At 41.8% G+C, this 57,671-nt stretch carries 50 protein-coding genes and 1 pseudogene (2 of these 51 only partly in view); 36 read left to right on the top strand and 15 right to left on the bottom strand.

The window, feature by feature from the left end:
- From AC0VYT_RS05375 to AC0VYT_RS05390, 4 genes are all read right to left on the bottom strand, one after another.
- Nucleotides 1-246, bottom strand: the beginning of a protein-coding gene (locus AC0VYT_RS05375) for a hypothetical protein (RefSeq protein WP_005014804.1). Its footprint begins 684 nt before the window's first position; the window shows 246 of its 930 coding nt (coding positions 1-246); it begins with the start codon at nt 244-246; the stop codon falls past the left edge of the window.
- Nucleotides 247-447: 201 nt separating this feature from the next.
- On the bottom strand, nt 448-1,452 hold the full coding sequence (locus tag AC0VYT_RS05380; protein WP_005014802.1) for an LLM class flavin-dependent oxidoreductase: 1,005 nt from the start codon (nt 1,450-1,452) through the stop codon (nt 448-450).
- 133 nt (nt 1,453-1,585) lie between these two features.
- Complete coding sequence (locus AC0VYT_RS05385; RefSeq protein ID WP_005014801.1) at nt 1,586-2,086, bottom strand: glycine zipper domain-containing protein; 501 nt, start codon at nt 2,084-2,086, stop codon at nt 1,586-1,588.
- Nucleotides 2,087-2,272: 186 nt separating this feature from the next.
- On the bottom strand, nt 2,273-2,707 hold the full coding sequence (locus tag AC0VYT_RS05390; protein WP_005014799.1) for a glycine zipper domain-containing protein: 435 nt from the start codon (nt 2,705-2,707) through the stop codon (nt 2,273-2,275).
- 364 nt (nt 2,708-3,071) lie between these two features.
- On the opposite strand from AC0VYT_RS05390, the gene prfA reads away from it, so the two are divergent.
- Together prfA and prmC are read left to right on the top strand one after the other, a co-directional pair.
- Nucleotides 3,072-4,160: a peptide chain release factor 1 gene (gene prfA, locus AC0VYT_RS05395; RefSeq protein WP_005014798.1), complete on the top strand. Its 1,089-nt coding sequence runs from the start codon at nt 3,072-3,074 to the stop codon at nt 4,158-4,160.
- Nucleotides 4,160-4,984, top strand: coding sequence for a peptide chain release factor N(5)-glutamine methyltransferase (gene prmC, locus AC0VYT_RS05400; protein WP_005014795.1), 825 nt, complete (start codon nt 4,160-4,162; stop codon nt 4,982-4,984). Before prfA ends, prmC begins: the two co-directional genes overlap by 1 nt.
- Nucleotides 4,985-5,202: 218 nt before the next feature.
- Here prmC and AC0VYT_RS05405 read toward each other — a convergent pair whose 3' ends face one another.
- Nucleotides 5,203-6,228 (bottom strand): AraC family transcriptional regulator, encoded by a 1,026-nt coding sequence (locus AC0VYT_RS05405; protein WP_005014793.1) that lies wholly within the window; start codon nt 6,226-6,228, stop codon nt 5,203-5,205.
- A gap of 173 nt (nt 6,229-6,401) precedes the next feature.
- Here AC0VYT_RS05405 and AC0VYT_RS05410 point away from each other — a divergent pair, with 173 nt between their 5' ends.
- The 3 genes from AC0VYT_RS05410 (at nt 6,402) to AC0VYT_RS05420 (ending at nt 10,226) form a co-directional block, all read left to right on the top strand.
- The gene (locus tag AC0VYT_RS05410; RefSeq protein WP_005014791.1) at nt 6,402-7,172 is read left to right on the top strand and encodes an SDR family NAD(P)-dependent oxidoreductase; all 771 of its coding nucleotides are present in this window, start codon (nt 6,402-6,404) and stop codon (nt 7,170-7,172) included.
- A 17-nt stretch (nt 7,173-7,189) separates the two neighbouring features.
- On the top strand, nt 7,190-8,326 hold the full coding sequence (locus AC0VYT_RS05415) for an acyl-CoA dehydrogenase family protein (RefSeq protein WP_005014789.1): 1,137 nt from the start codon (nt 7,190-7,192) through the stop codon (nt 8,324-8,326).
- A gap of 247 nt (nt 8,327-8,573) precedes the next feature.
- Nucleotides 8,574-10,226, top strand: a complete 1,653-nt coding sequence (locus AC0VYT_RS05420) for an AMP-binding protein (protein WP_005014788.1) — start codon at nt 8,574-8,576, stop codon at nt 10,224-10,226.
- 86 nt (nt 10,227-10,312) lie between these two features.
- On the opposite strand, the gene AC0VYT_RS05425 is transcribed toward AC0VYT_RS05420, so the two are convergent.
- Nucleotides 10,313-10,813 carry a pyridoxamine 5'-phosphate oxidase family protein gene (locus AC0VYT_RS05425; protein WP_005014787.1) on the bottom strand — a complete coding sequence of 167 codons (501 nt, stop codon included), beginning with the start codon at nt 10,811-10,813 and terminating at the stop codon, nt 10,313-10,315.
- 355 nt (nt 10,814-11,168) lie between these two features.
- Between AC0VYT_RS05425 and AC0VYT_RS05430 the strand changes: the two genes are divergently transcribed.
- From AC0VYT_RS05430 to AC0VYT_RS05445, 4 genes are read left to right on the top strand one after another with little or no spacing between them, the layout of a single operon-like run.
- Nucleotides 11,169-11,909, top strand: coding sequence for a HesA/MoeB/ThiF family protein (locus tag AC0VYT_RS05430; RefSeq protein WP_005025496.1), 741 nt, complete (start codon nt 11,169-11,171; stop codon nt 11,907-11,909).
- A gap of 46 nt (nt 11,910-11,955) precedes the next feature.
- Nucleotides 11,956-13,260 (top strand): ABC1 kinase family protein, encoded by a 1,305-nt coding sequence (locus AC0VYT_RS05435; RefSeq protein WP_005014783.1) that lies wholly within the window; start codon nt 11,956-11,958, stop codon nt 13,258-13,260.
- A 19-nt stretch (nt 13,261-13,279) separates the two neighbouring features.
- Nucleotides 13,280-13,660, top strand: a complete 381-nt coding sequence (gene folB, locus AC0VYT_RS05440) for a dihydroneopterin aldolase (protein ID WP_005014782.1) — start codon at nt 13,280-13,282, stop codon at nt 13,658-13,660.
- Complete coding sequence (locus AC0VYT_RS05445; RefSeq protein ID WP_005014778.1) at nt 13,617-14,060, top strand: 2-amino-4-hydroxy-6-hydroxymethyldihydropteridine diphosphokinase; 444 nt, start codon at nt 13,617-13,619, stop codon at nt 14,058-14,060. Before folB ends, AC0VYT_RS05445 begins: the two co-directional genes overlap by 44 nt.
- A 60-nt stretch (nt 14,061-14,120) precedes the next feature.
- Here the strand turns inward: AC0VYT_RS05445 and coq7 are convergent, their stop codons facing one another.
- Nucleotides 14,121-14,756 carry a 2-polyprenyl-3-methyl-6-methoxy-1,4-benzoquinone monooxygenase gene (coq7, locus tag AC0VYT_RS05450; RefSeq protein ID WP_005014776.1) on the bottom strand — a complete coding sequence of 212 codons (636 nt, stop codon included), beginning with the start codon at nt 14,754-14,756 and terminating at the stop codon, nt 14,121-14,123.
- Between the two features lie 2 nt (nt 14,757-14,758).
- The gene (locus tag AC0VYT_RS05455; RefSeq protein WP_005014775.1) at nt 14,759-16,078 is read right to left on the bottom strand and encodes an MFS transporter; all 1,320 of its coding nucleotides are present in this window, start codon (nt 16,076-16,078) and stop codon (nt 14,759-14,761) included.
- A gap of 170 nt (nt 16,079-16,248) precedes the next feature.
- Here AC0VYT_RS05455 and AC0VYT_RS05460 point away from each other — a divergent pair, with 170 nt between their 5' ends.
- The 7 genes from AC0VYT_RS05460 (at nt 16,249) to AC0VYT_RS05490 (ending at nt 29,624) form a co-directional block, all read left to right on the top strand.
- Complete coding sequence (locus tag AC0VYT_RS05460; protein WP_005014774.1) at nt 16,249-19,005, top strand: autotransporter assembly complex protein TamA; 2,757 nt, start codon at nt 16,249-16,251, stop codon at nt 19,003-19,005.
- Between the two features lie 29 nt (nt 19,006-19,034).
- Complete coding sequence (locus AC0VYT_RS05465) at nt 19,035-23,549, top strand: translocation/assembly module TamB domain-containing protein (RefSeq protein ID WP_005014773.1); 4,515 nt, start codon at nt 19,035-19,037, stop codon at nt 23,547-23,549.
- 193 nt (nt 23,550-23,742) lie between these two features.
- The gene (locus tag AC0VYT_RS05470; RefSeq protein ID WP_005014772.1) at nt 23,743-24,099 is read left to right on the top strand and encodes a hypothetical protein; all 357 of its coding nucleotides are present in this window, start codon (nt 23,743-23,745) and stop codon (nt 24,097-24,099) included.
- Between the two features lie 92 nt (nt 24,100-24,191).
- Nucleotides 24,192-24,551, top strand: coding sequence for a hypothetical protein (locus tag AC0VYT_RS05475; RefSeq protein WP_005014768.1), 360 nt, complete (start codon nt 24,192-24,194; stop codon nt 24,549-24,551).
- A 435-nt stretch (nt 24,552-24,986) separates the two neighbouring features.
- Nucleotides 24,987-27,626: a bifunctional aconitate hydratase 2/2-methylisocitrate dehydratase gene (locus AC0VYT_RS05480; RefSeq protein ID WP_005014764.1), complete on the top strand. Its 2,640-nt coding sequence runs from the start codon at nt 24,987-24,989 to the stop codon at nt 27,624-27,626.
- A 131-nt stretch (nt 27,627-27,757) separates the two neighbouring features.
- The gene (locus AC0VYT_RS05485) at nt 27,758-29,002 is read left to right on the top strand and encodes a PDDEXK-like family protein (RefSeq protein WP_005014762.1); all 1,245 of its coding nucleotides are present in this window, start codon (nt 27,758-27,760) and stop codon (nt 29,000-29,002) included.
- 403 nt (nt 29,003-29,405) lie between these two features.
- On the top strand, nt 29,406-29,624 hold the full coding sequence (locus tag AC0VYT_RS05490; protein ID WP_034433134.1) for a hypothetical protein: 219 nt from the start codon (nt 29,406-29,408) through the stop codon (nt 29,622-29,624).
- Between the two features lie 124 nt (nt 29,625-29,748).
- On the opposite strand, the gene AC0VYT_RS05495 is transcribed toward AC0VYT_RS05490, so the two are convergent.
- Nucleotides 29,749-30,234, bottom strand: a complete 486-nt coding sequence (locus AC0VYT_RS05495; RefSeq protein ID WP_005014761.1) for an Lrp/AsnC family transcriptional regulator — start codon at nt 30,232-30,234, stop codon at nt 29,749-29,751.
- A 452-nt stretch (nt 30,235-30,686) separates the two neighbouring features.
- Between AC0VYT_RS05495 and AC0VYT_RS05500 the strand changes: the two genes are divergently transcribed.
- From AC0VYT_RS05500 to AC0VYT_RS05515, 4 genes are read left to right on the top strand one after another with little or no spacing between them, the layout of a single operon-like run.
- The gene (locus AC0VYT_RS05500; protein WP_005014758.1) at nt 30,687-31,640 is read left to right on the top strand and encodes an ABC transporter permease; all 954 of its coding nucleotides are present in this window, start codon (nt 30,687-30,689) and stop codon (nt 31,638-31,640) included.
- Nucleotides 31,633-32,595, top strand: a complete 963-nt coding sequence (locus tag AC0VYT_RS05505) for an iron chelate uptake ABC transporter family permease subunit (protein WP_005014756.1) — start codon at nt 31,633-31,635, stop codon at nt 32,593-32,595. The genes AC0VYT_RS05500 and AC0VYT_RS05505 overlap by 8 nt, the downstream gene beginning before the upstream one ends.
- On the top strand, nt 32,580-33,344 hold the full coding sequence (locus AC0VYT_RS05510) for an iron ABC transporter ATP-binding protein (RefSeq protein ID WP_005014752.1): 765 nt from the start codon (nt 32,580-32,582) through the stop codon (nt 33,342-33,344). The genes AC0VYT_RS05505 and AC0VYT_RS05510 overlap by 16 nt, the downstream gene beginning before the upstream one ends.
- 9 nt (nt 33,345-33,353) lie before the next feature.
- Nucleotides 33,354-34,301: a siderophore ABC transporter substrate-binding protein gene (locus AC0VYT_RS05515; protein WP_005014751.1), complete on the top strand. Its 948-nt coding sequence runs from the start codon at nt 33,354-33,356 to the stop codon at nt 34,299-34,301.
- 300 nt (nt 34,302-34,601) lie between these two features.
- Here the strand turns inward: AC0VYT_RS05515 and AC0VYT_RS05520 are convergent, their stop codons facing one another.
- Nucleotides 34,602-35,810 (bottom strand): MFS transporter, encoded by a 1,209-nt coding sequence (locus AC0VYT_RS05520; protein ID WP_005014749.1) that lies wholly within the window; start codon nt 35,808-35,810, stop codon nt 34,602-34,604.
- Nucleotides 35,811-36,162: 352 nt separating this feature from the next.
- Between AC0VYT_RS05520 and gltS the strand changes: the two genes are divergently transcribed.
- Entirely contained in the window at nt 36,163-37,389 is a 1,227-nt protein-coding gene (gene gltS, locus AC0VYT_RS05525; protein ID WP_005014746.1) for a sodium/glutamate symporter, read from the top strand.
- A 713-nt stretch (nt 37,390-38,102) separates the two neighbouring features.
- Nucleotides 38,103-39,020, top strand: a complete 918-nt coding sequence (locus AC0VYT_RS05530; RefSeq protein WP_005014745.1) for a LysR family transcriptional regulator — start codon at nt 38,103-38,105, stop codon at nt 39,018-39,020.
- A 13-nt stretch (nt 39,021-39,033) separates the two neighbouring features.
- Here the strand turns inward: AC0VYT_RS05530 and AC0VYT_RS05535 are convergent, their stop codons facing one another.
- Nucleotides 39,034-39,489 carry a DUF441 domain-containing protein gene (locus tag AC0VYT_RS05535; protein ID WP_005014743.1) on the bottom strand — a complete coding sequence of 152 codons (456 nt, stop codon included), beginning with the start codon at nt 39,487-39,489 and terminating at the stop codon, nt 39,034-39,036.
- 387 nt (nt 39,490-39,876) lie between these two features.
- On the opposite strand from AC0VYT_RS05535, the gene AC0VYT_RS05540 reads away from it, so the two are divergent.
- Nucleotides 39,877-40,584 carry a pseudouridine synthase gene (locus AC0VYT_RS05540; RefSeq protein ID WP_005014742.1) on the top strand — a complete coding sequence of 236 codons (708 nt, stop codon included), beginning with the start codon at nt 39,877-39,879 and terminating at the stop codon, nt 40,582-40,584.
- Between the two features lie 61 nt (nt 40,585-40,645).
- Here the strand turns inward: AC0VYT_RS05540 and AC0VYT_RS05545 are convergent, their stop codons facing one another.
- Complete coding sequence (locus AC0VYT_RS05545; RefSeq protein WP_005014739.1) at nt 40,646-40,960, bottom strand: type II toxin-antitoxin system RelB/DinJ family antitoxin; 315 nt, start codon at nt 40,958-40,960, stop codon at nt 40,646-40,648.
- 108 nt (nt 40,961-41,068) lie between these two features.
- Nucleotides 41,069-41,980 carry a pseudouridine synthase gene (locus tag AC0VYT_RS05550; protein WP_005014738.1) on the bottom strand — a complete coding sequence of 304 codons (912 nt, stop codon included), beginning with the start codon at nt 41,978-41,980 and terminating at the stop codon, nt 41,069-41,071.
- Nucleotides 41,981-42,125: 145 nt separating this feature from the next.
- Here AC0VYT_RS05550 and tsaE point away from each other — a divergent pair, with 145 nt between their 5' ends.
- From tsaE to hfq, 4 genes are all read left to right on the top strand, one after another.
- On the top strand, nt 42,126-42,602 hold the full coding sequence (tsaE, locus tag AC0VYT_RS05555; protein ID WP_005405115.1) for a tRNA (adenosine(37)-N6)-threonylcarbamoyltransferase complex ATPase subunit type 1 TsaE: 477 nt from the start codon (nt 42,126-42,128) through the stop codon (nt 42,600-42,602).
- Nucleotides 42,592-44,556 carry a DNA mismatch repair endonuclease MutL gene (gene mutL / locus AC0VYT_RS05560; RefSeq protein ID WP_005014736.1) on the top strand — a complete coding sequence of 655 codons (1,965 nt, stop codon included), beginning with the start codon at nt 42,592-42,594 and terminating at the stop codon, nt 44,554-44,556. The genes tsaE and mutL overlap by 11 nt, the downstream gene beginning before the upstream one ends.
- 6 nt (nt 44,557-44,562) lie before the next feature.
- The gene (gene miaA, locus AC0VYT_RS05565) at nt 44,563-45,507 is read left to right on the top strand and encodes a tRNA (adenosine(37)-N6)-dimethylallyltransferase MiaA (RefSeq protein WP_005014735.1); all 945 of its coding nucleotides are present in this window, start codon (nt 44,563-44,565) and stop codon (nt 45,505-45,507) included.
- Between the two features lie 91 nt (nt 45,508-45,598).
- Nucleotides 45,599-46,147 carry an RNA chaperone Hfq gene (gene hfq, locus AC0VYT_RS05570; protein WP_005014734.1) on the top strand — a complete coding sequence of 183 codons (549 nt, stop codon included), beginning with the start codon at nt 45,599-45,601 and terminating at the stop codon, nt 46,145-46,147.
- 124 nt (nt 46,148-46,271) lie between these two features.
- Here the strand turns inward: hfq and AC0VYT_RS05575 are convergent, their stop codons facing one another.
- Complete coding sequence (locus AC0VYT_RS05575; protein ID WP_005014733.1) at nt 46,272-47,582, bottom strand: peptidylprolyl isomerase; 1,311 nt, start codon at nt 47,580-47,582, stop codon at nt 46,272-46,274.
- Nucleotides 47,582-50,024 (bottom strand): annotated as a pseudogene (locus tag AC0VYT_RS05580) (LPS-assembly protein LptD). Before AC0VYT_RS05580 ends, AC0VYT_RS05575 begins: the two are co-directional and overlap by 1 nt.
- Nucleotides 50,025-50,144: 120 nt before the next feature.
- Between AC0VYT_RS05580 and AC0VYT_RS05585 the strand changes: the two are divergent.
- The 9 genes from AC0VYT_RS05585 to lpxK all read left to right on the top strand — a co-directional run.
- The gene (locus AC0VYT_RS05585; protein ID WP_005014731.1) at nt 50,145-51,158 is read left to right on the top strand and encodes an aminoglycoside phosphotransferase family protein; all 1,014 of its coding nucleotides are present in this window, start codon (nt 50,145-50,147) and stop codon (nt 51,156-51,158) included.
- Nucleotides 51,158-51,862 carry an N-acetylmuramate alpha-1-phosphate uridylyltransferase MurU gene (murU, locus tag AC0VYT_RS05590; protein WP_005014729.1) on the top strand — a complete coding sequence of 235 codons (705 nt, stop codon included), beginning with the start codon at nt 51,158-51,160 and terminating at the stop codon, nt 51,860-51,862. The genes AC0VYT_RS05585 and murU overlap by 1 nt, the downstream gene beginning before the upstream one ends.
- A 70-nt stretch (nt 51,863-51,932) precedes the next feature.
- Nucleotides 51,933-52,565 carry a 16S rRNA (guanine(527)-N(7))-methyltransferase RsmG gene (gene rsmG, locus AC0VYT_RS05595; RefSeq protein WP_005014727.1) on the top strand — a complete coding sequence of 211 codons (633 nt, stop codon included), beginning with the start codon at nt 51,933-51,935 and terminating at the stop codon, nt 52,563-52,565.
- Between the two features lie 24 nt (nt 52,566-52,589).
- On the top strand, nt 52,590-53,372 hold the full coding sequence (locus AC0VYT_RS05600; RefSeq protein ID WP_005014724.1) for a ParA family protein: 783 nt from the start codon (nt 52,590-52,592) through the stop codon (nt 53,370-53,372).
- Entirely contained in the window at nt 53,369-54,256 is an 888-nt protein-coding gene (locus AC0VYT_RS05605) for a ParB/RepB/Spo0J family partition protein (protein WP_005014719.1), read from the top strand. Before AC0VYT_RS05600 ends, AC0VYT_RS05605 begins: the two co-directional genes overlap by 4 nt.
- Before the next feature lie 44 nt (nt 54,257-54,300).
- Nucleotides 54,301-54,933: a MotA/TolQ/ExbB proton channel family protein gene (locus AC0VYT_RS05610; protein ID WP_005014718.1), complete on the top strand. Its 633-nt coding sequence runs from the start codon at nt 54,301-54,303 to the stop codon at nt 54,931-54,933.
- Between the two features lie 14 nt (nt 54,934-54,947).
- Nucleotides 54,948-55,370, top strand: coding sequence for an ExbD/TolR family protein (locus AC0VYT_RS05615; RefSeq protein ID WP_005014717.1), 423 nt, complete (start codon nt 54,948-54,950; stop codon nt 55,368-55,370).
- Entirely contained in the window at nt 55,370-57,097 is a 1,728-nt protein-coding gene (msbA, locus tag AC0VYT_RS05620; RefSeq protein ID WP_005014715.1) for a lipid A export permease/ATP-binding protein MsbA, read from the top strand. The genes AC0VYT_RS05615 and msbA overlap by 1 nt, the downstream gene beginning before the upstream one ends.
- Before the next feature lie 3 nt (nt 57,098-57,100).
- Nucleotides 57,101-57,671, top strand: partial view of a tetraacyldisaccharide 4'-kinase gene (gene lpxK, locus AC0VYT_RS05625; RefSeq protein ID WP_005014713.1) — the 5' portion only. 440 nt of this gene lie beyond the right edge of the window; the window shows 571 of its 1,011 coding nt (coding positions 1-571); its start codon is at nt 57,101-57,103; the stop codon falls past the right edge of the window.

Genomic DNA, 57,671 nt, shown 5'->3' on the forward strand with positions numbered 1-57,671 from the left:
TTCTTCAGCATGGAAAATGGCATACATTTCACGCAAGGTTGCATTAGGTGCTTTTTTTGACATGGCTGAAAATGCCCGTGCACCCACATGCTCGATCCACATCAGATCAGCCATAAAGTCTTTTAGTTTTGGCCATTGTTCTGCGGTAATTTTTTCCCGACCTGGCGCATTCCAGTCAATATCGGATAAACACCACTGAGTACTTTTGACCTTTTGCAGCATTTTTTCCAGATCGATAGTGGCCATAGCTGTCTTCCTGTATTTTCTATTTTTTAATAGTGTAGGAAGCTGTAACACTAAAAGAGTAGGCAGAAATGCTTAAATTTGGTGGACAAAAAAGTCAGTGAAGTAAGGTATTGATTGTTGAATAATTTTTTAACTAAATTATTGATAATAAAAGAAAGGCTTGTCATTTTAGGACAAGCCTTATCTTTAAATAGAATCTCATTAGACAGAATGCTTAAGATCCATCAGTAAGCTAAACGTTTCAAGCCGTTTTTGAGTCTCATAAATATCACAGGTAAAAATAAACTCATCAACTTCATAATCATGCAGCAACTGTTCTAAGCCGGCTTTAACAGTAGCAGGGGAGCCAATCTGGCCCATTGCATAAAAGTTACGTACAGAGAGCTGTTCAGCTGGTGTCCACAAGCCATCCATACTTTCTACAGGTGGTTTAAGTTTTAGGCTCTGACCACGAATAAGCCCTAGAACACGCTGATAGGCACTGGTAGCCAGATAGTTTGCTTCTTCATCTGTAGGTGCAACGACGACCGGTACGCCCATAGAAACATAAGGTTTTTCAAGATACTCGGAGGGTTCAAAATTTTCTCTATAAAGCTGAATGGCCTGACCAAGCATACGCGGTGCAAAATGAGAAGCAAAAGAGTAGGGTAGCCCGAGCCTTGCTGCCAGCTGTGCACTGAACAGGCTAGAACCTAATAGCCACACAGGTACATGCGTTCCCTGTCCTGGTGTTGCCACAATCCTTTGTCCGGGTTGAGGTTCTTTAAAGTAGTGCAGGATTTCCTGTACATCCTGTGGAAACTGGTCTTCAGTTTCCTGCCGACCACGACGTAGAGCACGCATAGTTACCTGATCTGTGCCTGGAGCACGGCCCAGACCCAATTCAACCCGATCCGGATATAAGGTCGCTAGAGTACCAAACTGTTCAGCAACGACCAGTGGTGCATGGTTAGGCAACATAATTCCACCTGAACCGACGCGTAAATGCTCTGTATTGGCCAAGATATATCCGAGCAGAACAGCAGTTGCCGAACTGGCAATCCCGTCCATATTATGATGTTCAGCCAACCATAAACGCTCATAGCCTAGCTTTTCAGCATGTTGGGCTAATTCAAGAGAATGTTCGAGGGAGAAGCGAACGGTCTTGTCATCACGGACAGGAACCAATTCCAGAATAGAAAATCGAGTGTTGACAAGATTAGGCATGATGATTCCAGATTAAGACAATTACTGAAAAGCATACGACGTTAAACAGGTTTTGTATATCGATAAAAAACGATATAAATACAAAAATAAAAAAAGCATCCGAAGATGCTTAAAGAGATAACTGGGAAATTAATTAGTAACGTTTACCATTTTTATAATGACCTAAATGACGGCCATTATCAGTATAGCGGTTGTTGTTGTAGCGGTAATCATTGTAACGATAACGATTTGAGCTATAACGACGCTCATCCCGGTCATCATAACGACGGTCTTCACTTACACGCTGGCCTAATACTGAGCCGCCGGCAGAACCTAGCGCCGCACCAATATAACCACCATTTGTACCGCCCATATTCTTTCCAACGCTATAACCTGCTCCGGCACCCAGGGCACCTCCAATAATTGCGCCATTACGGTCGCGCTTATTGCTGGAAACGGCAGCACCGGCACCGCCACCTACAGCTGAGCCAATCATTGCTCCTGTTTGTCCACCCATGTGCTGCCCAATTGCGGCACCTACTACACCGCCTAAAGCGGATGTAATTGCAGTATTGGTTGCATTACCTGCATTAGCTGCTGTCATACCCATGGCTGAGGTTGCTACAACAGCAATCATTAGAGTTTTATAGTTCATGAGTACACCTGTAAATATATCTGAATCTAGTTTCTATAGATCAAAATTAATAGCGTAAACCTGACTCAGCATGAAGATAACGTTATGAAATTGTATTTTGCTTATCCTTAATTTATCCGTAATTGTGCATACCCGTCTTATGCATTAAAAAAGCACCCGAAGGTGCTTGAATCTTGACTGCTATTATTAACGGTGACGACGGTATTTTTTATTCCATTGGCGGGAGTTATAATAACGGCGGTCATCGTCTTTATCTTTAGCAATTTTATTGCCTAAAGCTGCTCCCCCGGCTGCTCCCAGTGCGGAACCGATCAGGCCACCAGTTGAACCACCCATCTGTTTACCCAGGGCATAACCACCTACACCACCTACACCACCACCAATCGCAGATTCAGTACGGTTACGTTTATTACTCGCTACGGCTGCACCACCTGCACCACCTAGTGCCGAACCAATCATTGCACCAGTGTTACCACCCATATTTCTACCTAATGCTGTGCCTGCTACACTTCCGAGCGCACTTGCTGCTGCAACACGAGTGGTGTTGTCTGCATACGCATTTACAGTCAACATTGATGTAGTTGCTAAGGCTGCACTTAATAAAACTGTATTTAATTTCATTTTGTTCTCCATGTGCTCAGAACTTTTGAGGCTTATGCTTTCGTTGTGAGAAATGTAACAAAACGATTCGTACTAAATATGGAGAGCTGTCTCTGTATTTATAGTGTTTGGTTTCAGCTTTGTATGCTTTCTATTAAAAACGTCTAAAATCACGGCAAATAACTAGATTTTTAAAGCAAATATGGATGAATTCTGAAGATTAGCCTCCATATCTCTAAAAAATTTATAGAGGCAAAGTGTTACCTGCCAATAATGATGTCTTTTAAAAGTCAGAATCGGTACACTATGCGCAATTTTCTGATATGGCAGACTGTTTGATCGCTTTTAACAGTCGAATGCTGTTTGACTTGAGACATATTAAAAGATGAAAGAATCGCTACGTTTACGCCTTGATCAGTTATCTGACCGTTATGAAGAGCTGACCGCACTGCTGGCAGATGCTGAAGTTATTTCTGATAATAAACGCTTTCGCAAGCTGTCCCGGGAACATAGTGATCTAACTGAAATTACCGAAGTTTGGGCCAAATATCGTCAGGCTGAAGCAGATATTGAAACAGCTGAAGCCATGCTTTCTGACCCTGACTTTAAAGAAATGGCTCAGGAAGAAATTAGAGAGAATCGGGCCCTGATAGAGTCACTTGAAAGTCAGCTTAATATTCTGATGATTCCAAAAGACCCAAATGATGCCAATGCCGCATATCTGGAAATTCGTGCTGGAACAGGCGGTGATGAGGCGGCAATTTTCTCTGGTGACCTGTTCCGTATGTATAGTAAATATGCGGAATCATGTGGATGGCGGCTTGAAATTCTCTCTGAGAATGAAGGTGAACATGGCGGTTATAAAGAAATAATCTGTCGTGTCGATGGTGATGGTGTTTATGGTCGCATGAAATTTGAAAGCGGTGCACATCGAGTACAGCGTGTACCAGCCACAGAATCCCAGGGGCGGGTACACACTTCAGCATGTACTGTAGCGATACTTCCTGAAGTAGATGTGGATACCACAGTAGACATCAATCCGGCTGATTTACGTATTGATACTTATCGTGCATCAGGTGCCGGTGGTCAGCACATTAATAAAACGGACTCAGCTGTACGTATTACCCATATTCCTACCGGCACAGTAGTTGAATGTCAGGAAGAGCGTTCGCAGCACAAGAATAAAGCCAAAGCGATGTCACTTCTGGTTTCACGTTTAGAGAATGCTAAACGTGCTGCGCAAGAATCTGCCACTTCTGAAATGCGCCGTGATCTGGTGGGTTCGGGCGACCGCTCTGAACGTATTCGTACCTATAACTACCCGCAGGGACGGATGACTGATCATCGTATTAATCTCACATTGTACAAGCTAGATGCCATTATGGAAGGTGATCTAAATGAGCTTTTAGATAGCTTGCATCGTGAATATCAGGCTGATCAGCTGGCAATGCTGGCACAGGAAAATGGCGGCTAATGAAACTTAGTGAGGCCTTGACGGTTCGGGGTATACCAGACAGCTATGAACGTCAGGAAAATATCTGGCTACTTGAACATATTCTAAATATAAAAATGTTTGAGTTCAGGTTCCGTCAGGATAAAGAGCTGACGGCCGAGCAGCAGCATGCTTATCTGGCTGCATTGGCTCGACTGGAAGCCGGCGAACCTCTCGCATATATTCTTGGTTCACAGCCATTCTGGACACTTGATCTGAAAGTGACCCGAGATACACTGGTACCACGGCCAGATACTGAAGTACTGGTCGAAACTGTTTTGACGCTGGAGTTGCCTGAAGAAACCAAGATGGTGGATTTAGGCACAGGTACAGGTGCCATCGCTCTGGCGCTAGCGTCAGAAAAACCTTACTGGTCGGTTCTGGCTACTGATGTTTATATGCCCACCCTTACAGTTGCCCGTGAAAATGCAGACAAACATGGTTTACAGCAGGTAGAGTTTGCTTGTGGAGCCTGGTTTGCAGCATTGAACCAGTTACCTGAGCCTATGTTTGATTTAATCGTATCCAATCCACCCTATATCGATGCAGAAGATCGGCATATGAAAGATCTGGCCACAGAGCCGGTACGGGCTCTCGTTGCGCTTAAGCAAGGTCTGGCTGATTTGGAGACGATTATTGAGCAGGGTAAAAGCTGGTTAAGACCGAAAGGCTGGATTGTACTGGAGCATGGTTATGAACAAGCAGAAGCCGTACGCTCTTTCTTTGAGCATAAAGGGTTCCAGTCGGTTCGTACTGTAAAAGACTATAATGGCAATGATCGAGTTACATTGGGTCAGCTAATCTGATCGAAATTTATTTATATCGGGGCTTCATTAGGAGCCTTTTATTTACTGGTCATAATTTTGCTAACCTAAGCCTTAGCTTTCTATAAATTTCATCAAGTGGCCTGTTGTTTTCCCGGTATCCTGAGCAGGATAATTACGAAAATTACAGTAGCGGGAAACAATATTTAACGCCATCTCTCAGCCGATAAAAAGTATTGCTATTCTCTTTAAAGTGCAAGTTAGAGCTTGCTCCGATTCTGCCGATAAGTACCCGGACTGACACCTGTCCACTTCTTGAAGGCACGATGAAAAGCACTGGCATCATGAAAGTCGAGTTGTTCACTAATATCTTGTAATGAAAGATCAGTATGGGTCAGATATTCAATGGCTATATCACGACGGATATCATTTTTTAGCTGCTGATAGCTTACACCTTCATATTTTAAACGTCGATGCATAGTGGTTTCTGACAGATTAAAACGAGCAGCAATGTCGGTAAGTTCCGGCCACTCTGCTGGTACAAGCTCACTTAAGTATTTACGAATACTAAAGCTTAAGGAATCAGGATTTTTATAACGAACCAGAAGATTCTGGGGAGTATGCTTTAAAAAATCGTACCAGGCATTTTTATCTTTCTTAATTTTTATTTCAAGATAATGCCGGCTAAACTCAATCCGGTTTTGAGAAGCGCCATAGTAGATTTTTTCACAGAACCGAACCCGATAATCCTGATCATCTAGAGGCTGCATGCACCGCAATTCAATTTTATCCAATATCACACGCTGGCCACTCAACCAGCATATTAAGCCATGTACCAGCATCAGATAAGTCGCATAACTGAACATCCGTTTGACTGGACCTTGATCATGCAGCACCAGATAAGCTTTATCTTGTTCAAGCTGAAGCTCAACCTGTAAATCATCCAGTATAAAGTTCAGAAACTTCAGCATATCCTGAACTGCTTTTTCAAGTGTCTCTGCCTGTAGCAGCATTTTACTGAGTAACTGGTAACTACCACGACGCATGGGATGGCTATCCATCCCGAAGAACTCATCATTCATGTGATCAGCCAGTGCAGTCCAGAGACGGGCATATGCTGAAACCGGAATACGTGCTTTGGCTGAGTGCAGAATTTCAGGTGCTATTTCTGCTTTTTGCAGAATGAGCCGGGTATCAAGTCCACGGCTATAGGCCACCATCAAGGCTTCATGAACCAGACTGACGGATATTGTTCCTTTGCTTTCTTCTAAATCTGTCCGGTCCATTATATTTTCACTTGATCTCATCATGAATAATTGTTTGTAGAGCAGCTGGCCAGATTGCCCAAAACTGGCATCCCAATTGCACAATTTGGAAATTGTACTGTAAATAGAGAGCCATTACCCTGCATTTAACTAAACGTTTTATTTGAAAAATATCGACAGCCGGATCGAAAAATATGAAAACTCAGGGAAAAGTATTTGTTATTACGGGTGGTGCTTCAGGCTTGGGTGCTGCCTCAGCACGACAATTGACCGGACAGGGTGCGCAAGTAATTCTGGTCGACATGAATCAGGATGCCGGTGAGCAGATGGTTCAGGAACTGGGACCAAAAGCCCAGTTTGTAAAACTCGATGTCACAGATGAGTCCACTGTCCAGCAGCTTTTTATCAATATCTCACAACAGTTTGGTGCATTGCACGGCTTAATCAACTGTGCCGGGATTGCACCTTCAGCCAAAATACTGGGGAAAAATGGGCTACATGAGCTCGCTCTATTTCAACGTGCTCTGGACATCAATGTAACTGGTAGTTTTAACATGCTGCGCTTTGCAGCTGAGTTAATGTCCAGAAACTCTATTGAAGAAGGGGAGGAAGAGCGCGGTATTATCATTAATACGGCATCTGTAGCGGCATTTGAAGGACAGATCGGGCAGGCTGCATATTCGGCCTCTAAAGGTGCTGTAGTGGCCATGACCTTACCGCTGGCCCGTGAATTGGCACAACACGCTATTCGGGTCATGACTATTGCGCCAGGTATCATGGAGACTCCAATGTTACAAGGCCTGCCAGAGAAGGTGCAGGAAGCATTAGGACAAATGGTACCGTTTCCACCACGATTAGCTAAACCCGCAGAGTTTGCCAAACTGGTTGCTCATATTGTTGAAAATACCTATTTGAATGGGGAAGTAATTCGTCTGGACGGTGCAATCCGTATGGCTGCCAAATAATACAAGGAAGTAAGCTGATGATTTTAACTGCCGAGCAACGTATGGTTCAGGACATGCTTCGTGATTATTCACAGCAAAAACTGAAACCCACTGCTGCCCACCGTGATAAAACGCATGAATTTCCTGCTCAGGAACTTAAAGAGCTGGCTGAGCTGGGTGCTTTTGGTATGGCGATACCGGTTGAATGGGGTGGAGCTGGACTTGACTATATTTCATTGGTGCTTGCTCTAGAGGAAATAGCGGCAGGTGATGGTGCAATTTCAACCATCATTAGCGTACAAAATTCACTGCCTTGTGGTATTACCTATGCATATGGCACTGAGGTACAAAAGCAGGAGTATCTGACCCGCTTTGCTTCAGGTGAATGGCTGGGCTGTTTTTGTCTGACTGAACCGCATGTTGGTTCAGATGCAAGTGCTATCAGTTGCCGTGCTGAACGTGACGGTGATGAATGGGTCATTAATGGTACCAAGCAGTTTATTACGTCAGGTAAACATGCACAGGTTGCGCTAGTTTTTGCAATTACAGATAAAACCTCAGGCAAAAAAGGTATCTCGTGCTTTTTAGTACCGACTCATACACCTGGTTATGTGGTCGCAAATATTGAAGATAAAATGGGACAGCATGCCTCAGATACGGCCACAATTATTTTTGAAAACTGCCGCATTCCTGCGAAAAATTTGCTGGGTAAGGAAGGAGAAGGTTACAAGATTGCACTTTCAAATCTGGAAGCAGGCCGTATAGGAATTGCAGCGCAATCTGTAGGAATGGCGCGTGCTGCTTTAGACGCTGCTGTACAGTATGCGAATGAACGTAAGGCTTTTGGTGTAGAAATTGTGCAGCATCAGGCAGTGGCTTTTCGTCTAGCAGATATGGCTACACAAATTGAAGCAGCTCGGCAGCTAGTTTTTCATGCAGCTAGTCTGAAAGATGCTGGTCTGCCGTGTTTGAAAGAAGCCTCAATGGCAAAACTGTTTGCCTCTACCATGGCAGAGCGGGTCTGTTCAGATTCTATACAAATTCATGGGGGCTATGGCTATGTAACTGATTTTCCGGTCGAGCGTATCTATCGGGATGTTCGGGTTAGCCAGATTTATGAAGGTGCATCAGATATTCAGAGACTGGTGATTGCACGCGAAGTCACGAAAATCTGAAACTCTACCTATTTTTAGATTGAAAACTATCATGATCAGCCTGGATAATTTGAGTCATAGGCTGAATATGGCAGCTTATTTGACAGTTTTGGAAATTGTCACCAAAACCTGCAAGCTTTATTTTAAGTAAATCAAATTTATATGGAAGCTGAAGTCTCAAAAACTGAAGCAGTGACATAACAATAAAAATAGGGCTATGGCGGATCACAAGTGATCTGTGGCCTTAGAGGAACAAGAGGTCATCGGGATGAAGACACTAGAACAGGCATATCAGGATTTTGATCTGCAACAGGTAATTCAGCAACAACTTGTGGGTACGCCTGAAGCTGTCAACGCCTATGTAGAGTGTTGTGAGCGTCATACGGGTTCTAACCGTATTGCCCTGTACTGGCAAGGTAAAGACGGCCAACAGGCCGAGTACAGTTTTGATCAGCTGGCTCAGGCGTCAGGCCAATTGGCAAATTATTTCAAATCATTAAATATTCAGCCGGGAGACTGTGTTGCAGGGCTAATGCCAAGAACAGTGGAATTACTGATTACAATTTTAGCCACATGGCGTATTGGGGCAGTCTATCAGCCACTATTTACTGCATTTGAATCTAAAGCAATTGAGCACAGATTAACCACAGCCAATACCCGTCTGGTAGTGACTCATCACGAACAGCGAACCAAACTAAATGGAATTAGTATTCCATCAATTCTTACAGTCAATCTTGAAGAATACTCTGTGCCTCATCTGGAGAATGAAAGAGATTTTTGGCAAATACTCAAGCAGTATCCTGAAAACTGTCCAGTGACTATGCGCAGCTTTGAAGATGATTTCCTGATGATGTTTACCTCAGGCACAACCGGTCTGGCCAAGTCTGTGCCGGTTCCGCTAAAAGCAATGGTAGCGTTCAAAGGTTATATGCAGCATGCTGTCGATTTGCAAGAACAGGATTCATTCTGGAATCTTGCTGATCCGGGCTGGGCTTATGGACTGTATTATGGTGTTACAGGTCCATTAAGCCTAGGTCATAGTATTATTATGGATGAGCGAGGTTTTACGGTAGATCATGCATTGGAAGTCATTCGCAAGTATCGGGTCAGTAACCTGACTGGATCGCCTACTGCATTTCGCATGTTTTTTGGATTCAAACACAAATTTGACGAAAAAATCAGTGAGCATCTACGTGTGGTCAGCAGTGCTGGTGAGCCTTTAACACCAGAAGTCATTCACTGGTTTAAAGATAGTTTGGGGGTCAATATTTATGATCAATACGGCCAAACTGAACTGGGCATGGTAATTGCCAATCATCATGCTTTGGAACATCCTAAAAAGGTGGGTTCTGCTGGTTATGCCATACCCGGGCACCGTTTTGTAGTATTGGACTCGCAACATCAGGAACTGGGCGAGGGCGGTATTGGAATTTTGGGACTTGATTGTGAGCAGTCTCCCTTATTCTGGTTTAAGGGGTATGACGGGCATAACCGTAAAGCCTTTGTCGGAAAATATTATTTGACAGGCGATACAGTCAGGCTAAACGAATTGGGTGGAATCGATTTTATTGGACGTGCTGACGATGTAATTACTACATCGGGATATCGGGTAGGTCCGTTTGATGTAGAAAGTACCCTGCTTGAGTGCGAAGAGGTACTCGAATCTGCGGTGGTGGGTAAACCTGATCCTGAACGCACTGAAATTGTGAAAGCGTTCGTGGTACTTAAAGATCAGTATATGGCTTCTGAGCTACTTAAAGATAAATTACAAACCTATGTGCGTTCGCGTTTATCTAAACACGCTTATCCTAAAGAAATCGAATTTGTAAGTCAGCTACCAAAAACATCGAGTGGTAAAATACAGCGCAACCTGTTAAAACAGCAAGAAATTTCTCAAATGGAAAATAGAAAAGTGGGTTAAGGCATAAGATATTAAAAAAGCACCTATTCAGGTGCTTTTTATACATTGAGACTGATTAAATTTTGTATCCTCAATACTCTACATAGTTACAGGTCAAGACGCTTATGCTCAGAGTCAGGCTCCTCTGTCTTACCGGTAATGTTACCTTTTAAGACTTTTAAAAGATGTGTAACCTTATTGTCAGTGACATTCCAGTATTCTGCACTAACTGCCTTGGCAACAAGTACACGCACACTTGGGTCATCCTTGCCATCAAACCAGTTTTCTGCCCATGGGTTCCATAACTTATCAATTAAAGCGCGATCTGTACTGATTTCTCCATGTGCACTGATGGATACATAAATATCGTCAGAGGGTTTGGAAAAAGCCAATCCAAGTTGATTACGGCCTGCCTCAACCGCCTGCACAATATCATTGGTATCTTTTAAAATAAAATACACATTCTGGTCTTCATCCATACGTTCTGAGTTCAGCATAGTCATTGGCTGAGCATGAATTTCATGAGTTTCAGTCTGATGACTGATCATTGCAAAACGTACATCTTTAATAAGTTCCCATAATTTTTCACGATTTTCATGTTCTGTCATAACGATTCTCCTAATGTTAAGGTTTTCTTTAATTTAAATGATTTAATCTTGAGAACCTGTTCAGATTAAAACGATTTTTAGGAAAATAAGTCGTTGTCTCACTTAACTTATACATTTCAACAATGAAAGAACTCATCAATAAACAGAAAGTACATAACTAGAGTCTGAGAAGCTTTTAGATGGGGAAATTATGGTTAACATAGCGATCTATATTCTGGGAGCTGTTATAGCTTTACTATAAAATCAGCAGTTAAAACTATGAAAGATTCAGGATAGAATTACACACGCCGCAGAGCAGTCAGGGAAATGTAAGGTGATAAAACAAGATAACTGTCAGGAACTGAGTGATAATGAAATGCACTTGTACAGCCGCCAGATTTTACTCGATGGCTGGGATATTGACGCGCAGGAAAAACTCAAGCTGGCAAATGTCCTGATTGTTGGGGCAGGCGGGATCGGTTGCACCTCTGCCGAGTTGCTGGCACGGGCAGGCGTAGGTAAAATTACCGTAATTGATGCTGACACCGTGGAAATCAGTAATTTGCAGCGACAGACTGCTTTTTTGCCACAAGATGTCGGTTTTTATAAGGCTGAAATACTGGCGAAACGTTTAAAAGAGATCAATCCCTATATTCTGGTAGAACATGTTAATCAACGGCTTGATGCAGAAAATATAGTTGATTTAATTGCCAGACAGGACTTGGTTCTGGACGGATGCGATAATTTCTCTACTCGCTATCTGGTAAACCAAGTGTGTTATATACAACAGGTTCCTTTATTGAGTGCTTCAGCCATTGGCTTTCAAGGCCAGCTTTTTATGGTAGAAGGTAACTCTGCCTGTTATGAATGTATTTTTCCTAAAGGCCAGCATACAGATGAAAGTTTGCGCTGTGCTGATTCGGGAGTCTTGGCCACTACACCGGTAATGATGGCGTCATTACAAGCGCATCATGCTTTATTATATTTAGGTTTAAATCTTTTACCATTACGAGAAAAACTTTTACTCTGGGATGGTTTGAGTATGAAACAACGTATACTTAAATTTGAAAACGATACAAATTGTTCAGCCTGTCGAGCAAAAAGCCCTTTAAACTAGGGTGCATTTGTTAAAATCTCTCTCATTATTCTTGTATTTATAAGCTATGAAAAAAAATATATGGTTTGAAAGCATGCGGTCTGTAGCCCGTATAGGAGAAACTGCAGTAATCGCAGCCAAGACAGGTATTAAATATGCCACCGCGGCTGAAAAGCCCAATAATGCTAAAATGATGCGTGAAACTTTTGAATCCTTGGGTTCTACCTATATTAAACTTGGCCAGTTTATTGCCAGTACACCTTCACTTTTTCCACGTGAATTTGTTGAAGAATTTCAGGGTTGTCTGGATCAGACCCCTACTTTGCCTTTTTCTTATATTCAACAGGTTCTGGCTTCAGAATTTGCAGATCGCGACTTGTCTGAAATTTTTGCTTCAATTGATGAGACACCACTGGCATCTGCGTCTATAGCACAGGTTCATGCCGCCAAACTTAAAAGTGGTGAAGATGTGGTGATCAAAGTACAAAAGCCCGGTGTGGAAACCATTTTGTATACTGATCTGAATGTTTTGCACTGGGCCACCAAACTTTTGGAAAAAGTCGTACCCAAGGTCAAGTTTGCTTCACTGGCTGATATTGTTGATGAGATCAAGACACGTATGGTACGTGAAGTTGACTTTATTGAAGAAGCACAAAACCTCGATGATTTTATTGAGTATTTGAAAATCAGCCAAAATCAGGCTGCTACAGCACCAAAGGTTTATCATCAGTATTCTACCCGCCGTGTATTGACTATGCAGCGTCTGTATGGCGTACCTCTGACTGATTTTGAGGTGGTGAAAAAGTATGCTAAAGACCCGTCACAAGTGCTGATTACAGCTATGAATACCTGGTTTGGCAGTTTGATGCTCTGTAAGAGTTTCCATGCTGACTTGCATGCAGGTAACCTGATGCTGCTAGAAGATGGCCGGGTAGGTTTTATTGATTTTGGTATAGTCGGACAGTTAAAACCTGAAGTCTGGACAGCCTGTATTGCTTTTATGGATGCGTTGCAGCATACCAATTATCAGGCAATGGCAGAGAATATGTTAAATATGGGTATGACTGACCAGCAAATTGATGTACAGGTTTTAGCAGCAGATTTAGAGCGTTTATTTAGCGGGGTCTTACTGGCAGACCCGCAAGAAATACTGTCTTCTAACCCGGCAGACTTAAATGACATCATGATGGATATGGTAGCTGTTGGTGAGCGGCACGGTATTCGGTTCCCGCGTGATTTTGCACTACTATTCAAGCAGATGCTATATTTCGACCGTTTTATGCGTGTTCTGGCGCCATATACTGATATTTATGCGGACCAGCGTCTGCAAATGGTGCAGAATATGGATCCGAATTTATTGCTTAAACATTAATTAAATAAGTCAGGTCATTATGGATGCAATTATCATTGAGGGATTAAAGGTCGAAAGCGTCATCGGTTGCTTTAACTGGGAGCGCCAGATTACCCAGCCTTTACTGGTGGATCTTACGATCCACAATGACCTGAGCCGTGCAGCAGCCAGTGATGAACTGCAAGATACACTTAATTATGCTGAAATCTGTGAGCTGACTGCACAGGTCATCAAGCACGCACAACCAAAACTGATTGAACATGCGGCGCAGTTAGTAATTGAAAAACTTTTTACTACCTTTTTTAGTATTGAATCTATTATTATTACGGTCCGCAAGCCTGCCATTATCGCGCAAGCAAATTCTGTAGGAATTCGTCTTGAACGCCACCGTAACATGCTATCTACTGGCTCTGGCCAGTAATCAACAGCCTCATCAATATTTCCAGTTTGCACGTTCGGCACTGGCACAGTTAGGACGGGTTCACTGGTCTAAAGTTTATCTGATTCCCTGTCGGGATAGTATTGGCGCAGATTACTGGAATGCTGCCTGTCTGCTTGAAAGCCAGTTAAGTACGAAGCAGATGCAGCAATGGAGCAAAGAGCTGGAACAGCAGGCCGGGCGTATCCGGCCTTCTCATTGTATTACTCTCGATGTAGATGTAATTGCATGGGGGAATAACTTGCAACAGCTAAAATTTAATTCTAGAAAGATGCCTCTGCCGCTGGATGTCAGAATTCCACTGCAGGATGTCGGGGTAAAATTACAGCCACAAAAAATCCAGCATCCGTATCCCTGCTGGAATATCGATATGCTGGATTAAAGTAGTTTTATATATCAGAAGACTAAATATTCCTGTGATTTAAAACTAAAGGACAAAGCATTAAATGTAGTAACTGGTTTTAGTCATCAGTTTAGAAATTGCTGTCATGGTCATCCGGACTAGATAAGGCAGATCAACCCCTCCAGCATTCAATGCAGTATCCCGGTGATGCAATTCATCTTCGTTCATCTGTTCCAGAATTTTTCGTGAACGGTCATCCTGAGCCGGTAACTGGCGAAGATGATCTTCCAGATGTAGACTGACCTGACGTTCAGTTTCGGCAACAAAGCCCAGACTATACTTGTCACCTGCAATACCGGCAAGTGCGCCCATACCAAATGAAAGGCTGTACCAGACCGGATTGAGCAGGCTGGTGTGGCTATCAAGTTCCTTTAAACGATCTTCACACCAAGCAAGATGATCCTGTTCCTCAATGGCCGCCTGTTCCATTTCCCGGCGCACATTTGGCAGCTTGGCAGTCAGTGCCTGACCATGATAAAGCGCTTGGGCACATACCTCACCACTGTGATTCACACGCATTAGACCAGCCACATGGCGGGCATCACTTACAGTCAGATGGGTATCAGAACTATGGGCGGGATTATCACGTTGGGCTGTAGTTGCGCCCGGAACTAGACTTCTTAGGGCCTGATCAAAAGATTGAATAAGACGGTCCATACCGGTGTAATGACGCATGGTTAATCCTCCAGGGAGTTTTGAGTATTTTCAAGCATCGGTTTTAGCCTGATCAACAGCCAAATGGTAAAAATAGCACTCAGTACCGCAGTGATGACAAAAAGTATTTTAATATCAATTTTAAGTATGCTTAAGATTAAAATAGAAAAGATGGCGGAACTTACCATAAAAACAGCATTTAATATGTTATTTGCTGCGACCACCCGGGCCCGGTGTGAGCGAGGTGAATAAGCCTGCATCATGGCATACAGCGGAACAATATAAAAACCGCCACTGATACCCAATAAAGTGACTGCTAGCATGACATGATAATAAACCCAGTCCTGATGGAAAAAATCACTCAAACTCAGCATTTCACCAGTACGTTCGGGTACAAATATCAGGCTGCCAGCAAGATAAAGTGCAAATATAGTCAGGCCCACTGCACCAACGGGCACCATTTTGATATTGACCTCACTACCACCGATCTTGCGGCACATTAACGAACCGACTCCAATGCCTACAGAGAAAAAGGTTAATAACAGGCTGACCACATTTTCAGAAGCGTGCAGATTTTGCTGGGTAAGCTGAGGAATTTGGGTCAGGTAAGTGGCGCCATAAAACCAGTACCATGAGTTGCCAAGCAAAATAGTAAAAATTAATGGCAGACTTTTAGCATATTGAATTGTTTGGAAACTGGTTCTAAAAAAATTCCAGTCAATCTGGAGATCAGGGGCAGATACTTTTTGAGGTAAAATAAAACGGCTGGTTAAATAGCCTAAGCAAGCAATAACTACTACTGTCAGGCTGATCCAAAATAGATTGCCTTGAGAAATTGAGATCACGGCGCCACCTAAAATCATACCCATTAAAATCGCGATCGAGGTACCGGATTGAAACAGGGCATTACCAGACATTAACTCTTGTGGTTTTAAGATTTCAGGCAGAATCGCGTACTTAATTGGACCAAAAAAGGTCGAGTGAGTGCCCATCATAAATAGTGCAAGTAACAATAACCATAGATTACCCATTAGAAAGCCTGCACTGCCAATTAGCATGATCATAATCTCGAGAATTTTAATCATACGAACCAGGCGTGAGCGTTCATAACGATCTGCAATTTGTCCGGCAGTTGCTGAAAAAATGAAGTAAGGCAAAATAAATAACAGGGCAGCTAAGTTATTTAGGGTACTGACCGGCACACCTTGCTGGTGAATCCACCCATAAGTAATAACTAATAATAATCCCTGTTTATAAATATTATCATTAAGGGCCCCGAAAAATTGAGTTAAAAACATCGGCAGAAAGCGGCGCGAGCGAAGAAGATGTTCTGGTTTTTCCATGGGCAATAAACTTCATTAGTTTTATTAAGAAATGTGTGTAAATAGTAAAACTCTAAGTAATTTCATGTATGATATTTTTAACCGTTGAGCCATGAAAAACGAACTGTTTTGCCTGATTTCCGGTTTATTTATTAGGAAATTTTTCCACTAAAATAAATTTAGAGTTTTACATGCCTGCAAAAATTAACTTTAAACAGTCAACTCTGACCCGGTCAATACACCGTATACTGAAAATAAATCATATCAATAAACTGGTCTATACAAATGTATTTTTAAGTATATTTACTGCCTCTGTCTATGCACAGGAGGAACCTATCCCGACTTACCGGCCAGAATCCAAGCCAGTATTAACCAGTCGTAGTGAGGCAAAAGGCCAGCCTGAAGATGATCAGGATGAGATAGCCGCTGCACCTTCCATGACAGAACAAGAATTACAAAAAGTAGTTGAAGAAAAGAAAGAAGAAATAACGCAGGATCAGAGCGTAAATCAGGACAGCTTAAGATTGCTGGAGCAGCAGACAGATCAGGATACTAACTCAGCCTTTAAACCCATAGAGTTTGAAGATCTTGAAGAGTATCCGGTCGAGCAGATTGACCAGAGTATGGCCAATGAAATTTACCGTGTCGCAGAAGAGGCAAAATCAGAGGCTCAAGCATTTCGTGCAGGTTTAAACCGTGCTCCGGAAACGGCTATTCCTGAGGCAAGCCAGCAGGAGCTGACGGCCATTAACCAGGCGCCTGTAAATGTTGACCAGTTAATGCAGCAAATTCAGTCAGATCGTGCAATTGTAGCAGAAATCAACGAATCAGGTCGTACATTGGCTGCACTGGATACCGGAAAAACTACGCCTAAAGATGCTGAAAAACCGAATATCTTCAAACGAGCCTTGTACCGGATTCGACCACCACGAGATATGAGTACAGCAGAAACAGTGCCACGGATTACCGCGACTGTTGAGGGTGCTCCTCCAGAGCTGGCTGCCAATATACGAGGAAAACTTTCCAGTTTTACCCAAGAGTCATTTGAGGACTTTAATAGTGCTTTACCACAATTACGCAGTCTCTCAAATCAGGCTGCGCAGGCGGTGGGTTACTATAACTCGACCTTTCGCTTTGATAAAGTAAGTGATAGCCGGGTAAGGGTATATGTCCAGCCGAATGAGCCGGTACGTATTACCGAGCAGGACATTGAAATTTCTGGGGAAGGTAGTGAACAGCCACAATTTCAGGTTATCGAGCTTATTCCCGATCAGGACGTTGGTGATATTTTTCATCATGGACTTTATGAAGAGACCAAACGCCGTATCACTGACGCAGCTAGCAATAACGGTTATTTCGATGCTTACTGGCGCCTGCATGATGTCAAAATCAGTCAGCCGCAGAATACGGCAGAAATCAATTTGCGTTATGAAACGGGTGACCGATATAGCCTGAAGAAACCTGTATTCCAGATGAGTGACCCTTCCAAACCCTTTCCGCTGGATGACGATATCTTACAGAGTATGGTTCCCTGGAAAGAAGGTGATGACTACACTTCCTGGCGTATTAACACGCTGGCAAACAACCTCACCAATGCGCGCTATTTTAACTATACCCTGGTCGATGCAGTAAAGCCAGATCCGATAGAAAAGCCGCTCGAACTTCCGCCAGATATACAGACTCTGCTTGACCAGCAGCAAATTTCTGAACAGACATTAACACAGGATCAGCAACGTAATAAAAATACTTCTGCGCAGGAAGTTACCCAGAACGTAGTCGATGAAAAACAGTTTGCCGGCACACAGCCAGATATACAACAAGCCTCACTGGCCCGTGAGCAACAGCAGGTCCAGGATGAGCGGGAAGCACAGCAGGAACAGTTACGTGAGCAGGCCCGTGCAGAAAGAAGCATTCCGGTTCTCATTACTTTAAATGCTGATAGTTTAAATAGTGTTGAAACTGGTATTGGTTATGGTAGTGACACAGGCGCGCGCCTGCGTACTCAGTATCGTCGTGCCATCGTGAATCGGCGTGGTCATGCTTTTGACAGTAATCTTGAAGTATCTAAAATCCGTCAAGCGCTTGATGGCCGTTATACGATTCCATATAACCATCCAACTGACGATTATATTAACCTGGTTGGTGGATATGAGCGTGAAGAGCGGGAAGATGTCGGTAAAGGCCTTAATCTGGATATTGAGTCAGCAGTTGCAGGCATAGACCGGATTATCAAAAATCCGCGAGGCCAGTGGCAACATACTTTTGGGGCCCGTTACCGTTTAGACCGGCTGAACCAGCGTGGAAATATCGTATCAGACAGCATACCAGATGCATTTCAGATCCCCGGTTCAAATCCTGAACAGCAGTCTTTACTATTTGGCTATGAAACCTCACGTCTTGACAGCGATGCACGGGTAAATCCAACTCGTGGTTTTAGACAAACCTATAAAGTGGAACTGGGTAGTAAAACCTTACTTTCTGATGCTGATATGGCACTGGTTAATGCTGGCTGGCGCTTTATTTATTCGCTAGGTGAAAATAATGATCATCAGTTCGTGGGGCGTGCTGATGTTGGTTATATTTTTACAGAAAATTTTGATCAGGTTCCCTATAATATTCGGTATTTTACCGGCGGTGACCAGAGCATTCGGGGCTTTGATTACAAGAGCCTGTCACCAGAAGAGTTTGGTTATAAAGTAGGTGGCCAGGCTTTAGCAACGACATCGCTAGAATATAATTACCAATTTAAAGATGGCTGGAGAGCAGCAGTATTTGCTGATGCTGGCAATGCTTATGATAAAGATTTTAATACACCGACCGCTTATAGCGCCGGTTTGGGTATCCGCTGGAGTTCACCGGTAGGACCGATACGTTTGGATGTCGCCGCAGGGCTTTCAGATGATAATATACCTATCCGGTTACATTTTTTTATTGGCCCACAACTTTAATAAATATATAAAATTTTCTCGGGAATATTATGGCTGATGCAGAACAGCGGGTAAATTCACCCGCTCCAGCACCTAAAAAAAATCATCGTAAACGTGTAATTCGTAGTGCACTTTTAGCTTTATTGATTGTGATACTGCTTTTGGCATCCGCATTGGGGATTATGTTTTCTACAGACCGCGGCAGTAAATTTTTACTGGACCGGGTGCTGGAGCGACAGACCTTTATTGTATATGAATATGAAGGTGGAAACTTACTGCGTGGCATTACACTGCGTAATATTCTGGTTAAAGTGAAACAGGTCGATGTCAAAATTGACCGCGCCGAGATTACTTTGGGATGGCGGGCAATACTGCAAAAAGAACTGCATTTGAATTATGCCGACGTGCGTAATTTACAGGTGATTAATAATAAACCTTCTGATGGTAAACCATTTGAATTTAAAGATATCAAGCTTCCTTTTGTACTTCGGGTAGATAATGGAACAGTTGACCATTTACTGATTAAAACCACCACCTCTGCAGTGGATTTTTATAATATTGAATTAAATGATGCTCTCTGGTCAGGTACTGAGCTGAACTTCGAGCGTTCACGTATGGATATGGGCTATTTAAGTCTGCGCAATGCAACAGGCCGGATTATCTTTTCAGGTAATTATCCATTAAATGCCATTGGCGATTTGAATATTCCCGCTTTAAGAAATAACCTTAATATTCATGATATTAAAATAGTAGCTAAGGGCAGTCTGGATAGTGTTCAGGCGGGTGTGGCCACTAATACTCCAGATTTGCTTACTGGCTGGGTAGTCTTGCATCCGGTACGTGAACACGTGCCTATGTTTGGTGAGCTACAGTTGAATAATTATCACTGGCCTTTAATGACCGAGCAGAAACTGTTCAGTGAAAAAGGCGTAGCAAAGTTTAATGGAGATATTAGACAGCTTGATCTAGATATAAATACCGATCTGAGCGGTAAAGATATTCCTAAAGGTCAATATAATGCCTTGATGAATACTGACTTGGTCAATCAGCTTAATATTACCAATTTAAATGGCCAGCTAATGGGCGGTTCAATTAACCTGGCAGGCAGAGTCGGTTGGGACGAACAGGTAACCTGGGATTTAAAAGGCCGTGCAGACCGTCTTAATCCAGATAATAAAATTTTGCCTCAAGCCGTACGAGATTTCTTGCCACCCTCTCTAGATACAAATCTTGCTTCTAGCGGTACACTGGAAAACGGGTTGCATGCTACCGGTCTTATAGACTTTGACCGTTATGAAACCTGGAATTTGAAACTGGACCAAAAAGCTGGGGAGACAGGACGTCCACAACCTATGTTGCTGGATGTGCGCTGGAATAATATTGATCGTGCCGTACCGTATGTGGGCTGGTTAAGCAGTGAATCCGGCCGCGTTAATCTGGCCTTGGTCGAAGGTCAGCAGAATATCCATGTGGCAACAGTAGTCCGCCGTAATGAAGAAGGTATGTTGCCACCGGGTCAATATAATGCTCAACTCAATCTGAAAAATAATATTCTCAATGTACCTGCGTTCAGCTATAAGGCAGCTCAAGGTGGTCTGAGTGGGCATGCCAAAGTTTTACTTCCGCATGAGAAGCGTCGGTTAAGCTGGAATGCTTTTATAAAAGCCCAGAACTTTAATCCGCAAACTGTTGTTGCCAGTGCACCTGTCAATTTATTAAATGGTTCAGTCAGCGGTAGCGGCTATGCACGGCCAAACCAGCAGATTATTCAACTTAAGAATATCAATCTGTCTGGTCGACTGGCCCAAAATCAGCAGGAAACTGTGCAGCTCAGTGGTAACAGTAATATTGCCTTGCTATTCCGGGATGAGAAGTCTGGCGGAGGGCTACGCGGTTTTGGTGTAAATTACGATGGTTCGCTTAATGCCTTTAACCAAGGTAAGGGCTTGTTGAAATTACGCATGTCAGGTACACCACAACTTATACGAATTAAAGAGCTGCAACACAAGGGAATAGCCGGACAAATACAGGCTAATGGTCTGCTTAATTTGAAAAATGGAATAAGCTGGGACCTGAATGCTTCATTAATCCGGTTTAAACCGCACTATTTTGTTTCTAGCGTTAAGGGTGAGTTGTCTGGAAATATCAAGACACAAGGGGTTTGGTCAGATACTTTAAAACGTATTAACCTTCAGAAACTAAATCTTGCAGGATTTATTAATAACCGGCCTGTACGAGGACGGGGCAATCTGGCGGTAGTCATTGACTCCAGGCAGCAAGGTCTTTTGCCTCAGCAGTTTGAAGCTAATAACCTGTTCCTGGCATATGGTAAAAATCAGGTACAGGCAACAGGTAATGCCCAGAACCTGAGAATCAAAATTAATGCACCTGCATTATATGAGCTATACAGCGGCTTACGTGGTCGTGCTTATGGGTATGTTAATTTACAGGCTCAACCCCGCTTAAGACTGACTACAAATCTGGTAGTGGATAATCTGGCACTGAACAATCTGTTCAGTATACGCAAGCTCTCGGTTCGAGGTGAGTTGCCATCTTCAGATACAGCACCTACAGTTTTAACTGGACGTCTTGAAAACCTGCGCCGTGGTGACCGAGAAATTCGTGAAGGAGTGATTCGGATTGCGGGTACCCGTAAAGCCCATGTAATGACAGCTGAGGCAAATAACCGCCATACCCGTTTCTTTGTACGTTTGGCAGGTGGTTTTAATGCACAAAATGACTGGTTAGGCCAGATACAGCAGGGAGATTTTAACTCTACACGTACACATCTGGTTCAGCAGCAAAATGCTCCGGTAATTTATTCGGCTACGCGTACTGAACTTTATGTTGGGCAGCATTGCTGGGCCAGTCAGCAAAGTCGATTATGTCTGGATCAACCTTTGCGTGTGAGTAAAACCAGAGGCAGTGCCTCACTGGTAACAACTAATCTTGATTTGAATGATTTTGCTGCATTTATGCCAGAAGGTCTGGCAGTTACCGGGAAACTGAATGGGTATGCAAGAGCATCATGGGCGCAAGGAACTAAACCGAAAATTGATGCGCGGCTGGTTACCCGAAATGGAGAAATCGGTATGGCTGCGGAAGATCCGCAGGAAGTATCGACGGCTGTACGTTATGATGAACTGAGTGTAATTGCCAAGAGTATCAGTGAAGGATTGCAATTACGTCTTGATGTAACCACCCCAGCAATTGGTACAGGTTATGCAAACGTGGTTATTAATCCTTATCAAACCCCGATGCCAATGCGTGGTGAAGTCGCTTTTGACCGGATTCAGCTCAGTGTGCTTAAGCCATTTATTCAGGATGTGCGTTCACTTAGTGGTACTTTATCACTTGCCGGAAAAATTGGCGGTTACTTGACCCAGCCAGAATTTAATGGAGATCTGCGCTTGAAAGACGGCGCTATCAGCATGATTTCACTGCCAGTAAATCTGACCAATATCCAGGTTTATTCAGCTATCCGTCAAGATCAGGCCACCATTAATGGCGCTTTCAACAGTGGCCGTGGAGTAGGCTCTTTAACGGGCAGTGTGGACTGGCGTAATGATCCGAGAATTCAACTCAGTTTGAAGGGTGAGAATCTGCTCATTCGTCAGGCTCCTCTGGTAACTGCTGTGGTGACTCCGGAAGTATCTTTAGATGTATTGCCAATGAGTAAACGTTTGACACTTAAAGGTAAGATTGATGTGCCGCGCGCGCTTATTTCTATGCCGGAATCCAGTGCGCCAGTAGTAAATGTATCTTCAGATGTTCGTGTAGTACAGGAAGGCCAGGATCAGCTTTCAATCCTGCGTTCAGCCCGTCCGTGGGATATCCGGGCCGATGTGCAGGTCAATCTGGGTGATCAGGTGATCTTCCAGGGCTTTGACAGTCGTATTCCACTGTTGGGCCGGGTTTATCTGACCCAGCGCGGTCTGGAGACTGCAATGAATGCTAATGGTGCCATCGGGGTGAGTCGTCAAGTAAAAATTGAAGCATATGGCCAGCGTCTGGACCTGAATCGGGCAATTGCACGTTTTAATGGTCCTCTATCTAACCCGTCACTTGATGTTGAAGCCAGTAAAAATGTTCAGGGGAGTACTGTCGGGGTACGTGTGACGGGTACAGCATCCAGTCCAAATATTCAGATTTATAATGATGCCGGACTTTCTGAGCAGGAAGCATTAAATGCGCTACTTACCGGGCGAATTAATGAAGGTACAACTGGTCTGAATAATGCAGAAGGCTTTAGATCCGATGTAAATAATACAATTGCAGCAGCGGGTATCAGTCTGGGGCTGGGCGGCACACGTGCCTTTACCAACCAGATTGGGCGTACTTTTGGTTTAAGTGGCCTGGCGCTAGATGCACAGGGCACCGGAGATGATACTCAAGTGAGCCTGACCGGTTATATTACGCCTGACCTTTATATCCGTTATGGAGTTGGGGTATTTACACCGGTTAATACACTTACCGTTCGTTACCAGGTGAATCGTCGCTTATACCTGGAGGCGAGCCAGTCGCTAGAACGTGCTATAGATCTATTTTATAACTGGCGTTTTTAATCTGTTTTCAAATATAGACAAACAGGACATTTTTTCGAAAATGTCCTGTTTTTTTTGCAAATTCTAAATGGTAAAAGTAAATGAAATTTCAAATATTTTTATCCACTATTTCGTACAATAACTTATTAAATAAGTTATATACTTAATATGAAAACAATAATGAAACCATAACAGAATAATCAGGAGAATGAGTATGCTCGTGATACGAAATCCCGGGGTGTATCGCATGCATCGTGCTGTAGCCATTTTGTATGTCGCAGCTATTTTCATCCTACTATTTTTTGTACTGTATTTTCCGCAGGTGCCTGAAAAGAAATATATTAATCTGGCTCTTATAGTGTTGCTGGTTATGCTGGCACTGGCTCATGTCCGAGCCGCAATTGAAGTCAAATATGGCACAGATTATGGTCGGCGCCTGTCTCGCTTACTTGGTATTATTCTACTTTTTAGTTTTCCCATTGGTACGGCTATTGGTATCTATATATTAATCAAAACGAAAGCACAGTACTGGCAACCTTATAATGCCCGGTACTTAAGTTATGGTGATTAACTCTAAATGATCAGGGCTTCGGCTTTTGAGGGCTAAATGCTCGCTATATAGCATTGAAGTTGGGTATGATACGGGCCAAGAGGAGAGTGCAGATGAAGAAAATTATTGTAATAGGTACTGCTTTACTTTTGGCTGCCTGTAGCGAAAAACCCCCTTTAACGCCTGAGCAGCAGTGGCAAGGCTTTTGTACCAGTCTAGGTAATGCTGCACGTTCAATCATGCTAGACCGCCAGTCTGGGATTGATAAAGCTCAGGCACTGGAGCATGCTAACCGTGTGGAAGATCCACTAATCAAAGAAATGATTCTTAAAATTCTGGATCAGGCTTATCTTCAGCCAAGAGTTGAGGGTAAGCAGGCAAAACTTGATGTACAAGAAAAATTTAAACAGCAGGCCTATGAACAGTGCCTGAGTACACCACATGACCGGATGCCACAATATAAAAAACTATAACTTATATCTAACTTTATAAAATAGCCCAAGCATTTTGAGTAAAATGCTTGGGCCCGTTAGCAATGCTTAGATTAAATCTTGAAAATAAAACCAGCTTTAAATGTATTTATTGAAAGCAAAATGCACAGTTAATTTTCAGAAATTGCCAACCCGACTAAAGATAATTGGAGAAAAGAATTTTTCTTCACTTTAACCTTCTATACTGTCATCTGACGACGGTCAAAATTTTAGTAGAGACAGATGCTCAAGATTCAAGACACTTGAGAGATTATATGAATAACATTTAGTTATAAAATAATGGGCATCACAAAGAAACACTTTACTTGCATTAACTTTTATCGGGAATTTTAGTAAAATTTTACAGTCCATATTATTTGTGAAGCTTTGAAGAAGCTGGAATTCACAAGTAATTTTTTAAAAAAGAGGAATTACACCGTGCTAGAAGCTTACCGCCAACACGTTGAAGAACGTGCCGCACTCGGAATCCCACCGAAGCCACTTGACGATACTCAAACAGCTGAGCTGGTTGAATTGTTAAAAAATCCACCTGCTGGTGAAGAAGCATACCTGGTTGACTTGATTGAAAACCGAGTTCCCGCAGGTGTTGACCAGGCAGCTTATGTAAAAGCTGCTTTCTTGGCTGCCGTGGCAAAAGGTGAAGCGACCTCTCCATTAATTTCTAAAGAGCGTGCAGTTTACCTGTTAGGTACAATGCTTGGCGGTTATAACGTAGCCCCTTTAGTTGAATTACTTGATGATGCTGAACTGGCTGAACTGGCTGCCGAAGCACTGAAAAAAACTCTTCTTGTATTTGATGCATTCCATGACGTGGCAGATAAAGCTAAAGCTGGAAATGCAAATGCAAAAGCAGTTTTACAATCTTGGGCAGATGCTGAATGGTTTACTAGCCGTAAAGATGTTCCTGAAGAAATCAAAATTACTGTATTTAAAGTAACAGGTGAAACCAACACTGATGACCTGTCTCCAGCACAGGATGCCTGGAGCCGTCCAGACATTCCATTACATGCAAATGCAATGCTGAAGAATGAACGTGACGGTATCAACCCTGAAAAACAGGGTGAAGTTGGTCCATTAAGCCAGATTAAAGACCTGATCGCTAAAGGCAACCAGGTTGCGTATGTAGGTGACGTAGTTGGTACAGGTTCAAGCCGTAAGTCTGCAACTAACTCTGTGCTTTGGTTCTTTGGTGAAGAAATTCCGCACATTCCAAACAAAAAAGATGGTGGCGTGTGCTTAGGTGGTAAAATTGCTCCTATTTTCTTTAACACGATGGAAGATGCTGGTGCATTACCAGTTGAGATCGATGTTTCTGAAATGAACATGGGCGATGAAATCGTTCTTAAAGTCAATAAAGACGAAGCTAAAGTTACTGCGTTCAAAAATGGCGAACAAATCGCTGAATCTGAACTGAAAACTCCAGTACTTCTAGATGAAGTACGTGCAGGCGGCCGCATCAACCTGATTATTGGCCGTGGCTTGACAGCGAAAGCACGTGAAGCATTGGGCCTTGGTCCTTCTACACTGTTCCGTACGCCTGTACAGCCAGCAGATACTGGTAAAGGCTTTACACTAGCCCAGAAGATGGTAGGTCGCGCTTGTGGTCTTCCAGAAGGTGAAGGTGTTCGTCCGGGTACTTACTGTGAACCGAAAATGACGACTGTAGGTTCTCAGGATACAACTGGTCCTATGACTCGTGACGAGTTAAAAGACTTGGCTTGTTTAGGTTTCTCTGCTGACTTGGTCATGCAGTCTTTCTGTCACACAGCTGCGTATCCAAAACCAGTAGACGTACAGATGCAGCATACGCTTCCGGACTTCATCATGAACCGTGGCGGTGTTTCTCTGCGTCCAGGTGACGGTATTATCCACTCTTGGCTAAACCGTATGCTTCTTCCAGATACTGTAGGTACTGGCGGTGACTCACATACCCGTTTTCCAATCGGTATTTCATTCCCGGCGGGTTCAGGTCTGGTAGCATTTGCTGCTGCAACTGGTGTAATGCCTCTTGACATGCCAGAGTCTGTACTGGTGAAATTTAAAGGCAAAATGCAGCCTGGTATCACTCTACGTGACCTAGTACATGCAATTCCTTACTATGCAATTCAGGCAGGTGACCTGACTGTCGAGAAGAAAGGTAAGAAAAATATTTTCTCTGGCCGTATTCTTGAGATCGACCTGTCAGAAATGGAAAATGACCTGACTGTTGAACAGGCATTTGAACTTTCCGATGCTTCTGCTGAGCGTTCTGCTGCTGGCTGTGCGATCACGCTTTCTGAAGAGAAAGTTGCTGAATACCTTCGTTCAAATATCACCATGTTAAAATGGATGATTTCTGAAGGTTATGGCGATGCTCGTACTATGGCACGCCGTGTTGAAAACATGGAAAAATGGCTTGCTAACCCAAGCTTGCTTAAAGCAGATGCTGATGCTGAATATACTAAAGTATATGAAATTGACCTGGCTGATATCAAAGAACCTATTCTTTGCTGTCCGAACGATCCAGATGATGCAAAACTGCTTTCTCAGGTACAAGGTGACAAGATTGATGAAGTATTCATCGGTTCTTGTATGACCAATATCGGTCACTTCCGTGCAGCAGGTAAACTTCTAGACAAAGTACCTGGTGGTTCTTTATCTACTCGTCTGTGGCTGGCTCCTCCAACTCGTATGGATGAACGTCAGTTAATGGAAGAAGGGTTCTACAACACTTATGGTAAAGCTGGCGCACGTACTGAAATGCCAGGCTGTTCACTGTGTATGGGTAACCAGGCACGTGTAGCACCAAATACTACTGTTGTTTCAACATCTACCCGTAACTTCCCGAACCGTCTGGGTCAGGGTGCAAATGTTTACTTGGCTTCTGCTGAGCTGGCGTCTGTGGCTGCTGTACTGGGTAAACTTCCTACACCGGAAGAATATCAGCAGTATGCTTCTCAAATTGATAGCATGGCAGCAGATATTTATAAGTATCTGAACTTTGATCAAATGTCTGACTATACATCTGAAGCAAGCAAGGTTGACACTAAAAAGATCTCTGCTGCTCAATTGACTTAATAAGCGAGAGGGAAAAGTCGAAAGACGTTTCCCAAGTGTAAAAGCAATGCACTGATTTTCTTTGAAAATTAAGATAAGATGAGTTAAAAATAAGGGCTGAGTAATCAGCCCTTATTTTTTTGAGTAGGTAAATGAACAGTAAAATTAGTCAGATCATTCAGTCCACTCTAAATATTCTAGAAGAAAACAATAGTCATGGTAATAACTTCAATCTATTAAAAATCTGTGGAGTATCAAATAGTGAAGTATTCACCCATACTCCAATTTTGAAAGAGTTATTAGATCCTGAGGGAACACATGGGCAAAAAGATATATTCTTAAAAAGTTTTGTAGAGTTTTTTAAATTAGATTTTAAGATTAGAGGTAATATAAAAACAAAAAAGGAGCAAAGATTTAATGATTATGGCCAGATTGATTTAATGATTGAAAATGAAGAGCAGATAATTATTCTGGAAAATAAAATTTATGCTGTCGATCAATCTAAACAATTACAAAGATATTTTAACTTTTGTAAAAATTATGCTAAAAAGCAACCATTATTGATTTATTTAACATTATTTGGAAATGAGCCAAGTTTTTCTTCATTAGGTAATATTAAAAAAGTTGATAATAAATATTTAATTCAAACTAATAATGAGTTAATTAATGTAAATTTAAGATGTTTAAGCTATAAGATAGATATTATTTCATGGCTTGAGGATATTAAGTCTCAATTTAATCACCTAATAAATCTTCAGTCAGCTCTTAATCAGTATATTAATTTACTAAGAATATTGACTAATGAGCTGGTAACTGTAAATAAAGAATTAAAAAATATGTTATTAGAAATGACACCCAACGAACTTCAGGCGATTAAGCAAATCTCTAATCAATTTAACAGTAGTAATTATAGAGGAGACTTACTTTTTAAATTATTTGCATATTTTGAACATAAATTTATTGAAACAGGAAATTATGAAATATCTCCTGAATTCCAAGATATACATTATACATTTAAAAATTGCCAACAATGGTTTAAGCAGCTTAGTAATCTTAATCCAGAAAGTAAAAGGAATGTTATTGGTTGTGTATTAAGAAGCAAAAAAAATCTTCATGTTACTTTTTTGTTTGTAGCAGCTAAAGATAATTTACATTATGGGATCACGTTATCAGAAGAGTGTCATTTTAATTTAAATGATCTAGAACGTCTACTACCAACATGGGGGCAAGCTAAACAATGGAAAAAAATCCCTGATGGTCTGATTAGCAAAGGTATAGAAAATCTAAGAAATTTTTCTGGTGATGCATTTAAATTATTGGCTGTTAAAGATAATAATTTTCTAGATAATTTTATTAAGGATAGGTTGCAGGAGATGGATATTATTCTAAAGCTATAAAAATAAGAATTTTTTAGTATTATTAAAATCAAATTATTAGTATTCCATATATATGTCAAGTATTAATCTAATTGATAATGCTTATACATATATATGTGGAATATTCAGCGGACCTTAAGCTTAAGAAGAAACTTCATAAGTTTAAATATGATGAAATTCCTCGCAGGAGAATAATTTATAACAATCAAGTGAATAAACTATATGACTATATAGAGATTAGGCTTAAAAAAGAGAGTCACTCGGAAATTTACTGATTTTTTAGAGTTAAATTTTGAGCATATTTTTTAAAAAAGGGTTCACACTATAAAATTTGAAGTTAATTGATATTTTCTATATTAATATAATCTTTCCAAGATAGGCAATAAGTTATTAAATTTCCTTAAATATGCTAGTTTAAAAGAGAATGTCTAAACAATCCCGCTTCCTCTGCATCGGCGGTTTCCTCAATGGAACCCAAGTCAAAGACCAAGGTGACAGCTTCGTCTGCGTCGAAAATGGTAAACAAGTGACTTACCATAAAAAGGAAATTTTTCATCAAGACGCTTGGAATCATGACTATTACATCTGTGAAGCTACTACAAACCAACAGGCCAAAAACTGGGTCTACGACATTGAAAGCTGAGCTGAAATTTTAGAGATTAAAAAGCCCTATAATGAGAAGCTGCTTACATAAGGTACTTCTCTGTTATTAAAAATAGTAAAATATACATAGCTTAAATATACGAGATAGCTTTTTAGCCTTTAATTTATTCAATCATGAGTAAATCTGCATTATTTGCCAGTTTTAGAGGACGTAAAGCAAAAATTGAACGGGTATGACGAACCCCCTTCATAGAATATAAATTTTTACGCAAGAAACGCTCATAGTGTTCCGAGTTTTTAACTGCTACTTTGACCAGATAATCATAATCGCCAGTTACCAGATGTGCTTCAACGACTTCAGGCATATTCGCTAAGGCCTCACTAAACTGGTCCAGAATTTCATCATCATGCCGTTCAAGTGTAATTTCGATAAAGAACAGCTCATTAATACCAATGGCTTTAGGATTAATATTGGCAGTATAGCCTTCAATAATTTTTAAAGATTCAAGGCGTTTAAGCCGAGTCCAGCAAGGTGAAGAAGAAAGTCCAACTTGTTCAGCTAGCTGAGCGATAGTTAAACGGCCGTCCTGTCTTAAAGCCGATAAAATTTTTCGGTCTATTTTATCTAATGTGTAATCTGTACTGGTCAAAATTCAAACTATAGAAAATTATTCTGTTAATACTCAATATACTTCATTTTTGTACTGCATATAAGCAAAAGTAATAGGAAATTCGGGAGATATTTTGTAAAATTTAACGATACACTATTGTCATAAAATCAGAGTCAATTGGGTAAAGGCTTTGATTAAACTTATAGCTCTTTTAAATAAGGGTGATTTAAAAGGGCTATGAGTTTCTCTAACTAATTTTATAGAATTAAAAACTTAAAATATAATTTAATAAAATTAATAATTACAAACTTAAACAAAACTGTCTTCGAGTTTAAATTAATTTAAATTTTTGATAATAATAATAATTTTTTATATAAGTAGTATATTCTTAAAATTTAAAATATAAATAATAAAGATAATTATTATCATTTGTGATATTTTCTTAGTTACTCCGCTCTTTTTGCTTTAACTTCGCATGTTATTTCCCTGCCATGATTAAACGTCGTTACCTGTTTCTTTTGCTTGTTCCTCTTGCTGTTATTTCGTTATTTACAGGTGTGGGAGAAATGAATATTGCCGGATTGCTAGCAGGAAATATTCATGAATGGCAATTATTCTGGACCAGCCGTTTGCCACGCTTAATGGCCATTTTAGTTGCAGGTGCAGGGCTGAGTGTTTGTGGGCTGATTATGCAGTCGCTCAGCCGGAACCGTTTTGTTTCCCCAACTACAGCCGGTCTTTATGATTGTGCCCGGTTAGGTGTTCTCATCTCGATTATCCTGCTGCCAGCCGCTTCTATCTTTATTAAAACCGGTTTTGCAATTTTAGTTACATTGATCGGTGCATTGATTTTTATGAGCATTCTAGCCACACTCAAGCATCGGGATACCGTTTTTGTTCCTCTGGTTGGTATGATCTTTGGCAGTATCATTTCTGCATTTACGACTTTTATCGCTTTGCAAATGGACTTGCTACAAAATCTGGCGGGGTGGTTACAGGGAGACTTTTCAACCATTCTAAATGGTCAATATGAGCTGATCTATTTAAGTGTACCCATTTTAATAGTGAGTTATTTTCTGGCCAACCGCTTTGTCCTGGCAGGTATCGGGGAAGACTTTGCAACTAATTTAGGTCTCAATTATAAACAGACCTTATTTTTAGGACTAATTCTGGTATCTGTCATTACTGGTGTAGTCATCGTCACAGTTGGAGCTATCCCATTCTTAGGTTTGATTGTTCCCAATATTGTAAGTCTGTATCTCGGAGATAACATCCGCAAGACTTTATCGCATACTGCAATTTTAGGGGCTTTACTGGTACTGGTCTGTGATCTGTTTGGACGTATAGTTATTTACCCGTACGAAGTTTCAGTAAGCCTGATTATGGGTGTACTGGGCAGTGTGCTTTTCTTGTGGCTCTTGCTACGGAGGTACCGTTATGCATAACCGTACCAAACTGATGGTTTTGAGCATTGCTGTAATCATTATGGTTACCTTGTATCTCGGCTGGAATCTGGGCACAGGCTGGCAGTTTGCTGTGAAGCTCCGTTTAAAGACAATCATGGCAATTATTGTTGCTGGCATAGCGGTTGGGGTATCTACTTTAGTGTTTCATACTATTGTAAATAACCGCGTAGTGACTCCTCAGGCATTAGGTTTAGACAAGCTATATGAGCTGTCTAAAACCATAATCATTTATTTCTTTGGTGCAAGTACCTTACTGTCAATAAATTTTGTGACTGACTACCTGATTAGCCTGCTATTAATGGTCAGTTTTGCGCTCTTGCTTTACCGTTTTATTTTTCAGAAAGTCGCGCAACAGAATATCTACTTTCTACTTTTGGTTGGCCTGATCTGTTCAACATTGTTTGACAATATGATCACCTTTTTTCAGGTATTGCTCGATCCGGATGAGTTCCAGATAGCTGCTTATGCCGGTTTTGCCAGTTTTAACATAGTGAAAATGGAAACCGTAGGGTTAGCTGTACTCACTATTTTACCAATTTTACTTTATAGCTTTAAACACCATCACCGGCTGAACGTTATGGCACTGGGCCGTGACCATGCTCTTAATCTGGGGCTAGATTACGATAAAACCAGCCGTATTTTGCTGATTTTGGTAGTTCTGGCGCTGGCCTCAGCAACTGCGCTGGCTGGACCTATGATGTTTCTGGGACTGTTGGTACTCAATATTACCTTAGAACTTTTTAAAACCCATCAGCATTATATTCTGCTGCCTGGCATCATTCTGGTCAGTATCCTGTCTCTGGTTATTGGGCAGTTTATTGTCCTGCATGTGTTGAATTTTAAAACGACGCTGAGTGTCATTATTAATTTTGTCGGTGGAATTTATTTCTTCTGGATTTTGTTGAAGGAAAATAAAAAATGGCAATTGAGCTGAAAACTTTAAGCAAAAGCTATCACGGGCAGAGGGTGGTAAATGATGTGTCGCTTACTATTGCCAAAGGACAGTTCACTGCTTTTATCGGGCCAAATGGGGCAGGCAAAAGTACTTTGCTATCAATGATTAGCCGTTTGACTCAGGTTGATACCGGCGACATTCTGCTCGATAGCCAGAATATACAGCAAATGAAAAGTACCGAGATTGCTAAAAAGCTGGCAATTCTTAAACAGTCCAATCATACGGAATTACGTTTAAGTATTGAAGATTTAGTGGCTTTTGGCCGTTTTCCCTATTCACAGGGCCGCTTAAAAGCTGAAGACCAAAAGATTATTGATCAGGCAATCGCCTACATGGAACTAGAACCGTTACGGCATAAACAGCTGAGTGAACTTTCAGGTGGTCAGCGCCAGCGAGCTTATATCTCTATGGTTCTGGCACAGGATACAGATTATATCCTGCTGGATGAACCTTTAAACAATCTTGACATGAAGCACTCTGCACAAATTATGCGGGTACTGAAAGACTTGGCGGTGAATCATGGCAAGTCAATTGTTGTGGTAATACACGATATTAATTTTGCCTCGGTCTATGCCGACCAGATTATTGCCATGAAAGATGGACAGTTACTTTATCAGGGCACACCAGAACAGATTATGCAGGAAAATGTACTACAGCATATTTTTGATTTTGCCATTCCAATTCAGCAAGTTCAGCAACACAAACTTGGTCTGTACTTTATTAGCTAGGAGATAGATATGTTTTTTAACAAGAAGGTACTCGCCATTGCCTTGGCCGCTGTGGTTACTGCATGCAGCAATTCCAATATACCTTCTGAAGGTACAACACAAGCGCAGAGTGCAGATACCTTAAGTTTTAGCAGCAAGGCAGGTAATATTGATGTACCGGCTAATCTTTCAAAAATTGCAGTATTGGATACCAATGCATTAAATACCATTCATGAACTAGGAGCAGATGAGAAGGTGGTAGCTTTACCTAAAGGTACACCTTTACCAGCAGTATTAAACAAGTTTAATGACCAAAAATATGCAGATGTCGGTACAGTAAAAGAACCGAACCTGGAACGAATTGCAGCCAGCCAGCCACAACTGATCCTGATGAGTGGCCGAATGGAAAATCTGGTTGATCAGATCAAACAGATTGCACCTACCTATTTTGTTGATATTGACTATAAAGACCAATTTAACTCTTTTAAACAGCAAACGCTGAATATTGCTCAAATGGTAGGTAAAACAGCGGAGGCTGAAAAGGAACTGGCCGAGCTGGAACAGGATATTGCTGAAATTAAACAAAAGACTAAAGGCAAGACTGCTCTGATCGTGCTGGTCAATAATAATAAAATTGCTGCCTATGGCCCGGGTTCACGTTTTGGTAATATCCATGATCTGTACGGTTTCACTCCAGCTGATCCATCTATTAAAGTAGGGTTACATGGCATGGCAATTTCACATGAATTCATTGCACAGAAAAATCCGGATTATCTATTCGTGATTGACCGCGGCGCAGCTATTACCGACAAAAAGGATGGTGCAAAACATATTCTGGACAATAATATTGTGAACCAGACCAAAGCTGCTAAAAATGGACACATTGTATATCTGGACTCAAGCAACTGGTATTTAATGAATGGCGGACTGGGCGGTATGAAAGATATGCTGAAAGAAGTCGAAACTGCCTTAAAATAAGCTGTCTAAATTTAAAGCAAGAGTGCCAGTCAAGTCATCTTCACAAGTTATTTTTAAAAGTTAAGTGATAAAAAAGCCCCGCAGTGCGGGGCTTAGTCGTATATAGATCGTGCTATATACTGTATGAGGCTCATCTCAAACTGCCTGCATTAAAACATAATTTAAGTTAGCTAGCGAGAATTTTCAGCTAAAAATTAATTTGATATCATTGCAAAATAACTTTTGAATTAAAAGGGACAGCTGCATACAAGCTCTGTCTTATAGAGGCGAAAAATTGACCGCTATTTAAGCAGGTCATTTTTAACTGGTCTCTAAGAGTTTTTGTTTCTTTTCAACAGCGAAAGCAAACAATAAAATAATTAAACCGCCAAGACTGAGCACGAATCCAACCCAGACAGGTGCTAGCCAGCCCATACCATGACTCAGTACACAGCCTCCTAAAAAGGCGCCCAAAGCATTTGCCAGATTAAAAGCAGAATGGTTCAGGGATGCCGCAACGGCTTGTGCTTCACCAGCAACGTCCATCAGACGGGTTTGTAAAGTTCCACCTAAGCCCATAACAGTCAGGCCGATGAGAAATAGAGCTAGAAACGCAGTATATAGATCAGAAAGCATAAAACTGGCTAACACGAAAGCTAAAGCTGAACTAACCAGAATACCAACAATAGTTTTATTTAAATACCGGTCTGCCAGCCAGCCTGCAACCAGACCGCCAATGACCATTCCTGCTCCCCAGATTGCTAATGCTACAGGCACCACTTTAATATTTGCGCCAGTATACTCAGTCAGAATGGGCGAAACATAACTATAAACCGAGAACATCCCCCCGAAACCGATTGCACCGACGCCTAGTGTCAACCACATCTGAACATTTTTAAGTCCGGCCAGTTCTGTCTTAATACTCGCTGTAGCCTGAACCTGAATTTTTGGAATATAGAGTATGACCACTGCTACAGTTAAAAAAGCAATCAAGGCAGAGAATTCAAAACCGGTGCGCCAGCCAAACTGCTGACCTAGCCAGGTTGCCAAGGGTACGCCAACCACTGTTGCCAGAGTAAGCCCTAACATCATTTGTGCAACTGCCGAAGCACGACGCGAAGGACCGGCCAGCTCTGCTGCGACCAGAGCACCCACACCAAAATAAGCCCCATGCGGTAAACCAGCAATAAAACGTGACAGCATGACAGTTTCAGTACTATGCGCTAAAGCAGTCAATCCATTCGCTATCCCATAAAATAGCATTAAACCTATTAATAATATTTTACGTGGCATCCGGGCGCCTAAAATCGCGATTACCGGCGCACCAATGGTTACGCCTAACGCATAAGCACTAATAAAATACCCGGCAGCTGGAACAGAAATGTTGAGATCTGCTGCAATTTCCTGAATCAGGCCCATAGCAACAAACTCAGTCGTACCAATACAAAATCCGCCAAGTGCTAAAGCGAAAATGGCAAGAAAGAGCGAATAAGATTTTTTTTCGACAGGAGAGTCTTCTACTAGAGGCATAACTACTTAAAAAAATAACAAAAACGCGAATTATAAGGAAAAATAGGTAAAAAATATAAAAAAATAAAAAATCACTTCATATTTAGGTACTATTTTATCTATATATGAGAGTTTATTAATGAGTTTGATCAAGTCAGTAGGGAACTATTAAGTATTTAACGTATCTAACAGAAATATAAGCAAATTAGTTCGAGTTGGAGAAACATGCTAAACCAAATTTGATTTTTAATTAGTCAAAATAAAACTCTATAAAAACTTAAACTAAACAAGCTGATACATAAAGAACTTTCAACTAGTCGCATACTGAGGCTAGAACTTACGAAATAAATGATAAAGAAAATCAGGAAACCAGATGAATTATCAAATCGATGCTTTTGGAACCTTGGTATTAGCTGTACTGGTCTTGTTATTGGGCCGGTTTTTGATTCAAAGAATTAATTTCTTGAGACAGTATAATATTCCTGAACCAGTAGTAGGCGGGTTGATTGCTGCGCTTATTGCTTACCTGCTCCATAATTTTCTTAATATGAGTGTAAATTTTGACAGTAATGTACAGAATATTTTTATGCTCATGTTTTTCTCGTCAATCGGTTTGAGCGCGAGTTTAGTCAAACTGAAGAAGGGCGGCGGGGCCTTGCTGGTATTTCTGGTTTGTGTAGCTTTCTACGTACTTGTACAAAATGCAATTGGTATGAGTCTGGCAACTTTATTAGGACTTGACCCACTCATCGGCTTGATTGCTGGATCAATTACTTTAACAGGTGGTCATGGAACAGCAGGTGCCTGGGGAGAGATTCTGGAAACCGAGTATGGCATTCAGGGAGCGATTGTGCTCGGTATGGCCAGTGCGACATTTGGACTTATTATTGGGGGAGTCATGGGTGGTCCGGTCGCTAAATTTTTAATCCGGCGCCATCAACTGGCAGAAGAAATTCCCTATAACCAGCGTGATGATGAAACACCTCCTGGGCTTGAAACAGATGTTGCGCCGTTCGAGTATCCACGTAAAACCCGATTGATTACTGCCAGTAATGCAGTGACTACGCTTGGTATGTTTGCCTTCTGTATTTATGCTGCTAACTGGATGACTGATATCAGTGCAGGACAATGGTTTGAACTGCCTACTTTTGTTTGGGCGCTGGCCACAGGAGTATTGCTGCGTAATATTCTGGAAAATGTTTTTAAAGTAAATATTTTTGATCGGGCTATTGATGTATTTGGCAATGCTTCATTATCTGTTTTTCTGGCAATTGCTTTGTTATCACTTCAACTCTGGTTACTGGCAGATCTGGCAGGTGCCCTGGTTGTAATACTCATTGCGCAAACAGCAGGGCTTGCCTTATTTACTATTTTTGTGACTTACCGCTTTATGGGTAAAAATTATGATGCTGCGGTTTTAAGTGCGGGGCATTGTGGTTTCGGTATGGGGGCTACACCTACAGCGATTGCCAATATTCAGGCAGTCACCAATACTTATGGCCCATCACACAAGGCTTTTCTAGTAGTACCATTATGTGGAGCATTTTTTGTTGATATTATTAATGCAGTGGTAATTCAGGGCATATTATCTTTCTTCTAATTTTCATTTAAAAAATAGACCTAATTTAAAGGTCTATTTTTTATATTCAGTATAGGCAGGCTATAAATTTAAACCCAAAAGCATATAGCAACTGACAGGCCAGTTGATATCAAATCTCTTTTAATAATTTATAGGTTTTTATATGCATTTAACTGATATTTAAAGATTATAGGGTTGGCATTAAACTATTATGATCGGCTCGCTTTAAGGGGAGAAATTATTATTTATCTTTATAAAATAAGCTATTAACCTAGGTAAATTAGTAGATTTCAATATAATGGGAAGAGCGAGGGAAAGTTAAATATTCTATCTTATTTAATTTTTTAACTGCTTGAAAATATAAAGAATAAAATTAAGTGTAATACTGCCTGAATTAAAAAACCCTCATAAAAAACAAAATTGCCAATTGTAAACAGGCTAAAGCTGGCATGAATCTGATTTTTCTGCTTGTTATCTTCAACCGGCTGAGTTTTTTCCAGAAACCTGTTCTGGCCAGTTTTTCCTTGTCCATAGTCTTTTTCTGCAAATTAATATTCATATTTTACCTTGGTACCCGAGTAGTCAAGAATATTGGTTTAATAAAATATTCATCCTGATTTTTATGAGTAAAATTAACTTATTTAAGAATAATAAAGAAAAATTATGATTGAGTAAAACTAATTAAATTCATGGTATATTGAATTTAATTCATTTAAATATTTTAAGTTTAATTTATGCTTGAGATTCGTCATTTAAAAACTTTACTGGCTTTACGTGAACATGGTTCGCTGGTGGCTGCTGCTAATGATTTATGCCTTACGCCGTCAGCAATTTCTCATCAGTTAAAGGAACTGGATCACTGGTATGGAACTGAAGTAGTAAATCGCCGAAGCCGCCCTGTAACTTTTTCTAATGTTGGACAACGCCTGTTACGACTGGCAGATGATGTTCTGCCACAGATACAACTTGCACAAAGTGATATAACCCGTATTGTTCATGGACAAACTGGGCGTATTATATTTTCTTCAGAATGTCATAGCTGTTTCGACTGGCTAATGCCACTTCTCAACCAGTATCGTCATCAGTACCCAGATGTAGATCTGGATTTTGCTTCCGGGTTTGAAGCTAACCCTCATGATCTTTTGCAAACTGCCGAGTTTGATCTGTTAATTACAGCTGATCCGATTGCTTTAAAAGGGGTGGAATATTTTCCAATTTTTGAGTACGAGTCTCGTCTTGTGCTTGCCAGTACCCATCCACTGGCCCGTGTTGAGCAAATTACGATACAGCAGCTGGCTGAGGAAACCTTAATTACTTATCCGGTCGATAAACACCGGCTAGATATTATGGCAAAACTGTTTATTCCTGCCAATATTCAGCCCAAACACATCCGTACTACCGATTTGACCCAGATGCTGATTCAGCTGGTTGCCAGCGGACGCGGTATAGCAGCTTTACCAGACTGGGTGGTCAATGAATATGAACAGAAAGGCTGGGTCATCAGCCGTCGTCTGGAATGTGCGGGAGAGAAAGGCCTGAGACGGACTTTATATGCGGGTTATCGTACTGAAGAGAAGGAAAAGGACTATTTTGCAGGCTTTTTAAAACAGCTGCAGAAATTCTCTCATCAGCGTACACATTACTATATGTAAGTTAACCTCATGTTTAAGATGTACCAATAATAATAGATAACAGGCCTGCTGCAATTAGTGGGCCGACCGGTACGCCACGTAATACCGCTACACCGGCAACTGTTCCAATTAACAGACCAGCCACGACATCTGGCTGGTTAGACATCAGTTTTACACCGCGTCCACCGAGCCACGCTACCAGTAACCCGATTCCAATTGCCAGTAATGATTTCAAACTTAGAAAAGATTTTAAAATACTTTCGCCTGGAATTTTACCGCTGGCGATCGGCGTAAGCACACCAATAGTTAAAATAATAATGCCAATATTTAAACCATGTTGCTGAAGATAGGGGAAAAACTGCTCTAGTGGCGTCATTTTGAAAACAATCAGTATCCCGGCTGCAATAGTGACAGCAGTATTATGACTAAAAATACCACAAGCTAACAAAACCAAAAGAACCATCAGGTTTACATCAAGTTGGGACATCATAAGCAAGTCAAACGTTGGGAGAAACGGACTGCCATTGTACTCTCTTTCCTTAAAGGTGCTAGGGCAGGTTAATGCTTGAGAAACGCAAGTAACTAAGACAGATCGCTAATATCAACTATGCTGTGTTTAACTAAATACTTTAAAAGGCTATAAATATTTTAAAAATAGAGGAAGCTCTGCCTGAATTTCAATATGTTCAATAAAAAATTTTAACTTATATGCTTCACTTTCCAATAGTTACGATCTGCTACTTTTCATATTGTTTAAGATCAAAAAAGAAAATAATAAATTACTTATTTTATTTACCACAAGAGAGCAGATAACAATCATCAGCGCATTCTTGGTGGAACTTAGTTAAAATAAACCGATTATTTTGGAGAATATCTCATGTTGCTGGAAAAAATATTGCAATCTCAAGGCTTTGGTTCACGTAAATATTGCCAGCAACTGATTAAAAGTGGAGCAATTAGTATAAATCACGAAATTTGTGCAGATACTAAAGCAAAATTTGACCTGAAAAATTTTACTTTTGAGGTACATGGTGAAGAGTTTGAATATCGGGAAAAAGTATATATCGCATTAAATAAGCCACAAGGTTATGAATGTTCTCATCAGGCCCAATACCATTTTAGTGTATTTGATTTATTTGATCCTGCGCTTCTTAATCGTGGAATCCAGTGTGTAGGCCGGCTCGATCAGGATACAACCGGGTTGCTGTTGTTGACAGATGATGGTCAATTTCTACAGGCTCTGACACATCCACGTAAACATGTGGCAAAAGTATATGATTTGATAACGGTCGACCCTATTACGCCAGAACAGATCCGATTGCTGGAACAGGGCGTAGAGCTTCGTAATGATGGTATATTTAAAGCAAGCAATATAAAGCAAACTAGTTCTCATCAGTTGAGTCTGGCGATTCATCAAGGTGTCTACCATCAGGTAAAACGTATGCTAGCTGCGGTAGGTAATAAAGTCGAAAAATTGCACCGTAGTAAAATCGGAGAACTTGAATTACCTATGCTTGCCGAAGGAGAATGGACTTATCTGGACCAGACAGAGATTGAACTAGCAAAGTCGCGTATGGTGCCATAGTAAAGTCTATCAAAAAGCTGAATCTAGGTTTTATGTATATAGGCTTGGCATGAAAAATCAATCAGACTTTGTCACTTTCCCCTAAAAGAGCATTGAGCTCTTCAAATAAGTCAGCATCATTCTCATCATCTGGTTGATAGGCTGGAGAAAGGGGAGCAGTTGCGTGCTCACTTTTCATCTTACGCAATTTGGTCAGCTGTTCCATATTAATACTGGGATTTTCAATTGCGAAAGGAATAGATTTGGTCAGTACGACTTGCTTGAAAAAAAGGCGGACTGCCTGTGCTGGTGTAATTCCCAATTGCTTAAAAACTGCAAAAGCCTGTTTTTTTTCTTGTGAGTCAAGTCGGACTTGATAAACTTCCGTTTTCCGCATGAATAATAACCAAGTTAGGAGAAAGAATTTTAGCTGTATTTTAACGCTACAAAATGTATTTTCAACGCTTTATATCAAGTAAATAATTTTTTTGTCATTACAGGTAAATTACAATAGCAGTTCAAATCCTGACTGATAGGTTTTTTTAACTAAATCTACAGGATCAATAAATGTTATTTCTTTAGCTAGTAGCTGCAAGGGCGCTGTAAAATCGTTATCTGATTTGTGCTGAACGATAGGATAAAAACTGTCATTTTGAATAGGTATTCCCAGATGATTTAGATGAACCCGTAACTGATGTTGTTTGCCTGTGCGTGGCTTCAACTGATATTTTGCCCAGTGAGCTCGAACGTCTAAAAGATCAATCAATGTTTCTGTATTAGGCTCTCCCTCCACTATCTGCATAGTATAAAAAGGTTCACCTTTGTCGAGACGCAGTTTTAGGTTTATCGGGAAATTAAGGTCGGGCTTAAAAGGCGCCACGGCATGGTAAGTCTTTTCTACCTTACGTTCAGCAAAGAGCTTCTGATATAAACCACGTGTTTCAGGACGTTTTGAAAAAAGTACTACACCTGCAGTTTCACGGTCGAGTCGATGAATAGGGGTAAGAGTCTCTATTCCGGTCTGTTTTTTCAAACGAACCAATAATGTTTCCTGTACGTACTGCCCGGTTGGGCTCATCGTAAGGAAATGCGGTTTATCGACCACCAAAAATTCATCTGTTTCATGCAAGATGTGATGCTCAAATGGCACAGGTGTTTCCTTGGGAAGAAAACGATAGTAATAAATATGCTGATTTCCCTCATAAATACTATCAACCCTTAGTTTCTGCCCATGTGTCGTATAAACCAGCCCGTCCTCGAAACGCTGCATCCATTCATTCGCATTAATATGCGGAAACTGCTGGGTTAAATGTTCATAGATGGTATTTGCCTGAGATTTTAGTGGCAGAAATACTTTACTGGCGCTAACACCATCGATCATGGGAGGTATAAAAACTGTACTAAAAGGTTTATTCATGAGAGCAATAATATATAGACAATAAGAACTGATCTTTATAAAGACCGGTCAAGATTAAAATTAATGAATATAGTATAGGGCAGCATAGGCTTTAAGGCGGGGCAATGCTATCATAATTGCAAGATTGGAACATGATGTGAGCCTTATGCAGTATACTTTTAGCCTGACTTTAAATAGTGAAGATGATACACAAAAGCTGGCTCAGGTATTGGCTCAGCATTTTAATTCAGGTGTTGTATATCTGGTCGGAGATTTGGGTGCCGGCAAGACAACACTCAGCCGTTATTTTTTGACAGCATTGGGCCATCAGGGTGCTGTAAAAAGTCCTACCTATACTTTGGTCGAGCCTTATACGATACAAGGTCGTGATGTTTTTCATTTTGATTTATATCGTCTGCATGACCCTTATGAGCTGGAACTGATGGGGATCCGTGATTATCTGGAAATTCCGAATGCGCTGTTTTTATTTGAATGGCCTTCCAAAGGTGGAAGTGAAATTCCGCAAGCTGACCTCATTATTGATATTTTAAAATCAGACGATGACCTGCAACGTCAGGTAAGTATTTCAACTGAATCGGCTGAGCTGTTTAATAAATTACGGGAAAAAATGAATGTCGCATGATGAAAGCGGTTTGCGCCGTATTCATACGCTTGATGCTGCTCTTGCAAACCAGATTGCTGCAGGTGAGGTAATTGAGCGGCCTGCTTCTGTGGTTAAGGAGTTACTGGAAAACTCGATTGATGCTGGTGCTACCGAGCTGATTATCCGGGTCGCCCAAGGTGGCAGTACTCTAATTGAAATTATTGACAACGGACGTGGAATACATCCTGAAGATCTTGCACTGGCAGTGATGCGACATGCAACCAGTAAAATCCAGTCTGCTGAAGACTTATATGCAATAGCCAGCTTGGGGTTTCGGGGTGAAGCCTTGGCTTCAATTGCTGCGGTATCACGCTTGAGTTTATGCAGTAGTCAAGATGACTCAGGTATTGGCTATCAGGTTGAAGTTAATGGTACTGCTTTTGATCACCAGGAGATTCAGGCAGTCGCAGCACAAAAAGGGACGCACATTCGTGTACAGGACTTGTTTTTTAATGTGCCTGCCCGTCGGAAGTTTTTGAAAAAACCGACCACCGAGTTCGGGCATATTGAGGAAATCGTCCGTCGCATGGCGCTTACGCATTTTGATGTGCGTTTCGTTCTTGAACATAATGACAGTATCCGTTTAAACCTGCCAATTGCTGATAGTGGAGAGCTGCGCTCTCAACGTGTCCAGCAGTTGCTGGGTCGCTCATTTACTGAAAATGCTTATTGGATTGATGCGCAAAGTATTAACATGCATCTTTCGGGTTGGCTTGGTCATCCATCTGATGCGCGTCCTCAGGCAGACTTGCAGTATGTCTATGTAAACGGAAGAATTGTAAAAGATAAAACCATCTCACATGCATTACGTATGGCATATGATGGTATTTTGCATGGCCATCAGCATGCAGGATACTTATTGTTTCTGGAAGTCGACCCAGAAAATGTCGACGTGAATGTTCATCCTACAAAACATGAAATCCGTTTTCTAAATCAACGTGAAGTTCACGAATTTGTGCGGCACTATGCAAAAGAAACCTTATCACAGTTCCAAACTGCAACTGCTGACCTTGCCCAAGCAATGAAAGCTGAATCAGTTATACATACCACGACTGGTTCTTATAACCCACAGCCGCGTCACCAGGAACAGTTTCAGTTACATCGTCCGACACAGCCCGAGGCTTCAGCTCTGGGCATAGCAGCTCCCCAAACTGAAATATCTACCGAATTACTGACCGAATTTAAGGCGAGTGCACCGCGTACTGTACAATATGCACCCCAGCGGCCTTATGCCGGCTCTCAGCAGTTAAATAACGCCTTAAAGAGTTATCTGTCACCATTAAGGGAAGAGAGTACTCAAGCGCCTGTTATTCCGGCTGCATCGGTAGTATCGGATCATGTAGATGAATTTCCATTGGGAATTGCAATTGCTCAACTGCATGGTATTTATATTTTGGCACAAAATACTGAAGGTTTAATTATTGTTGATATGCATGCAGCCCATGAGCGGATTTTGTTACAGCAAATGAAATCTGCCTGGGATCAATCTGAATTCTGGATAGCACAGCAATTACTCATTCCTAAAGTTGTTTCAATTACGCGTATGCAGGCAGCACGTATTGAAGAGTTGAAACCACAACTGGAACGTTTGGGGCTGGATATAGACCAGTATGGAGATGAGCAGGTGATAGTAAGAGGTGTTCCTGCTATTTTACAAAAAGCCGACTTCAATACATTAATACCTGAACTTTTAAATGATCTTGACCCAAGTGATGAAGCGCGCGGTCTTACGCAAAAACGTGACCAGATTCTGGCTGGTATGGCGTGCCATGGAGCAGTACGTGCACATCGGCAACTTAGTCTCTCTGAAATGAATGCATTGCTTCGTCAAATGGAACAAACTGAATTTGCCAGCCAGTGTAATCATGGCCGTCCAACTTGGCGTGCGTTTCCTTTAACTCAATTAGATAAATTATTTGCTCGAGGAGAGTAGTTGTACATGTCTAGCGTACTACCCGTCATCAATTTAATGGGCCCAACGGCAAGCGGTAAGACGGCGCTGGCATGTGAGCTGTATGAACAGGGCGGATTTGAACTGATATCTGTTGACTCGGCACTAATTTATAAAGATATGGATATTGGTACAGCCAAACCTACCAAGGAAGAGCAGGCTCTTTATCCGCATCATCTGATCGATATTATTAGCCCACTAGAAGTATATTCAGCTGCACAGTTTGTGGAAGACATCTGTCCGCTCATTGATGATATACACGCCAGAGAAAAAACACCTATACTGGTAGGTGGAACTATGCTCTACTTTAAAGCTTTACTTGAAGGTCTTTCAACTAATCTACCAAATGCAGATCAGGCTATCCGTAAAACTATTGAGCAAAAGGCTGAATACGAAGGCTGGGAAGCAGTCTATGCTGAACTATGTGAAGTAGATCCTTTAGCAGGACAAAAATTTAGAGTAAGTGATAGACAGCGTATAACTCGTGCACTGGAAGTTTTTTATATCACTGGCCAGCCTATTACAAAACTACAGGCCGAACAGCCAAAAAATTTACCATATCGTTACACATTTTATAATCATGCCCTACTACCTAATCGATTAGAATTGCATGAGCGCATTGAGAAAAGATTAAAAAAAATGTGGGAAATCGGATTTTTAAATGAAGTAGAGATATTGATTAAAAAATACGATTTAAATGAAAACTTGCCTTCAATGCGTAGTGTAGGATACCGCCAAGTAATCGATTTTCTATTAAAAAGTGATAAAACTATTAAAAGTAAACATGAAATGGAGGATAAGACCTTATTTGCAACACGACAACTGGCAAAACGTCAATACACTTGGTTACGCTCTTTGCAAGAATTACACCAATTTAAAACTTACGAGACGCTTAAGCAGGCTCAACAAGACTTGCGAAACTGTTATAGATAAAGCAAAATTTAACTACTGTCTTTTTTATAATTTTTAATTGAAAAATAAAGATAGTTTTTTGCGCTGATTTTAATTTTTTTGGAGTTATAAAATGTCTAAAGGTCAAACTTTACAAGATCCGTTCTTGAATTCTCTCCGTAAAGAACGTATTCCTGTTTCTATCTTCCTTGTTAACGGTATTAAGCTACAAGGTCATATTGAATCTTTTGACCAGTATGTTGTTTTATTGAAGAATACTGTAAGCCAGATGGTTTATAAGCATGCGATTTCTACAGTAGTTCCAGCGCGTAATCCTCGTCCTGCAGGTGCACCTGCAGGGGCTCAAGGAGCTGGCGGCTTTGGTGGCGGTCAAGGCAGTGGCTTTGGCGGCGGTCAAGGTGGTGGCTTTGGTGGCGGTCAGAGCGGTGGCTTTGGCGGCGGTCAAGGCGGCGGCTTTGGTGGACAAGGTGGCTTTGGCGGTCAAGGCGGTGGCTTTGGTGGACAAGGCGGCTTTGGTGGAGGCCATCAAGGTGGCTTTGGCGGCGCTCAAGGTGGCTTTGGTGGCGGTCAAGGCGGTTTTGGCGGCGGCCAATCGACTTCAGGCTTCGATAATGACTCGAAATTTGAAGATAGCCAAGATGACGATACCAATAATCGTTAATTTATAAGTAATAAAAAAAGCTCCTTAAAAAAGGAGCTTTTTTTATTAATCAAACATTGACTTAAAACTTTTAAGTTTAGTTATTAAAAAAGACACTGTTACCAGTGTCTTTTTTTCAGCTTAACTAGGAGTTACTGTCCAGATTAGGTTGTTTGATTTCAACATAAGCATTGGCACGCAGTTCACGTAGCCAGCTATCAAGCTCGGTTTCAAACTGCCGCTCACCCAGAATTTGGCGAGCCATACGTTCTTGGTATTCTTCTGTCATATCCTGCTGACGAGTATCTGTCACCTGTAAAATATGCCATCCAAACTGGGTCTGGAAAGGAGCACTCACCTGGCCGACAGGAGTGCTTTTCATTTTTTCTTCAAACTCAGGCACCATTACACCAGGGCTTACCCAGCCCAAACTACCACCGTCACGTGCTGATCCAGTATCTGTTGAAAAAGTAGAAGCTAATACTGTGAAATCCTCACCAGCTTTAAGACGATTATAAATATTATCAATCATGTGTTTAGCATTTTCTGGACTGACCACTTCAGATGGCTGAATCAAAATATGACGGGTCTGATACTGAGGGACTAATGCTTTTTGTTCACTTGTCTTACGTTCTAACACTTTTAGAACATGCACACCATCACGTGCCGGAATCAGCTCGGTAGTTTGGCCGACAGGTAAGGCACTTACGCGAGCTGCAAGTTCGGCAGGTATGTCTGCTAGGCTGCGAAAGCCCATGTCTACACCTTCTACCTGAACTTTAGTATCTGAATATTGCTTACTGATAGCCTGAATATCATTACTTGTGTTTAAAGCATTTTTTACTTGCTGCGCAACACTTTCAACATTAGCAGTCTGTTTGTCTTTGGGAGTAATCCGGGCATGAATGACATGGACCTGACTACCCAGTGCCGCCTGACCTTGTGGAGATTTCAGGAAATTCTCTACATCTTGGTCGCTGATTTTGATGCGGGACATAACCTGTTGCTGGCGAAGACGATTAATTGCTAAATCTTCAGCAATACGGTTACGTAATGATTCATATGTTCCTGGAGCCATAGCATCAAGCTTTTGCTGAAAGGCTTCTAGGGTTTTTGTGCCGGACTGACTGGCAACCTTCATCACTGCTTCATTTAAACTCTTTTCATCAGGTTTAACGTTATAGCGTCGTACCTGTTCAAGCTGGGCCTGACGCAAAATCAGCTGGTCCAAAGCCTGTTTTTCCAGAAACGCCTGTGGAGGAACTTCACGTTTCTGGGTTTCCAGCTGATGTTTAAGTTCAGCTACGCCCTGTATCAAATCACTTTTTAGGATGACACCATTGTCCACAATCGCAACAACCTCATCTACAGGTTGTGCAAAGCTTTGCATTGATGAAGAAATGACTAAGGCAAGCGCAGTGGCTTTAAAGAATTGTTTAAAATACTTTGTCTTCATTAACGTTGTGTCCAAGATTGATTAATTTTACTAAAACCTAAAACGCGACTTTCAAGTAAAGAGGCCAGTTTATTATTTAGCCCCCCTAATCCCTTGAGGGTGAACTCGGCCATAACAGCGCGTTTCGGTTTAACACCCGGCTCATTGATGTCATCTAGATCATTATAATAAGAGCGGCCATATACTGACACGCCCCAACAGCAGGATTCATAATTTACACCGAGCAGATATTCACGTGCTACATCCTGATCAATGTCATATTGCACATGGCCCATAATACGCCAATTGTTATAAACAGGTTGTATAAACGATGCAACCACCTGGTCATAGCTGTCTTGGCGGTTTGGAATATCTTTGCGGTAAAAATAGCCAAGATTGTAAAGATTGCCCTGATTACCGGTGTAGTAAACCTGAAAATCTCGCTGCGAGTTTTCACCATTAGACATCCAGGCTGAATTGGCGCTAATTGTGAAATTCTGATTCAGCTGGCTACTCAGGCTGAGTACCGGCCCCGTACGTTTTTCTTGATCCAGCTCATCCTCATTATATAAAGTTACTCTGCGGTCTTCAAAGAAGTAGCTTTGTCCTACACTGGCACGCAGTCTTTCCAAACCTATCTGATCCATCAGGCTGTATGTTACACCCAGAGAAAGAAAATTATTGTCTTCTAAGCGGTCATGTCCGTAAAAGCGGTAAGGGTTGAACAACTGGTCATAACTGATAGAGGCTGTAGTCGTATCAAAGTTTGGATAATCATTCTGATCTTTATACGGCGCATAAGCATAGAAAAGGCGCGGAGAAATACTTTGCAGGAAAGTTCCTTCTTTCTCAAACAGTAGGCCGGTATCGAGTGTAAATTGCGGTACTGCTACACTTTTTGTCAGAGAATCTGCTTCAATACCACGGTCTTCACGAGAGTCGCGATCATAGAAAGTATTAATAGAGCGGAAAGATACTTCCGGAATTACAAAGGACCATGGATTGCGGTAGTTATAACGAACCGCAAATTGGTTATAGATACGGGTACCACTACTTTCCAGAACATCTGAATCATCATTAATTGATTTTTTAAAATAGCCGGTATCATTGTTGAATTCATACTGTAGGCCCTGAGGGTTTCCCCCGACGTAATTCAGCAGGAATTGAGGAAGTCGAGCGTACGGCCGGTCTTCATCCTTAATGTCTTTATCCAGTGTTTGAAAGTCTTCGACCTTAAGTTGAGCTTTCAAGCCTGGAATTTGGTTGCGATAGTTAATTACCCAGGCGCGGCGCTGGTTCAGATCGGTTTTGCTGTTTGGACTTGAATCCAGGTCGGCGAAATAGTCTTTATCAGAGACATAATTATATTCAAGATTGGTTGACCAATACGGGTTAATGACCCAGTCATGTAAAAAATGAAATTCTTTACGGTCTTCATCGTTATATTCTTTGTCAGAAGGAAGATAACCTCCCCAAACACGTCCCTCACCAAAGTTTTCAGTTAAATAGCGGAACTCTCCCTCAGCCATAGGGCCACGATCAGCAAGATAGCGTGGCGTAATGGTCGCATCATAATTTGGTGCAAGATTGAGATATACCGGAACAGAGAGCTTCTAGTCCACCGTCATTTGAGAAACCGAACTGGGGGTTTAAAATACCAGTTGTACGCCGGTCATCAATTGGGAAATTGAAGTAGGGCACAGCCAGCACAGGTGTATTTTTTACATATAATTTTGTTCCGGTTGTTACCCCGCGCCCGGTCTCCTGATTAAGCTCGATCCGGTCAGCCTGCAGCCTCCAGGCTGGTGCTTCACCTGGCGGGCAGGTGGTATAACTGGCATTACTGAGTATTGCAACTGTAGGGGAGGTTCGTTCAATTTTCTCTGCATGACCATGAGCATGCTGTTGCTCTGCAATATAAAAACTATTGTTCAGGTCGCCCGTCTGTGTTTTGAGGTTATAGTTAATCTGGTCACTTTGTGCTAGCAGCCCACCTTGAGCCAGTTGTACCCGACCTTGTGCATTCGCATAGGTTTGTGTCTGGTCAAGAGTGACTTTGTCTGCACGAATGCTGCGCCCCTCTTGATCAATTACCACATTACCTTCAAGTGTCGAATCACCTTGCGGATTGTAATAGCCATAATCAGCAGTAATCACAGAGGTGACCTTGTCTGGATCAGGTGCGTTATTGTCCGGACTAACTGGTGTAATCCATGTGCCCTGACAAAATGCAGAACTTAAGGCCTGAGTATTTCTTAGTTGTGCCTCAGGTGCACTTTTGTCAACATAATATTGTTCAAAAAACTGTTGCCCTGGGTAAGCTTCATTAATGCTTTCTTTGAGCTGGTTATTGCTTACTGTTGAAAAGGGTTCTGACTGCTCTGCATAACTTGATATGGAGCTACCACATAAAAGGGTCAAAATAGCAGTCGCTAAAGGATTAAATTTAAACTTATGCTTCATTTGTCTCATTAACCAAGTATGCTTTTCGCAATTAATTATTGTGGCATCATAGAGAAAAAGTGCAGAACTAGCTACACTTAATCCTTTAAAAAACTCAGCCTGTTTTAGATTTTATTGCAAATGAATACACAACGTGAACAATTGATACAAACATGGATTACAACTGTACTGAACTCGGATGAGTTTGAGCTTAATTTTTTAGCAGGTGATGCCAGCTTTCGCCGCTATGCACGTATAAAATATCAGAATAAAAGTTATATGCTCATGGATGCGCCGCCAGAAAAAGAAGACTGTGCTCCATTTGTTCATATAGATGAATTTTTTGCTGCTCATGGAGTGCGGGTGCCGCAGATTATTGCAAAAAATCTGGAACAGGGATTTTTACTGCTGGAAGATTTTGGTGATGTACTGCTTTCTACCCTGCTAAATGAAGAGACTGTAGATCAATATTATTTGCAGAGTTTCAAGCAACTGGTACAGCTGCAATCAATTGACGGAAAAGGCCAGTTTCCGCTTTATTCTCAGGAGAAATTACTGTCTGAAATGCAGTTGCTGACATACTGGATGCTGCCTGCCTTAAGTATTGTACCCTCTCCGCAAGAACAGAAAATTATTGATCAGACATTTAAATTTTTATCTGAAGCTGCTTTAAGTCAGCCACAGGTGATCGTACATCGTGATTTTCATAGCCGTAACTTGATGAAACTTGAAGATGGGCAAGAGCTAGGGATTATCGACTTTCAGGATGCGGTAATTGGTGCAGATACTTATGACCTGATCTCCATTACCCGTGATGCTTATGTACAGTGGCAACCAGAGCGTGTATATCAATGGTTCAAGACATTTTATGAGCTTTTGCCGACCAGTACAAAACTGAACCGTACCTTTGAAGACTTTAAACGTGATGCTGACCTCATGGCCATTCAACGGCACATTAAAATACTAGGTATTTTTGTGCGTCTGTTTGAGCGTGATGGTAAGGCGGGTTACTTAAAAGATCTCCCTCGTGTGATGTGGTATCTGTTAGAAGAAAGTCAGGGCTATACTGAACTTGAAGCGTTTGTGGAATTTATACGTCAGCGTGTGATGCCTGCTTTTACCCAAAAATACGGAATATATGAGGTGGCTGCCTGATGAAAGCAATGATTCTGGCAGCGGGACTGGGTAACCGGATGCGGCCACTCACACTGACCACGCCCAAGCCTTTACTGGAAGTTGGTGGGAAGCCACTTATAGTCTGGCATCTTGAGAAATTACAGCGTATCGGTGTTCGTGATATTGTCATCAATACGGCATGGCTGGGCGAAAAGCTCGTTGATGCTCTAGGTGACGGTTCAGCCTTTGGAGTCAATATCCTCTGGTCACATGAGGATGAAGGACTGGAAACGGCTGGTGGAATTATCAATGCTTTACCTCTGCTGGGTCGTGAGCCGTTTATTCTGGTCAATGGTGATGTCTGGACTACGATGGATTTTGCGCCTTTGCTGCAGACTGAGTTAACTGGACATCTTGCACATTTGGTACTGGTTGACAATCCACCTCAGCACCCTCAGGGTGATTTTATATTATCTCAGGGGCATGCCTATACCTTTGCACAGGCGAAATCTGGTGAGGCACTGACTTATAGTGGTATTGCTGTTCTTTCGCCAGAGCTGTTTGTTGGGCTGGAACCTGGTAAGCGTCCACTTGCCCCGCTATTAAAAGAAGCTATGCAACAGCAACAGGTGAGTGCTGAAAAAATGCAGGGAGTCTGGGTCGATGTGGGTACACCAGAGCGTTTGAATGCTCTAGATCAGCAAATTCAGCAGGGCTTGTATGACCAAATGCATAATCACTAGTCATTAGATACTGTGTCATGAACTAGAAATCGGTATACTTCACTTAATTTTTTTGAGATGTTGCTTGTTTATGCATCCGTTTTTCCAAGAGTTAAAACAGGGCAGTCAGGCCTTGGGGCTAAGTTTGAATGATGAGACTTTAGGTCTGTTGCTGCAGTATCAGGATGCACTGGTACTCTGGAATAAAGCCTATAATCTGACAGCAATCCGTGACCCGAAAGAAATGCTGGTAAAACATTTACTGGACAGTTTAAGCATCTTGAAAGATCTGCCGTCTGGACGTCTGCTGGATATTGGTACCGGAGGTGGCATGCCAGGCATGATTATTGCCTTGTGTCAGCCAGAACGTGAATGTGTATTGCTGGATTCAAATGGCAAAAAAATCCGTTTTCTCAAACAGTTTATTGCTGACCTGAAACTAAAAAATGTGATTGCAGTGCAAACCCGTGTAGAAAATGAAGAAAGTATTCATGAGCTTGGTCAGTTTGATGTGATCACCAGCCGTGCATTTGCGTCACTGACAGATTTTGTGTTGGCTTCAGAACCTTATATGCATGGTGGAAGTGTGATTGCCTCTATGAAAGGGTTAGTTCCACATGAGGAAGTCGCTACTCTTGCAGAAAACTTTTCTTGCCAGATTATTGAACTGCAAGTTCCACGTCTGGATGAACAGCGGCATCTGCTTTTATTAAAACGTATTTAAAAGATTTTTAGGATTGGGGTTAGCATGGCTCAGATTATTGCGATTGCAAACCAGAAAGGTGGCGTAGGAAAAACCACAACTGCCGTCAACCTGGCAGCTTCTCTTGCAGTATTAAAAAAACGTGTATTGCTGATAGACATGGATTCACAGGGCAATGCGACGATGGGTTCTGGCGTGCAGAAAAATGATCTGCTTTATTCAGTTACAGATGTACTGCTGGGTGAAGTACCCATTGAAACGGCAATTACCAAAGCAGAAGTAGGTTATAAAGTTCTTGGGGCCAATCGTGACCTTGCTGGGGTAGAGCTGGCGATCGCTGAACAGCCAGGCCGTGAATATATTTTGCGGGAAGCTTTAAAAGATATTGAAAAGTCTTATGATTATATCATTGTTGATTGTGCACCTAGTCTGAGCTTGATCACCGTTAATGCGCTTGCTGCAGTGCAGGGTGTAGTCATTCCGATGCAGTGTGAGTATTACGCGCTTGAGGGACTGGCAGATCTCACGCAGACAATTGACCGTATTCAGCAGGCGCTTAATCCTGACCTGCAAATTGTGGGTGTGTTGCGTACCATGTATGATGCCCGAAATGCCCTGACCCGTGATGTTTCGGCTGAACTGGAACAGTATTTTGGCAAAAAACTCTACGAGACGGTTATTCCACGTAATGTTCGACTGGCTGAAGCACCAGCGCATGGTTTGCCTATCATTTATTTTGAGAAAAGTTCTAAAGGTGCAGTAGCTTATTTGAATCTTGCAGCCGAAATTCTTAAAAAGACCAAGCTAAAAAAAGGAAGTAATGCATGACCACCAAAAAGCGCGGATTGGCCAAAGGCCGTGGTTTAGATGCCTTACTGGGTTCGATTCAAAAAGAGAAGTTGCAGCTAGAAGCTCAATCACTGGATCACGGACAGCTTAAACAGATTGATGTGCATCTGCTTAAGCGGGGTGAATACCAGCCGCGCCGTTTTATTGAGGAAAAAGATCTGCAGGAGCTGGCCGCTTCAATTGAGAAGCATGGGGTGATGCAGCCGATTGTTATACGCCCGGTTGATGATGAAAAGCGTCCCTATGAAATTATTGCAGGAGAACGCCGCTGGCGTGCAGCGCAGCTGGCGGGGCTGACTGAAGTACCGGCAATTGTTCGTGACTTAAATGACCAGGTAGCAATTGCGCTTGCCTTGATTGAAAATATTCAGCGCCAGGATCTGAATCCAATTGACCAAGCAATAGCATTACAGCGTTTTCATGATGAATTCGGTTTAAGCCATCAGGAAATAGCCGAAACAGTAGGCAAGGCCCGTACTACCGTAAGTAACCTGTTGCGTTTGCTGAGCCTGGCTGAGCCAGTAAAAGACTTTATGCAACAAGGTTTGCTGGATATGGGACATGCGCGTGCAATCCTGACCCTAAAATCTAAAGATCAGCTAAAAGCTGCTGATACCGTTATTGAAAAAAGTCTTTCAGTCCGTCAGACCGAGCAACTGGTGCGTGAGTGGAACACACCAAAACAGGAAAAAAATAAAACGTCAATGTCAGCTGATCTTGAGCAGCTCACCCAGCGGCTTTCTGAACGTTTCAGTGCAGATGTCAAAATTGATTACAACAAGCAAGGTAAAGGAAAACTGGTGATCCATTATCATTCGCTTGATGAGCTTGATGGTATCTTGAATATCTGTCTGGCTGATTAACAGTTTAAAAATATAAAAAGATAGTTTGATTTGGGGTATACAGCATGTGGGAACTTGTTAAAGCTGGCGGCTGGCTAATGCTGCCGCTCGTCGTATGTTCTATTTTTACCATAGCTATTACATTGGAGCGCTTTATCCGTTTAAAGCGCTCTCAAGTGATTCCTGTAGAGCTGATTTTACGTCATCCCCAAGATATTGCTCCAGTAATCGACAGGTTAAGCCATGCCCCAAACCTGCAGGCTAGCACTTTGGGGCAGATTCTGCTGACAGGCTATGCGAGTCGGCAAGAAAGTGAGCAGTTTGCACGTGCCCAGATGGAAGCGAAAGCCTCTCAGGAAATTGGGTATTTGGAAAAGAATATTAATTTTTTGGGCACCTTGAGCGCAGTAGCCCCATTAATTGGACTGCTGGGTACGGTGCTGGGTATTATTGAATCCTTTCTGGTGATTGACCTAGGTACGACCAGTAACCCGGGTCTTATGATTCCGGGTATTTCTAAGGCCCTGATTACCACTGCTGCGGGTATGCTGATTGCTATTCCTGCATTATTTGCCTATCGTTTCTTTCAAAGACTGGTGCAGGAATATGTGGCTGAGCTTGAGCAGCAGTCAACATTATTTCATGCAGCATTGTTCTATAGTAGTACGGCTGGTTCAGAGCTGCGAAAAGTAAGCTAAACAGGTCAAATATCATGAAATTCAAGCGCTCTCAAGTGGAAGATATTCAGATTAACCTGACTCCCATGATCGACTGTCTATTATTTATTCTGGTATTTCTGCTTTTGTCTACGACATTTAATCAGCAAAGCCGTCTTAACCTGACCCTGCCAGATGCACAGGGTGTTCCACCAAAACAATACGATCAAAAAATCGAGGTTATGGTAGACTCTTCCGGCCATTACGCAGTCAATGGGCAAGCTCTGTCGAGTAAAGAAGTGGCTGATTTAAGCGCAGCAATCAAGCAAGTTGCTGAAGACCGGCGTGATTTGATGTTTATTATTGCGGCTGATGCCAAGGCTACCCATCAGGATGTAATCCGTGTGATGGATACGGCCGGACAGCTGGGCTTTGTAAATGTCAATATTAGTACCAAGCTCCCTACCCGAGGTTATTAGTGAAGCAAGATTTTAAAGTTTATGCGCGTCTCCTGTCTTATTTAAAGCCTTACTGGGGGGCAGCTTTACTTGTACTCGTCGGTTTTGGTATTAATGCTTCTACAGAGGTATCAGTTGCCAAGCTGCTTGAATATATCATCAATGCCATTCAGCACCAGAACCAGCAGAATTTAAACTGGTTTCCATTTCTAGTTATTATCTTGATTTTTTTCCGTGGATTGGGGCTATTTATTGGCGGCTACTATACAGCTGTCATCTCACGTAGTCTGATTTTTCAGATCCGGCAAGAGGTGTTTGCCAAACTATTGCGTTTACCTGCCCAGTATTATCTGGACAATAACAGTGGCCAGATTACTGCCAAAATCATGTATAACGTGGAGCAACTTACAGCTGCTTCTTCTGAATCTTTAAAAACACTGGTTCAGTACGGTTTTATTACATTAGGCCTAATTGGTTATCTATTATATACCAACTGGCGTTTAACTATCTGCATCTTGATTTTCGCACCACTGATTGGACTGTTGATCCGCAAAGCGGCTAAACGGATGCGCAAGCTTTCCGTACAGGTGCAAAATACTATGGGTGATATTAACCATGTTGTACAGGAAAGTGTAAATGGCAATGCAGTTGTAAAAGGGTTTGGTGGAGAGACCTTTGAGCAGGAGCGTTTTTATCATCATTCTAATGAAAACCTGAAACGTGGCCTGAAAATGGTCATTGTACAGCAGATGAATAGCCCAATTGTTCAGCTGATCATGGCAATTGCAATGAGTATTATCATCTGGATTGCTTTGCGCCCACAGGTTCTGGGTAATACTTCAGCAGGCGAGTTTGTCGCTTATATTACAGCTGCCGGATTACTGGCTAAGCCGATCAAGTCTCTAACAGATATTAATGAAAAGTTGCAGCGGGGGATGGCTGCTGCCTATTCAGTATTTGAATTACTGGATATGCCTGAAGAAAAAAATACAGGTGATTTAAAACCTGTACTAAAAGGCAATATTGAATTTAATCAGGTAAACCTGACTTATAGTGATGGCTCACAAGCTATTTATGATTTTAGTCTTAATGTAAAAGCTGGTGAGACAGTAGCATTGGTTGGACGTTCTGGTGCAGGTAAAAGTTCTCTGGTGAATTTGCTGGTACGTTTTCAGGAAATCAGTTCCGGAAAAATTTTACTAGATGGCTTCGATATTCAAAAAATCGAACTGACAGCCTTGCGTTCTCAAATCGCAATGGTAAACCAGCAGGTCGTACTATTTAATCGTAGCGTGCGAGACAACATCGCTTACGGCCAGCTACAAGGGGCAAGTGAGGCTGAGATCATTGCAGCTGCAAAAGCAGCCTATGCCCATGATTTTATTATGAGTTTGCCGCAAGGTTATGACACCATTCTGGGTGCACAGGGACTTAATCTTTCAGGTGGTCAGCGTCAACGTATTGCAATTGCCCGTGCTATTTTGAAAAATGCTCCAATTCTGATTCTGGATGAGGCTACCAGTGCACTCGACAATGAGTCTGAGCATTTCATTCAAAAAGCCTTTGATAAGGCTATGCAAGAACGGACCACTATTGTTATTGCACATCGTTTATCTACTATTGAGAATGCAGACCGGATTGTGGTTATGGATAAAGGCCGTATTGTCGAGCAGGGTAACCATCAGGAACTGATGCAAAAGCATGGCGCGTATTATCAGTTGCATCAGCGTAATTTTGAGGAAAACTGATCCATGTCAATGGCCCAGTTGATTCAAGATGCATGGAATAAGCAGGCTGCTTGGCTGATTATTTTAAGACCATTGGCATGCTTGTATCGTGGAGGATTTTTGATAAACCGCTGGTTCTATCAGACAGGTTTAAAGAAAGTCTATCACTCACCTGTGCCGGTTATGGTTATTGGCAATATTACCGTGGGCGGCAGTGGAAAGACACCACTGCTGATTCATCTGGTTAAATATTTGCAGAGTAAGCAGGTGCGAGTGGGGGTGATCAGCCGCGGATATGGAGGCAAAGGACCATTTCCAGCACAGGTTTCTGTTCACTCCACACCTGAGCAGGTTGGTGATGAACCTTGCCTGATTGTACAGTCGACCGGTATACCAATGGCAGTAGGCAGTAACCGGCAAGCTAATATTGAACTGTTATTGCAACATCATTCGCTTGATCTGATCATTAGTGATGACGGGCTACAGCATTGGGCATTGGGCCGGCAAATTGAGTGGGTTGTACTGGATAATAACCGTGGCCTAGGCAATGAAAAACTCCTGCCAGAAGGATACTTACGCGAACCGAAGAGCCGTC

Source organism: Acinetobacter sp. QJM3NY_42, assembly GCF_056173745.1.

Coding starts and splice junctions, on each gene's coding strand:
- AC0VYT_RS05380 (WP_005014802.1), bottom strand. CDS start 1,452: ATGCCTAATCTTGTCAACACTCGATTTTCTATTCTGGAATTGGTTCCT.
- AC0VYT_RS05385 (WP_005014801.1), bottom strand. CDS start 2,086: ATGAACTATAAAACTCTAATGATTGCTGTTGTAGCAACCTCAGCCATG.
- AC0VYT_RS05390 (WP_005014799.1), bottom strand. CDS start 2,707: ATGAAATTAAATACAGTTTTATTAAGTGCAGCCTTAGCAACTACATCA.
- prfA (WP_005014798.1), top strand. CDS start 3,072: ATGAAAGAATCGCTACGTTTACGCCTTGATCAGTTATCTGACCGTTAT.
- prmC (WP_005014795.1), top strand. CDS start 4,160: ATGAAACTTAGTGAGGCCTTGACGGTTCGGGGTATACCAGACAGCTAT.
- AC0VYT_RS05405 (WP_005014793.1), bottom strand. CDS start 6,228: ATGGACCGGACAGATTTAGAAGAAAGCAAAGGAACAATATCCGTCAGT.
- AC0VYT_RS05410 (WP_005014791.1), top strand. CDS start 6,402: ATGAAAACTCAGGGAAAAGTATTTGTTATTACGGGTGGTGCTTCAGGC.
- AC0VYT_RS05415 (WP_005014789.1), top strand. CDS start 7,190: ATGATTTTAACTGCCGAGCAACGTATGGTTCAGGACATGCTTCGTGAT.
- AC0VYT_RS05420 (WP_005014788.1), top strand. CDS start 8,574: ATGAAGACACTAGAACAGGCATATCAGGATTTTGATCTGCAACAGGTA.
- AC0VYT_RS05425 (WP_005014787.1), bottom strand. CDS start 10,813: ATGACAGAACATGAAAATCGTGAAAAATTATGGGAACTTATTAAAGAT.
- AC0VYT_RS05430 (WP_005025496.1), top strand. CDS start 11,169: ATGCACTTGTACAGCCGCCAGATTTTACTCGATGGCTGGGATATTGAC.
- AC0VYT_RS05435 (WP_005014783.1), top strand. CDS start 11,956: ATGAAAAAAAATATATGGTTTGAAAGCATGCGGTCTGTAGCCCGTATA.
- folB (WP_005014782.1), top strand. CDS start 13,280: ATGGATGCAATTATCATTGAGGGATTAAAGGTCGAAAGCGTCATCGGT.
- coq7 (WP_005014776.1), bottom strand. CDS start 14,756: ATGCGTCATTACACCGGTATGGACCGTCTTATTCAATCTTTTGATCAG.
- AC0VYT_RS05455 (WP_005014775.1), bottom strand. CDS start 16,078: ATGGAAAAACCAGAACATCTTCTTCGCTCGCGCCGCTTTCTGCCGATG.
- AC0VYT_RS05460 (WP_005014774.1), top strand. CDS start 16,249: ATGCCTGCAAAAATTAACTTTAAACAGTCAACTCTGACCCGGTCAATA.
- AC0VYT_RS05465 (WP_005014773.1), top strand. CDS start 19,035: ATGGCTGATGCAGAACAGCGGGTAAATTCACCCGCTCCAGCACCTAAA.
- AC0VYT_RS05470 (WP_005014772.1), top strand. CDS start 23,743: ATGCTCGTGATACGAAATCCCGGGGTGTATCGCATGCATCGTGCTGTA.
- AC0VYT_RS05475 (WP_005014768.1), top strand. CDS start 24,192: ATGAAGAAAATTATTGTAATAGGTACTGCTTTACTTTTGGCTGCCTGT.
- AC0VYT_RS05485 (WP_005014762.1), top strand. CDS start 27,758: ATGAACAGTAAAATTAGTCAGATCATTCAGTCCACTCTAAATATTCTA.
- AC0VYT_RS05490 (WP_034433134.1), top strand. CDS start 29,406: ATGTCTAAACAATCCCGCTTCCTCTGCATCGGCGGTTTCCTCAATGGA.
- AC0VYT_RS05500 (WP_005014758.1), top strand. CDS start 30,687: ATGATTAAACGTCGTTACCTGTTTCTTTTGCTTGTTCCTCTTGCTGTT.
- AC0VYT_RS05505 (WP_005014756.1), top strand. CDS start 31,633: ATGCATAACCGTACCAAACTGATGGTTTTGAGCATTGCTGTAATCATT.
- AC0VYT_RS05510 (WP_005014752.1), top strand. CDS start 32,580: ATGGCAATTGAGCTGAAAACTTTAAGCAAAAGCTATCACGGGCAGAGG.
- AC0VYT_RS05515 (WP_005014751.1), top strand. CDS start 33,354: ATGTTTTTTAACAAGAAGGTACTCGCCATTGCCTTGGCCGCTGTGGTT.
- AC0VYT_RS05520 (WP_005014749.1), bottom strand. CDS start 35,810: ATGCCTCTAGTAGAAGACTCTCCTGTCGAAAAAAAATCTTATTCGCTC.
- gltS (WP_005014746.1), top strand. CDS start 36,163: ATGAATTATCAAATCGATGCTTTTGGAACCTTGGTATTAGCTGTACTG.
- AC0VYT_RS05530 (WP_005014745.1), top strand. CDS start 38,103: ATGCTTGAGATTCGTCATTTAAAAACTTTACTGGCTTTACGTGAACAT.
- AC0VYT_RS05535 (WP_005014743.1), bottom strand. CDS start 39,489: ATGATGTCCCAACTTGATGTAAACCTGATGGTTCTTTTGGTTTTGTTA.
- AC0VYT_RS05540 (WP_005014742.1), top strand. CDS start 39,877: ATGTTGCTGGAAAAAATATTGCAATCTCAAGGCTTTGGTTCACGTAAA.
- AC0VYT_RS05545 (WP_005014739.1), bottom strand. CDS start 40,960: ATGCGGAAAACGGAAGTTTATCAAGTCCGACTTGACTCACAAGAAAAA.
- AC0VYT_RS05550 (WP_005014738.1), bottom strand. CDS start 41,980: ATGAATAAACCTTTTAGTACAGTTTTTATACCTCCCATGATCGATGGT.
- tsaE (WP_005405115.1), top strand. CDS start 42,126: ATGCAGTATACTTTTAGCCTGACTTTAAATAGTGAAGATGATACACAA.
- mutL (WP_005014736.1), top strand. CDS start 42,592: ATGTCGCATGATGAAAGCGGTTTGCGCCGTATTCATACGCTTGATGCT.
- miaA (WP_005014735.1), top strand. CDS start 44,563: ATGTCTAGCGTACTACCCGTCATCAATTTAATGGGCCCAACGGCAAGC.
- hfq (WP_005014734.1), top strand. CDS start 45,599: ATGTCTAAAGGTCAAACTTTACAAGATCCGTTCTTGAATTCTCTCCGT.
- AC0VYT_RS05575 (WP_005014733.1), bottom strand. CDS start 47,582: ATGAAGACAAAGTATTTTAAACAATTCTTTAAAGCCACTGCGCTTGCC.
- AC0VYT_RS05585 (WP_005014731.1), top strand. CDS start 50,145: ATGAATACACAACGTGAACAATTGATACAAACATGGATTACAACTGTA.
- murU (WP_005014729.1), top strand. CDS start 51,158: ATGAAAGCAATGATTCTGGCAGCGGGACTGGGTAACCGGATGCGGCCA.
- rsmG (WP_005014727.1), top strand. CDS start 51,933: ATGCATCCGTTTTTCCAAGAGTTAAAACAGGGCAGTCAGGCCTTGGGG.
- AC0VYT_RS05600 (WP_005014724.1), top strand. CDS start 52,590: ATGGCTCAGATTATTGCGATTGCAAACCAGAAAGGTGGCGTAGGAAAA.
- AC0VYT_RS05605 (WP_005014719.1), top strand. CDS start 53,369: ATGACCACCAAAAAGCGCGGATTGGCCAAAGGCCGTGGTTTAGATGCC.
- AC0VYT_RS05610 (WP_005014718.1), top strand. CDS start 54,301: ATGTGGGAACTTGTTAAAGCTGGCGGCTGGCTAATGCTGCCGCTCGTC.
- AC0VYT_RS05615 (WP_005014717.1), top strand. CDS start 54,948: ATGAAATTCAAGCGCTCTCAAGTGGAAGATATTCAGATTAACCTGACT.